Origin of the sequence: Blastomonas sp. AAP25 (assembly GCF_001295965.1) — a bacterium.
Classification (GTDB): Bacteria; Pseudomonadota; Alphaproteobacteria; order Sphingomonadales; family Sphingomonadaceae; genus Blastomonas; species Blastomonas fulva.
The window spans coordinates 1-57316 of the sequence record NZ_LJHP01000032.1 but is presented as its reverse complement, the minus strand read 5'-3'; the positions used below and the strand labels follow the sequence as shown (position 1 = coordinate 57316).

The 57316-nt window shown below is 64.7% G+C and carries 50 protein-coding genes (1 of these 50 cut by a window edge); 20 read left to right on the top strand and 30 right to left on the bottom strand.

Annotated features, from left to right (window positions below):
• A protein-coding gene (locus tag IP68_RS20350; RefSeq protein ID WP_156318227.1) for a hypothetical protein crosses the window boundary here: on the top strand, nucleotides 1–387 show its 3' portion. The gene continues 108 nt to the left of window position 1, outside the view; only the last 387 of its 495 coding nucleotides appear in the window; its start codon lies off the left edge, out of view; its stop codon occupies nucleotides 385–387.
• Nucleotides 388–488: 101 nt separating this feature from the next.
• Here the strand turns inward: IP68_RS20350 and IP68_RS17205 are convergent, their stop codons facing one another.
• The 10 genes from IP68_RS17205 to IP68_RS17160 all read right to left on the bottom strand — a co-directional run bounded on the left by IP68_RS17205 (nucleotide 489) and on the right by IP68_RS17160 (nucleotide 14829).
• Nucleotides 489–1904 (bottom strand): hypothetical protein, encoded by a 1416-nt coding sequence (locus tag IP68_RS17205; RefSeq protein ID WP_054136242.1) that lies wholly within the window; start codon nucleotides 1902–1904, stop codon nucleotides 489–491.
• Nucleotides 1905–1988: 84 nt separating this feature from the next.
• Nucleotides 1989–2747: a crotonase/enoyl-CoA hydratase family protein gene (locus IP68_RS17200; protein WP_054136241.1), complete on the bottom strand. Its 759-nt coding sequence runs from the start codon at nucleotides 2745–2747 to the stop codon at nucleotides 1989–1991.
• A gap of 20 nt (nucleotides 2748–2767) precedes the next feature.
• Nucleotides 2768–3913, bottom strand: coding sequence for an acyl-CoA dehydrogenase family protein (locus IP68_RS17195; protein WP_054136240.1), 1146 nt, complete (start codon nucleotides 3911–3913; stop codon nucleotides 2768–2770).
• A 3-nt stretch (nucleotides 3914–3916) separates the two neighbouring features.
• The gene (locus IP68_RS17190; RefSeq protein WP_054136239.1) at nucleotides 3917–5131 is read right to left on the bottom strand and encodes an acyl-CoA dehydrogenase family protein; all 1215 of its coding nucleotides are present in this window, start codon (nucleotides 5129–5131) and stop codon (nucleotides 3917–3919) included.
• Between the two features lie 206 nt (nucleotides 5132–5337).
• Nucleotides 5338–5865, bottom strand: a complete 528-nt coding sequence (locus IP68_RS17185) for a DUF1254 domain-containing protein (RefSeq protein WP_054136238.1) — start codon at nucleotides 5863–5865, stop codon at nucleotides 5338–5340.
• Nucleotides 5862–6440 carry a DUF1214 domain-containing protein gene (locus IP68_RS17180; RefSeq protein ID WP_054136237.1) on the bottom strand — a complete coding sequence of 193 codons (579 nt, stop codon included), beginning with the start codon at nucleotides 6438–6440 and terminating at the stop codon, nucleotides 5862–5864. Before IP68_RS17180 ends, IP68_RS17185 begins: the two co-directional genes overlap by 4 nt.
• Before the next feature lie 119 nt (nucleotides 6441–6559).
• The gene (ppdK, locus tag IP68_RS17175) at nucleotides 6560–9223 is read right to left on the bottom strand and encodes a pyruvate, phosphate dikinase (protein ID WP_054136236.1); all 2664 of its coding nucleotides are present in this window, start codon (nucleotides 9221–9223) and stop codon (nucleotides 6560–6562) included.
• Nucleotides 9224–9269: 46 nt separating this feature from the next.
• Complete coding sequence (glyS, locus tag IP68_RS17170; protein WP_054136252.1) at nucleotides 9270–11609, bottom strand: glycine--tRNA ligase subunit beta; 2340 nt, start codon at nucleotides 11607–11609, stop codon at nucleotides 9270–9272.
• Complete coding sequence (locus tag IP68_RS17165) at nucleotides 11606–12445, bottom strand: glycine--tRNA ligase subunit alpha (RefSeq protein ID WP_054136235.1); 840 nt, start codon at nucleotides 12443–12445, stop codon at nucleotides 11606–11608. The genes glyS and IP68_RS17165 overlap by 4 nt, the downstream gene beginning before the upstream one ends.
• A gap of 275 nt (nucleotides 12446–12720) precedes the next feature.
• A complete protein-coding gene (locus tag IP68_RS17160) occupies nucleotides 12721–14829 on the bottom strand; it encodes a molybdopterin oxidoreductase family protein (RefSeq protein ID WP_054136234.1) in 2109 nt (702 codons plus the stop codon).
• A 199-nt stretch (nucleotides 14830–15028) separates the two neighbouring features.
• On the opposite strand from IP68_RS17160, the gene IP68_RS17155 reads away from it, so the two are divergent.
• The 4 genes from IP68_RS17155 to IP68_RS17140 are packed head-to-tail and all read left to right on the top strand — an operon-like array spanning nucleotide 15029 to nucleotide 16908.
• On the top strand, nucleotides 15029–15220 hold the full coding sequence (locus tag IP68_RS17155) for a hypothetical protein (protein WP_054136233.1): 192 nt from the start codon (nucleotides 15029–15031) through the stop codon (nucleotides 15218–15220).
• Nucleotides 15221–15263: 43 nt separating this feature from the next.
• Nucleotides 15264–15476, top strand: coding sequence for a helix-turn-helix transcriptional regulator (locus IP68_RS17150; RefSeq protein WP_054136251.1), 213 nt, complete (start codon nucleotides 15264–15266; stop codon nucleotides 15474–15476).
• Entirely contained in the window at nucleotides 15469–15888 is a 420-nt protein-coding gene (locus IP68_RS17145; protein ID WP_054136232.1) for a hypothetical protein, read from the top strand. The genes IP68_RS17150 and IP68_RS17145 overlap by 8 nt, the downstream gene beginning before the upstream one ends.
• Before the next feature lie 54 nt (nucleotides 15889–15942).
• Nucleotides 15943–16908 carry a TraB/GumN family protein gene (locus IP68_RS17140; protein ID WP_054136231.1) on the top strand — a complete coding sequence of 322 codons (966 nt, stop codon included), beginning with the start codon at nucleotides 15943–15945 and terminating at the stop codon, nucleotides 16906–16908.
• A 54-nt stretch (nucleotides 16909–16962) separates the two neighbouring features.
• On the opposite strand, the gene IP68_RS17135 is transcribed toward IP68_RS17140, so the two are convergent.
• Nucleotides 16963–18087 carry an epoxide hydrolase family protein gene (locus IP68_RS17135; protein ID WP_054136230.1) on the bottom strand — a complete coding sequence of 375 codons (1125 nt, stop codon included), beginning with the start codon at nucleotides 18085–18087 and terminating at the stop codon, nucleotides 16963–16965.
• 212 nt (nucleotides 18088–18299) lie between these two features.
• Between IP68_RS17135 and IP68_RS17130 the strand changes: the two genes are divergently transcribed.
• On the top strand, nucleotides 18300–18941 hold the full coding sequence (locus IP68_RS17130) for a fasciclin domain-containing protein (RefSeq protein ID WP_197275847.1): 642 nt from the start codon (nucleotides 18300–18302) through the stop codon (nucleotides 18939–18941).
• Nucleotides 18942–18993: 52 nt separating this feature from the next.
• Here IP68_RS17130 and phhA read toward each other — a convergent pair whose 3' ends face one another.
• The gene (gene phhA, locus IP68_RS17125) at nucleotides 18994–19938 is read right to left on the bottom strand and encodes a phenylalanine 4-monooxygenase (protein ID WP_231684109.1); all 945 of its coding nucleotides are present in this window, start codon (nucleotides 19936–19938) and stop codon (nucleotides 18994–18996) included.
• Nucleotides 19939–20071: 133 nt separating this feature from the next.
• Between phhA and IP68_RS17120 the strand changes: the two genes are divergently transcribed.
• A complete protein-coding gene (locus tag IP68_RS17120; protein ID WP_197275846.1) occupies nucleotides 20072–20533 on the top strand; it encodes an Lrp/AsnC family transcriptional regulator in 462 nt (153 codons plus the stop codon).
• A 72-nt stretch (nucleotides 20534–20605) separates the two neighbouring features.
• Complete coding sequence (locus IP68_RS17115; protein ID WP_054136229.1) at nucleotides 20606–21244, top strand: trimeric intracellular cation channel family protein; 639 nt, start codon at nucleotides 20606–20608, stop codon at nucleotides 21242–21244.
• A 146-nt stretch (nucleotides 21245–21390) separates the two neighbouring features.
• Here the strand turns inward: IP68_RS17115 and IP68_RS17110 are convergent, their stop codons facing one another.
• The 7 genes from IP68_RS17110 to rpsM all read right to left on the bottom strand — a co-directional run bounded on the left by IP68_RS17110 (nucleotide 21391) and on the right by rpsM (nucleotide 27692).
• Nucleotides 21391–22068, bottom strand: coding sequence for a hypothetical protein (locus IP68_RS17110; RefSeq protein ID WP_054136228.1), 678 nt, complete (start codon nucleotides 22066–22068; stop codon nucleotides 21391–21393).
• A 124-nt stretch (nucleotides 22069–22192) separates the two neighbouring features.
• The gene (locus IP68_RS17105; RefSeq protein ID WP_150126252.1) at nucleotides 22193–22567 is read right to left on the bottom strand and encodes a hypothetical protein; all 375 of its coding nucleotides are present in this window, start codon (nucleotides 22565–22567) and stop codon (nucleotides 22193–22195) included.
• 333 nt (nucleotides 22568–22900) lie between these two features.
• On the bottom strand, nucleotides 22901–24997 hold the full coding sequence (locus IP68_RS17100) for a prolyl oligopeptidase family protein (RefSeq protein WP_231684106.1): 2097 nt from the start codon (nucleotides 24995–24997) through the stop codon (nucleotides 22901–22903).
• Nucleotides 24998–25137: 140 nt separating this feature from the next.
• Nucleotides 25138–25560 (bottom strand): 50S ribosomal protein L17, encoded by a 423-nt coding sequence (gene rplQ, locus IP68_RS17095; protein WP_054136225.1) that lies wholly within the window; start codon nucleotides 25558–25560, stop codon nucleotides 25138–25140.
• A gap of 120 nt (nucleotides 25561–25680) precedes the next feature.
• Entirely contained in the window at nucleotides 25681–26733 is a 1053-nt protein-coding gene (locus tag IP68_RS17090; RefSeq protein ID WP_054136224.1) for a DNA-directed RNA polymerase subunit alpha, read from the bottom strand.
• A 109-nt stretch (nucleotides 26734–26842) separates the two neighbouring features.
• On the bottom strand, nucleotides 26843–27232 hold the full coding sequence (gene rpsK, locus IP68_RS17085) for a 30S ribosomal protein S11 (RefSeq protein WP_017671843.1): 390 nt from the start codon (nucleotides 27230–27232) through the stop codon (nucleotides 26843–26845).
• 91 nt (nucleotides 27233–27323) lie between these two features.
• Nucleotides 27324–27692: a 30S ribosomal protein S13 gene (gene rpsM / locus IP68_RS17080; RefSeq protein WP_054136223.1), complete on the bottom strand. Its 369-nt coding sequence runs from the start codon at nucleotides 27690–27692 to the stop codon at nucleotides 27324–27326.
• A 298-nt stretch (nucleotides 27693–27990) separates the two neighbouring features.
• Here rpsM and IP68_RS17075 point away from each other — a divergent pair, with 298 nt between their 5' ends.
• Nucleotides 27991–29088 carry a succinylglutamate desuccinylase/aspartoacylase family protein gene (locus IP68_RS17075; RefSeq protein WP_082382462.1) on the top strand — a complete coding sequence of 366 codons (1098 nt, stop codon included), beginning with the start codon at nucleotides 27991–27993 and terminating at the stop codon, nucleotides 29086–29088.
• Nucleotides 29089–29126: 38 nt separating this feature from the next.
• Here the strand turns inward: IP68_RS17075 and IP68_RS17070 are convergent, their stop codons facing one another.
• From IP68_RS17070 to IP68_RS17055, 4 genes are all read right to left on the bottom strand, one after another.
• The gene (locus IP68_RS17070; RefSeq protein ID WP_082382461.1) at nucleotides 29127–30257 is read right to left on the bottom strand and encodes a TIR domain-containing protein; all 1131 of its coding nucleotides are present in this window, start codon (nucleotides 30255–30257) and stop codon (nucleotides 29127–29129) included.
• Between the two features lie 12 nt (nucleotides 30258–30269).
• Nucleotides 30270–30614, bottom strand: coding sequence for a hypothetical protein (locus tag IP68_RS17065; RefSeq protein ID WP_054136222.1), 345 nt, complete (start codon nucleotides 30612–30614; stop codon nucleotides 30270–30272).
• A gap of 989 nt (nucleotides 30615–31603) precedes the next feature.
• Entirely contained in the window at nucleotides 31604–32767 is a 1164-nt protein-coding gene (locus tag IP68_RS17060; protein WP_054136221.1) for a glycosyltransferase family 4 protein, read from the bottom strand.
• 20 nt (nucleotides 32768–32787) lie between these two features.
• A complete protein-coding gene (locus IP68_RS17055) occupies nucleotides 32788–33690 on the bottom strand; it encodes an alpha/beta fold hydrolase (protein ID WP_054136220.1) in 903 nt (300 codons plus the stop codon).
• Nucleotides 33691–33727: 37 nt separating this feature from the next.
• Between IP68_RS17055 and IP68_RS17050 the strand changes: the two genes are divergently transcribed.
• Nucleotides 33728–35128: a protein adenylyltransferase SelO family protein gene (locus IP68_RS17050; protein ID WP_054136245.1), complete on the top strand. Its 1401-nt coding sequence runs from the start codon at nucleotides 33728–33730 to the stop codon at nucleotides 35126–35128.
• Between the two features lie 161 nt (nucleotides 35129–35289).
• On the opposite strand, the gene IP68_RS17045 is transcribed toward IP68_RS17050, so the two are convergent.
• The 4 genes from IP68_RS17045 to IP68_RS17030 all read right to left on the bottom strand — a co-directional run bounded on the left by IP68_RS17045 (nucleotide 35290) and on the right by IP68_RS17030 (nucleotide 41755).
• On the bottom strand, nucleotides 35290–36546 hold the full coding sequence (locus tag IP68_RS17045) for a DUF445 domain-containing protein (RefSeq protein WP_054136219.1): 1257 nt from the start codon (nucleotides 36544–36546) through the stop codon (nucleotides 35290–35292).
• A gap of 16 nt (nucleotides 36547–36562) precedes the next feature.
• Entirely contained in the window at nucleotides 36563–39745 is a 3183-nt protein-coding gene (locus tag IP68_RS17040) for an efflux RND transporter permease subunit (protein ID WP_054136218.1), read from the bottom strand.
• A gap of 188 nt (nucleotides 39746–39933) precedes the next feature.
• Nucleotides 39934–41157, bottom strand: a complete 1224-nt coding sequence (locus IP68_RS17035; protein WP_054136217.1) for an efflux RND transporter periplasmic adaptor subunit — start codon at nucleotides 41155–41157, stop codon at nucleotides 39934–39936.
• 328 nt (nucleotides 41158–41485) lie between these two features.
• Nucleotides 41486–41755 (bottom strand): GlsB/YeaQ/YmgE family stress response membrane protein, encoded by a 270-nt coding sequence (locus IP68_RS17030; protein ID WP_054136216.1) that lies wholly within the window; start codon nucleotides 41753–41755, stop codon nucleotides 41486–41488.
• Nucleotides 41756–42037: 282 nt separating this feature from the next.
• On the opposite strand from IP68_RS17030, the gene IP68_RS17025 reads away from it, so the two are divergent.
• On the top strand, nucleotides 42038–42370 hold the full coding sequence (locus IP68_RS17025) for a DUF6481 family protein (protein ID WP_054136215.1): 333 nt from the start codon (nucleotides 42038–42040) through the stop codon (nucleotides 42368–42370).
• 15 nt (nucleotides 42371–42385) lie between these two features.
• A complete protein-coding gene (locus IP68_RS17020; protein ID WP_054136214.1) occupies nucleotides 42386–43063 on the top strand; it encodes a spermidine synthase in 678 nt (225 codons plus the stop codon).
• A gap of 114 nt (nucleotides 43064–43177) precedes the next feature.
• On the opposite strand, the gene IP68_RS17015 is transcribed toward IP68_RS17020, so the two are convergent.
• Nucleotides 43178–44422, bottom strand: coding sequence for a Coenzyme F420 hydrogenase/dehydrogenase, beta subunit C-terminal domain (locus IP68_RS17015; protein WP_054136213.1), 1245 nt, complete (start codon nucleotides 44420–44422; stop codon nucleotides 43178–43180).
• Between the two features lie 137 nt (nucleotides 44423–44559).
• On the opposite strand from IP68_RS17015, the gene IP68_RS17010 reads away from it, so the two are divergent.
• From IP68_RS17010 to IP68_RS16995, 4 genes are read left to right on the top strand one after another with little or no spacing between them, the layout of a single operon-like run.
• Entirely contained in the window at nucleotides 44560–44895 is a 336-nt protein-coding gene (locus IP68_RS17010) for an STAS domain-containing protein (RefSeq protein WP_054136244.1), read from the top strand.
• Nucleotides 44896–44952: 57 nt separating this feature from the next.
• Complete coding sequence (locus IP68_RS17005; protein WP_054136212.1) at nucleotides 44953–45927, top strand: MBL fold metallo-hydrolase; 975 nt, start codon at nucleotides 44953–44955, stop codon at nucleotides 45925–45927.
• Nucleotides 45902–47971 carry a CHASE2 domain-containing protein gene (locus IP68_RS17000; protein WP_054136211.1) on the top strand — a complete coding sequence of 690 codons (2070 nt, stop codon included), beginning with the start codon at nucleotides 45902–45904 and terminating at the stop codon, nucleotides 47969–47971. The genes IP68_RS17005 and IP68_RS17000 overlap by 26 nt, the downstream gene beginning before the upstream one ends.
• A gap of 21 nt (nucleotides 47972–47992) precedes the next feature.
• On the top strand, nucleotides 47993–48865 hold the full coding sequence (locus tag IP68_RS16995) for a CoA ester lyase (protein WP_054136210.1): 873 nt from the start codon (nucleotides 47993–47995) through the stop codon (nucleotides 48863–48865).
• Nucleotides 48866–48869: 4 nt separating this feature from the next.
• On the opposite strand, the gene IP68_RS16990 is transcribed toward IP68_RS16995, so the two are convergent.
• Nucleotides 48870–49034 carry a DUF2256 domain-containing protein gene (locus IP68_RS16990; protein WP_082382465.1) on the bottom strand — a complete coding sequence of 55 codons (165 nt, stop codon included), beginning with the start codon at nucleotides 49032–49034 and terminating at the stop codon, nucleotides 48870–48872.
• Between the two features lie 102 nt (nucleotides 49035–49136).
• Between IP68_RS16990 and IP68_RS16985 the strand changes: the two genes are divergently transcribed.
• Both IP68_RS16985 and IP68_RS16980 read left to right on the top strand, forming a co-directional pair.
• Nucleotides 49137–50762 (top strand): amidase, encoded by a 1626-nt coding sequence (locus tag IP68_RS16985; protein WP_054136208.1) that lies wholly within the window; start codon nucleotides 49137–49139, stop codon nucleotides 50760–50762.
• Nucleotides 50759–51400 (top strand): AAA family ATPase, encoded by a 642-nt coding sequence (locus IP68_RS16980; protein ID WP_054136207.1) that lies wholly within the window; start codon nucleotides 50759–50761, stop codon nucleotides 51398–51400. Before IP68_RS16985 ends, IP68_RS16980 begins: the two co-directional genes overlap by 4 nt.
• On the opposite strand, the gene IP68_RS16975 is transcribed toward IP68_RS16980, so the two are convergent.
• Nucleotides 51397–52908, bottom strand: coding sequence for an alkaline phosphatase (locus IP68_RS16975; protein WP_054136206.1), 1512 nt, complete (start codon nucleotides 52906–52908; stop codon nucleotides 51397–51399). The genes IP68_RS16980 and IP68_RS16975 overlap by 4 nt on opposite strands.
• A 154-nt stretch (nucleotides 52909–53062) precedes the next feature.
• Between IP68_RS16975 and ppc the strand changes: the two genes are divergently transcribed.
• Complete coding sequence (gene ppc / locus IP68_RS16970) at nucleotides 53063–55765, top strand: phosphoenolpyruvate carboxylase (protein WP_054136205.1); 2703 nt, start codon at nucleotides 53063–53065, stop codon at nucleotides 55763–55765.
• A gap of 130 nt (nucleotides 55766–55895) precedes the next feature.
• Nucleotides 55896–57316, top strand: a 1421-nt coding sequence (locus IP68_RS16965; RefSeq protein ID WP_054136243.1) for a UxaA family hydrolase, incomplete at its 3' end; no start/stop codon positions are given.

Genomic DNA, 57316 nt, shown 5'->3' with positions numbered 1-57316 from the left:
AGCGCGGCTGAGGGTGGAGATGTGCCTTGCATGCGAGAAAAGATGGTCGATGGTGAGCCCGTAAACACAATGCTGCCCACCGATCAATGCGTCTTCATGGAATCCGCAAAGGTCTGGCATGGTCGTTGGTTGAACCATTACGAACATTCGGTGTTCTGCCCAAACGAAGTGGATCAAAAAGAATGTAACGAAGCGAAGGCCGATATATGGCTTACACCTCGTCTATTCGGCGAGTCCAACGGCAAGAGCTATCACATATCGTTTATTGGTAGAAAGACACGTTATTCCGGAGAGCCCGGAGGGTATGGTCATTTGGGCAGCTACGCATCAGAAATCGTCCTGGACCGCGTGATTTCAATCGAAGTAGCCTCAAGTCCTGTAGAATGAAATTATGGGAGCGATTTGCTAGACGGCGATGGCAGCTTCCCACCCAGTTCCCGCCATAAGCGCCGACACATTCCTTATCCATTAGCGGACGTCGCTCCCCCCTACTCCGCACACTCCCCCATCCACATGTCGCGCGGCATCTCGACGCGGATCGGCGGGCCGCCTTTGGGGTCGGGAATGCCGTCGTACCAGAGCGAGCGCGCCAGATCGGGCATGAACACGCCCAAGGGCGCGGGGCTGTCCAGCATCGGCGGGGTGGAGATGTATTTCATCCCGTTCGGCTCGCCGATGAAGGCGTGGAAGTAGAGCGATTCCTCGCCCTCTGCCTCGGGCAGCATCTGCGGCGGGTTCTGCGCATCGCCCATTCCATCGACCGGGATCAAGGTCGTCGAGCCGAAGCCGTTGGAGCCCGCAAAGCTGAAATACCTGCGGAAGATCAGCTTGTCGTCCTCGTCGGTCTGCTCGATCACCGCGACCATGTCCGACTGCGCGCTGGGGGGCAGCGCGGGCTTTTCGAAGTGCAGCGTGAAGCGCGTCGGCCAGGGCGAGCGGTAGCTGGCCTGGAGGATCGGGCACGCCAGCGGCTTGACCTGCACCGCGGCATCTGGAGTGAAATCGAGCGTGTCGATCTTCAGCCGGTCATCGACGATCTTGAACACCGCATAGGCGTTGCCGCCGGTGGCGCAGCAATTGGCGTCGCTGTCGCGCCAGATCGGGAAATAGCTGCTGAGGCCGTAATAGTCGTAGTCCACCCCCTTCCACAGCCCCATGCCCTCGGGCAGGCGGGTGCGAAGCTCGGTCTTCCAGCTGTTCATGCCGATGTTGACCCATGCGCCGGTGCGATAGAGGAACAGGCTGTCGGCATTGCCCTCGCCGGTGCCTGCGGTGCGCGCAGGCAGATGCAGGATGATATCCTCGCCATTATCGACCAGCCGCGGCGGCTCGGCCTCGCCCTCGGTGCTGGTATAGCCGATCAGCACCGGTTTTGCCCCGCCGATGTCCCAGGCGATGGTCATGCGCAGCGGTATGCCGCCGCCGGCGTCCAGCCCGCTGACATATTGCCAGGCAATCGCGCGCGCCTTGCCTTCATCGCCCGCGTTGAGGAACCCGGCGGATTCGACCACGCAGTTGACCACCGCGCCGACCAGGCAGTCCCTGGCCAGCCCGGGCCCGAAGCTCGCCGGCGTGCGGATCGACGAGGCGATCTGGGTCAGCCCGTCGATCTCGGCCTTCACATAGCCCAGGCTCTCGATGATCACATCCGCATTGGCCTGTTGCGGGCTATCGTCGGGCGAATATTCGAACCCCCGGCGCAGATCGGCCAGCGCCTCGTCGCGGCGCTCGGCGATCGTCGCCTTGCGCGGATCGACCTTTTGCCAGGCGCGCATCGCCGTCTCGACATCGGCCCAGCGCGCCGCAATCTCGCGGTTCTGGCACAGGTCGGCGGCATTGATCGTGCGGTCCGGGCAAGCCGGCGGGGTTACGGTGGTCAGCAGCAGGGCGGGCAGGAGCATCATCGATGCACGACTCCAGTCAGGCGCGACCCTGCCCGCCTTGTGCGCCAATCACCGCTAAATGCAATATGCAGCGATTGTGCGGCGTTACTTGCCGGTCCAGTTGGGCGCACGCTTCTGCGCGAACGCTGCCGCGCCCTCGCGGGCATCCTGCGAGACCATCACCTGGCCGACGAGCTCCTGCTGCTTGCCCCACATTTCCCCGTCGCTCCAGCCGCGCGATTCGACGATCACCTGCTTGGACACGCGCACCGCCAGCGGGCCGTTGGCGCTGATCTTGTGCGCGAGTTCGAGCGCGCCATCGATCGCGGGGCCTTCGACCACGCGGTTGACGAAGCCGATCTCGTACGCGCGCTGCGCCGAGATGAAATCGCCGGTGAGCGCCAATTCCATCGCGATGCGCGGCGGAACCTGGCGCGGCAGCCGCATGAGCCCGCCGGCCGCCGCTGCAAGGCCGCGTTTGGTCTCGGGGATGCCGAACTGCGCCTTGCTGTTGGCCACGATCAGGTCGCAGGTCAGCGCGACCTCCATCCCGCCCGCGAGCGCATAGCCATCGACCGCGGCGATCAGCGGCTTCCTGGGCGGCGCTTCAACAAAACCGCAAAAGCCCTTGCCCTTGACCATCGGAAGCTCACCGGTGAGGAAGGCCTTGAGGTCCATTCCCGAACAGAAGGTACCGCCTGCTCCCTTGATGATGCCGACCCGCAGGGCGTCGTTGCTGTCGAGCTCTTCCAGCGCCGCCGCCATGCCTTCGGCCACCGCGCGGTTGACCGCATTCTTGGCTTCGGGCCGGTTGATCGTGATGATGAGGACGCCATCGTCCGCGAGGGTTTGCACTTCAGACATATCGAATTCCTTGTGAAGGGTCAGAACAGAAGATCGGCCAGCTTGGCCCGGTGCCAGGCGGCGTCGCCATACTGGCTGGCGTGCCAGATTGCGCTGCGGCGGTAGAGCCCTGCGTCGCAATCGTGCGTGAAGCCGAAGCCGCCGTGGAACTGCACCGCGCGGTCGGCGGCGAAGCTGTAGGCCTTGTCGGCGGACGCCTTGGCCATCCGCACCGCGATCTCGCCGACGCCCTGCTGGCCGAAATTGTGCGCCGCGCTGAGCATGTGCGAGCGCGCCTTTTCATAGCCGACATAGGCGTTGGTGATCGGGTGCTTGAGCGCCTGATATTCGCCGATCAATTTTCCGAACTGCTTGCGGGTTTTCAGATACTCGATCGTGTAGTCGATCGCGCTCTGCGTCCCGCCGCACATCTCGGCGGCATGCAGCAAAGCGCTCGCCAGCTCGATCTGCGTCAGCGCCGTGCCCGAGCGTCCGGCATCGAGCAGCGCGGACGCAGGGATGGTGATCCCGTCGAGGGTGAGCTCGTAGCTGCGCTTGGTCTCGTCGATGATGATCTCGCGGCGCAAGGCACTGTCGGGGATCGCCGAACGCTCGATCAGCGCCAGCCGCACCGCGCCCTCGACGGTCACCGATGTGATCACCAAGGCGGCATGCTTTGCATAGACCACGAACTGCTTGGTGCCCGAGAGGACATAGCCGTCGCCGCTCGCCTTGGCGGTCGCCTCGACATGGCCGAGGTTCCAGTCGCCATGCGGTTCGGTGAGCGCCAGCGTCGCGACTTCGCCCGCCACGATGCGCGGCAGCCATTCGCCGCACTGTACCTCGTCGCCCGCCGCCAGAAGCGCCTGCGCGGCGATGGTGCAGGTCGCAAACGGCGTGGCGAGCAGCCGCCGCCCCATTTGCTCTGCGATCGGCGCGACTTCGGCCATCGACAGCCCGACCCCGCCCTGCGCCTCGGGCACCGCGATACCCAGCCAGCCGAGGTCGACAATCTCCTGCCAGACAGCGGGGTCATAGCCCCGCTCGTCCTCGATCAGCTTGCGCACCTTGTCGATCGGCGACCTGTCGCGACAGAAATTGGTCGCGACATCCATCAGCTCGATCTGCTCTTCGCTGTAGCTCAGCGCGCCGAGATGGTCGGCGAGATTTCCTTCGCTGAAAGCCATGGTTTAGCGCCCCTTCGGCAGGCCGAGCACATGCTCGGCGATGATGTTGCGCTGGATTTCCGAGGTGCCGCCGCCGATCGTGGCGGAGAAGCTGTTCAAGTAGCTGCGGTGCCAATAGCCGTTGTCGACCGCGCACGGATCATCGACATAATAGCCGCCGCGCGTGCCCTGGAAGCTCAGCGAGAACTCGGTGAGCTCGCGGATCATCTCTGTGCGCGCGAGCTTGTTCATCAGCGCAAGCCCCATCGGGCGGTCCTGCACCAAAGGCCCCATGCGGCGGCGCTGGTTGTTGAGATTGAGCGCCTGGATATCCATCATGAAATCGACCATCCGGTCCTTCATCACCGGATCGTCGAGCAACGGCTTGCCGCCGCGCTGCGACTGGCGCGCAAGCTCGACCACGCCCATCGCGTCGAGCTCCTTGAGGAAATAGCCGCCGGCAAGGTTCACCTTGGCACCGCGCTCATACTCCAGCGTCTTCATCGCGATCTGCCAGCCATCGCCCTCGTTGCCCATCAGGCATTCGGCGGGGATGCGGGCATCGGTGAAGAAGCACTGGACGAAGCCATATTCGCCGGTGAGCTTCTTGATCCGCCGCGTCTCGATCCCCGGTGCGTGCATCGGCGAGAGGAAGAAGCTGAGCCCCGCATACTTGTTCGGCCCCTCGTTCGAGGTGCGCGCGAGCAGGATCATGTACTTGGCGCGGTCGCCCAGAGAGGTCCAGATCTTCGAGCCGTTGAGCACATACTCATCACCGTCTCGCACCGCCTTGAGCTGCGCATTGCCGAGGTCTGAGCCGTTCTCGGGCTCGGAGAAACCCTGACACCAGATATCCTCTGCGTTGAGCATCCCCTTGATGTATTTCTTTTTCTCTTCCTCGCTGCCGATGTCCATGATCAGCGGTCCGGCCCAGCCGATGCCGATCGCGTTGAGCATGATCGGGCCATCGTACTTCTTCATCACCTTGGTGGCGATGCGCTGGAAATCGGGGTGCAGACCGCCGCCGCCATATTCGACAGGCCAGCTCGCGCCGAGATAGCCCGCCTCGTACACCTTGCGCTGCCAGGCGCAGAGGAAATCGAACTGCTGGTCAGTGCTGACCTCCATGAAGGTCAAAGGCAGCATGAAGCCGGGGTCCTTGGGGGTGTTCTCGCGGAACCAGGCGTCGGCCTGGGCTTCGTAATCGGCCAGTTCGGCTGGCGTCGGGCGGGATGACATCTTCTCTCTCCTGCATGAGCGGACGATGCGGCGCGGCTGGATTCGCGCTCGTTTAATCGTCCGGTTAAAACAGGTATGCAAGCCCGCGCGACGCTTGTCTAGGGGCCATGACTATCTCAAACCGTCACCCCGCGCACGCGGGGGTCCCGCTGTTTTGCCGCGATCGCGCAGAAGCGGGATTCTCTCGTTCGCGGGAATGACGGGGTTCAGGGCTGCTTCAAAGGTTGGCAATAGGATTGCTTGCGATAGCCAGTCACCGCGTCGAATTCCGCGCGGTCGTTGAGCAGCACGCGCAGCAGCGCCACCCCCTTGGCGCCCGGCATGGTCACATTGCGCACCCCGGACGGTACCGTCTGGTCGGCGGTCGCCAGGATGACCTCCACCGGCGCGCCCTTGCTGTCGCGATCGCTTTCGACAAACGCGACGTTGGTCTCGCTGTCGAACACGGTAAGCGACCAGTAATGGCCGGGCACGGGGTGCGCATGCACGCGGAGCGGCCCCTGGGTCAGATCGAACGCACACACCGAATAGGCAAGGTCCGGGCTGGGCCGCACGACGAACTGGCTTTCGGCGGTGACCAGCGGGCCGTGCGCCATGCGGTTGAAGCCCGATTGCGCCGCCAGCTGCTCCCAGGCGCGGTCCATGATCACCATCGGGGCGGCGGCCAGGGTGGTGTACCACGCAGCCAGCGCAGCCAGGACGGCGACGATCAGCGGTCCGATCCAGCGGCTCATGTCCGGCACTCCCTGCGCTCGATTCGCGGCAGCGTCACGCTGCCCCGCGCGGCAAGCAGCTTTGCCGAAGGGTGATAGGCGCGCAGCGTGAGCTCGAACGGCCGGTCGTCGGGCATCGCGATCCAGTGCGTGCCCCGGCGGGTGCGGGCGATATCGACCTGCCAGTTCGACGCTTCCACAGGCGCAAGCGCGGCGCTGCCCAGCGAATACACGCTTGCCCGGTTGGGGATGAGGTAGCCCTTGGCGTCATACAGCGTCAGGCTCCACCAGCGCGCATCCATCGCGCCACCGGACACGCGATAGCTGCACTTGCCGCTGAGCTTGCGCCCGGCGCTATCCTCGTCCGCGTTGAAATAGATCGCCTCGCGCTCGGGCAGCGCCAGCAAGCCGCGCAAAGCCACCGTGGCGCGGGTGGCGACGCTCGCGTCCTTGGTACCCACCTTGGCGGCGGTGCGCCAGGGTCCGTTTTCGATGCCCAGCGAGGCAAAGCTCTGGCGCAACTGCACCACCGCTGCGCCCGTCCCGAGCGCCAGCCCGGCCACCAGCAGCAACCCATAGCGAACCCCAGCGTGCATGACCCCTCCTGTTTTGGCACAGCCTATGCCGGAAGATCGAGGCATAACGCAAGAGGATTAGACGCGACGCGGCGGCATGACGCCGCCCGCCCCTCCCGCAAGCGGGAGGGGAGAGAGAATCAGGCCTTCTTCAGCGCCGCCTGTGCCGCAGCCAACCTTGCGATCGGCACGCGATAGGGCGAGGCGCTGACATAATCGAGGCCGGTGGTCTCGCAGAACGCGATGCTGGCAGGATCGCCGCCATGCTCGCCGCAGATGCCCAGTTTGATGTCGGGGCGCGTCTTGCGGCCCTTGGCGACCGCGATCTCGATCAGCTGGCCAACGCCCTCGATATCGAGGCTGACGAACGGATCGCGCGCGAAAATGCCCTTGTCGACATATTGCGTGAGGAACCGTCCCGCATCGTCGCGGCTTACGCCCAGCGTGGTCTGCGTGAGGTCATTGGTACCGAAGCTGAAGAACTCGCCCACCTCGGCGATCTCGTCGGCCATCAGCGCCGCGCGCGGCAGCTCGATCATCGTGCCGACCAGATATTCGATCCGGCGGCCCTTTTCGGCGAACACCATCTCGGCGGCGACATCGACCACCTTCTTCATCAGCTCGAGCTCGCGCCGGGTGGCGACCAGCGGAATCATCACCTCGGGAATCGGTGCCGCGCCGCTTTCGGCAGCGACATCGCACGCCGCCTCGAAGATCGCGCGCGCCTGCATTTCGTAGATTTCAGGGTAGGTGACGCCCAGGCGGCAGCCGCGATGGCCGAGCATGGGATTGAACTCGTGCAGTTCGTTGGCACGGCGCTTGAGCACCTCGACGCCGACGCCTGCAGCCTGTGCGACTTCGGCAAACTCGCTCTCGCTGTGCGGCAGGAACTCGTGCAGCGGCGGGTCGAGCAAACGGATGGTGACAGGCAGCCCCGCCATCACCTCGAAGATGCTGTGGAAGTCGGCGCGCTGTTCGGGTAGCAGCTTTTCGAGCGCGGCCCGCCGGCCCGCCTCATCCTCGGCGAGGATCATCTGGCGGACATTGGTGATGCGGCTCGCCTCAAAGAACATGTGCTCGGTGCGGCACAGGCCGATGCCCTCGGCACCGAAATCGCGCGCGACACGGCAATCCTCGGGCGTCTCGGCATTGGTGCGCACCTTGAGGCGGCGGACCTTGTCGGCCCAGCCCATCAGCACGCCGAAATCGCCGACCAGTTCGGGCTGCACGGTGGGAACCGAGCCCATCATCACCTCGCCGGTGGTGCCGTCGATGGTGATGGTGTCGCCCTCGCGCAGTTCGCGCTTGCCGATGCGCAGCACGCGCTCCTTGTTGTCGATCGAGAGGCTGCCCGCGCCCGAGACGCAGGGGCGCCCCATGCCGCGTGCGACCACGGCAGCGTGGCTGGTCATCCCGCCGCGTGCGGTCAGGATGCCGCGCGCCGCGTGCATGCCGTGGATGTCCTCTGGGCTGGTCTCGATGCGGACAAGGATCACCGAATCGCCCATCTCGTTGCGACGCTCGGCGGTGTCGGCATCGAACACAATCAGCCCGCTCGCCGCGCCCGGAGACGCAGGCAGGCCCTTGGTCAGAACGTCACGCACCGCATCGGGATCGAGCGAGGGGTGGAGCAACTGGTCGAGCGCCATCGGATCGACGCGCGCGATCGCCTCTTCCTCAGTGATCAGGCCTTCATTGGCCATGTCCACGGCGATCCGCAGCGCCGCCTTGGCGGTGCGCTTGCCCGAGCGGGTCTGCAGCATCCACAATTTGCCGCGCTCGACCGTAAACTCGATGTCCTGCATGTCGCGATAGTGCTTTTCGAGGATATCGAACACCCGCGCCAGTTCGGCATAGGTTTCGGGCATCGCCTCTTCCATGCTCTGCGGCTTGGCATTGGCTTCCTCGCGCGCCTGGCGGGTCAGGTACTGCGGCGTGCGGATCCCTGCGACCACGTCCTCGCCCTGCGCGTTGATCAGGAACTCGCCATAATACAGGTTCTCGCCGGTCGAGGGGTTGCGGGTGAACGCTACGCCGGTCGCCGAGGTGTCGCCCATGTTGCCGAACACCATCGCCTGCACATTGACCGCGGTGCCCCATTCGGCCGGAATGTCGTTAAGCCGGCGATAGACCTTGGCGCGTTCCGACTGCCACGATCCGAACACCGCGGCGACCGCGCCCCAGAGCTGGTCGTGCACATCCTGCGGGAACGGCTTGCCCCACTGGTCCTGCACCAGCGCCATATATTCGGCCACCAGCGCCTTCCAGTGCTTCGCCTCCATCTCGGTATCGCTGAAGAAGCCGTTGTCTTCCTTCATGATCTCGAGCGCTTCCTCGAACGCATCATGGTCGAGACCCAGCACCACGTCCGAATACATCTGGACGAAGCGGCGGTAGCTGTCCCACGCGAAGCGCTCGTCGCCCGAAACCTGCGCCAGCCCCTCGACGGTGGCATCGTTGAGGCCCAGGTTGAGCACGGTGTCCATCATGCCGGGCATCGACACACGCGCGCCCGAGCGGACGGAGACCAGAAGCGGATCGGCGGCATCGCCGAAGCTTTTGCCGGTGATCGCCTCGATATGCCTGAGCCCTTCTGCGACCTCGGCCTTCAGGCTGTCAGGGAACACCTCGCCATCCTGATAATAGCGCGTGCACATTTCGGTGCTGATGGTGAAGCCCGGCGGCACCGGCAGGCCGATGGACGCCATGCCATCAAGGTTCGCGCCCTTGCCGCCCAGCAGGAACTTGTCACCCGCGCCACCATCATTGGCGCCGCCACCGAACCGGTACACATATTTGGTCATCGCAATACTGCCTGTCCGTCTTGAATGTTGGTGAAGGGTGTCGAGATTATCCCTCGATCTTCGAAAAATCGGCAACCCGGTGAACCGCAGCGCGGAACCGCGCCAGCAGGTTCAGCCGCGCGGCGCGCTTGGCGGGGTCAGTATCGTTGACGGTCACGTCATCGAAAAACGCATCGATCGGCGCGCGCAGAACCGCAAGCGCGGCCATCGCGCCTTCGAAATCCTCGCCATGGATGGCGAGCTCGGCGAGCGGCTCGGCTTTATCGAGCGCTTCGATCAGCGCGATCTCCGCCGGTTCGGGATCATAGGGCAGCCCGGAGCCGGGCTGCGCCATTTCCGCAACGGCCAGCGCGACCCCCGGATCCTCGACCATCGACAGCGGATCTTCCTCACCGGTCTGCGCAATGCCGCCACCGGTTTCCGGCGTGTGGACCGTCGCGCTCGCATCGCCTCGTCCCTCTTTCTTGAGGATATTCGCCGCGCGCTTGTACCCCGCGAGCAGATTGCCACCCTCGCCCGTCTCGACAAAGGCTTGGAGCGCATGGACGCGCGCGAGCAGGCGGACGAGATCGTCCTCGCCGCCCAGCGCAAACACCGCGTCGATCAGGTCGTGCCGGACCCCGGCTTCGCGCTGCTGGACCTTGAGGCGGTCGGCGAAGAAGTCGAGAAGGTTAAGAACGCAGGGCATGACCAGGGTTTCGTAAACCTGATCGAGAACCTCATCGGAGAGTGAAGCGGCCAGAGCCTGGTTCCGTGCCTCATCTTCGTCGATTACGGGAAGCAAACCGATCGCGTTGTTTAATGCAGCCATAGCATCATCAAAGCGCTGGCGATCGCCTCGCCCAATCTGCATTCCGGCAAACTGGCTAATGGGATAAGCCAAAACCCAGGCCAAATTGGCGCGTATTCCGTTTGACAGAACGAGACGCAGTATACCGAGAGCGGATCGACGAAGGGCATATGGATCTTTCGATCCCGAGGGTGGCATGTTCGCAAAAAAGAATGTGGCAATCGTATCCAGCTTATCCGCCAAACTCACCGCAACCGTCACCGGCGCAGTTGGCACATCATCACCCTGACCGACAGGCTTGTAATGATCGCGGATGGCGGCCGCGACCTGGGGGTCCAGACCTTCCTTCGCCGCGTAATAACCGCCCATAAGCCCCTGAAGTTCGGGGAATTCGCCGACCATCTCGGTGACCAGATCGGCCTTGCACAGGTGTGCGGCTTGTTCGGCGAGCGCCGCGTCGCCCTTGACGATCCCCTCTTCGCACAACCACCGCGCCAGCTTGGCGACGCGCTCGACCTTGTCGGCGACGGTGCCCAGCTTTTCGTGGAACACGATGTTCTGCAGCTTCTCAGCATGCTGCTCGAGCGTCTTCTTCTGGTCGAGTTCCCAGAAGAACCGCGCATCGGAGAGCCGCGCTGCGAGCACCTTCTCGTTGCCCGCGACGATCGCCTTGCCGCCATCGTGCGCCGAAATGTTCGCAGTGCAGACGAACGCGGGCGCCAATGCCCCTGCAGCATCGCGCACGACGAAATATTTCTGGTTGATCCGGGTGGTTAGCTGGATGACTTCAGGCGGGACCTCAAGAAACGCCGGGTCATAACGGCCCAGCAGCGGCACCGGCCATTCGGTGAGCCCGGCGTTTTCGACCACCAGCCCTTCGTCCTCGACTAGCGCGAAGCCAGCGTCCGACGCTGCCTTGGCCGCGCCGCCACGGATGATGCTCGCGCGCTCGTCATGATCGACGATCACGTGCGCCGCACGCAGCGCGCTCGCGTAATCCTCGACGCCCGCAATCGTCACCGCGCCTTTGTGGTGGAAGCGGTGGCCGACCGTGCTGTCGCCCGCGACCAGGCCATCGACCTCGCACGGCACGACATAGCCGCCGAGCAGCGCGATGATGCCCTGCAGCGGACGCACCCAGCGCAGCGATTCCGTGGTCTGGCTCGCGGTGCCCCAGCGCATCGACTTGGGCCAGGGGAAGGCGCGGATGATCGCGGGGATCGCGTCGGCCAGCACATCGGCGGTGGCGCGGCCGGGCTTTTCGATCACAGCGAACAGGGTCGCGCGGCCCTTGACGTCGCGGGTCTCGAGCGCGTCGCGGGTCAGCCCCGCCTTGCGCAGGAAGCCATCGACCGCGGCATCGGGCGCATCGGCGGGTGGGCCCTTGAGCTCCTCGGACACGGCTTCGGTGGTCTCGGGCAGGCCGCGCGCGATCAATGCGAGGCGGCGCGGGGTCGAGAAGGTCTGCAGGCTCTGAGCCTTGAGGCCGGCGGCGGCGAGCTGTTCGGCGAACAATTTCTCGAGGTCGGCGCGCGCCTTGCCCTGCATCCGCGCGGGGATTTCCTCGGAGAGCAGTTCGAGCAGGAAATCGGTCACGCCGCCCACCCGTTCTTCTCCATCCATGCCTGGCAGCTGCCCTTCGCGAGATCGCGCACGCGGCCCATATAGGCTTGGCGTTCGGCGACCGAGATCACCCCGCGCGCCTGCAGCAGGTTGAAGACATGGCTCGCCTGGATCGCCTGCTCATAGGCCGGGATCGGCAGTTTCGCGTCGAGGCAGTTCTCGCACTCGGCGACTGCCTTGCGGAACGCGTCGAACAGGCTCTCGGTGTTCGCCACCTCGAAATTCCACGCGCTCATTTGGCGTTCGTTTTCCAGGAACACGTCGCCATACGTCACGCCGTTACCGTTGAAATCGAGGCCGTAGACGCTGTCCTTGCCCTGGATGTACATCGCCAGCCGCTCGAGCCCGTAGGTCAGCTCGCCCGCGACAGGCTTGCAGTCGAAGCCGCCCATCTGCTGGAAATAGGTGAACTGCGTCACCTCCATGCCGTCGCACCAGACCTCCCAGCCCAGCCCCCAGGCGCCGAGCGTCGGGCTTTCCCAGTCGTCCTCGACAAAGCGAATGTCGTGCAGCAGCGGATCGACGCCGATCGCGGTCAGGCTGTCGAGATAGAGCTGCTGGATTTCGCCGGGCGAAGGCTTGAGGATCACCTGATACTGGTAATAATGCTGCAGCCTATTGGGGTTCTCGCCATAGCGGCCATCGGTCGGGCGGCGACAGGGCTGGACGAACGCCGCATTCCACGGATCCGGGCCCAGCGCGCGCAAAGTGGTCGCGGTGTGGAACGTCCCTGCGCCCATGGGCATGTCATAAGGCTGCAATATCAGGCAGCCATGACGGCTCCAGAAGCTGTGCAGGGTCAGGATCATGTCCTGGAATGAGAGGCTTTGCTCGCTCAAAAGTCCGGGCCTTCGCAAGTGCACAATGATTGCGCCGCGCTTTGGCCGATGGAGGCGCTGGGGTCAAGTCGCAGGTGATTCAGGCTTGGTGTGCGGGGGCCAAGTTTTGCTTGGGTGATCGCAGGTCTTCCCACTTCTTCGGGTCCCCTGCGCAGGCAGGGGCCCATCTCCTGCCCCGTCGATGTCGCGCCTACCGGGAGATGGGCCCCCGCCTTTCGCGGGGGACCGGAAAATCGCGGCGGGAGCTACTCCGCCGCCACCGCTTCGCGCACCCGCTCCAGCGTCACCGGCGTTCCATTGAGCACCGCATTGCCCGAAATTGGGTCCATTGCTTGCGGGTCGGTGAGATCGTTGAGCGACACGCCGGGGCGCCGACCCGCAACCGAAAGCCGCGTCCCCGGCTTGTCATGCCCGAAACCGTGCGGGATCGAGATCACCCCCGGCATCACATCCTCGCTGATCTCGGCGGCAACCTCGACCGATCCGACGCGGCTGGTGATCCGCACCAGATCGCCATCGGTGACACTATGCGCCACGGCATCATCGGGGTGGATCATCGCCGTGCAGCGATCGGGCCCCTTGGCCAGCCTTGGCGAATTGTGCAGCCAGCTGTTGTTGTTGCGCACATGCCGCCGCCCGATCAGCAGCAGGGAGTCCGCCGGGGTGTCGGCAAGCGCCGTGCGCCACTGTTCAAGTGCCTCCAGGCACAATGCCGGCGCGCAGGCGATGCGCTTGTCTGGTGTCTGCAGGCGCTCAGGCAGCCGCTGGACGTGTGGACCGAAATCCCTGCCATTAGGGTTCGCCTCGAGTTCCTCGAGTGTCACGTCGTAATCCGATCGCGCGAGCATCGAGGCGAGCACGGTGCGCGGGGGCACGATGTTGGGCACCGCCTCGCCGCGGGCGTGCAGGATCGCGCGCGCCATCTCGGCGACGATCTCCCAGTCCGCTTTGGCTCCTTCCTCCATCGGCAGCGTCGCAGCCGAGTAATCGGCATAATTGCGGATCGCGATCGGGCCGAGCAACAGCGGATAGTGATCCTTTTCGAGCGGACCGCAAGGCGGCAGAATGTAGTGCGCGTGCGCGCTGGTGGCGGTCACGTACATGTCCACCGACACCATCAGGTCGAGCAGCGGCAGCGCCTCGCCCCACGCGCCGGGCGCCGAAAGCACCGGATTGCCCGAGAGCACCACCAGAGCCTTGATCTGCCCGTCGCCCGGGGTCGCAATCTCCTGCGGCAGCAGCGCGCTAGGAAATTCGCTGATCACCTCGGGCCGGTCGCCGATCCGCGAGCGAAAACGGTCGTAGGTCCCGGGGCCAGCGCCCGCCACCAGATCGACCACGGGGGACGAGAACATCACCCCGCCCTCGCGGTCCAGATTGCCGGTCGCGATATTGAGCAGCTGGATCAGCCACAGGTTGAGCGTCCCCGCCTCGGTGACCGAAACCCCCATGCGGCCATAGACGATGGCCGGCTCGCCACTGCCCAAGGTCGCTGCCAGATCGCGGATCACCGGCTCGGCAATGCCGCAATGCGCCGCCAGGCGGGCGACATCGAAGCCGCGGATCGCAGCCCAGGCAGCCGCCCAGCCCTCGTCGAGCATCGGCTCGAGCCTGCCGGGCTTGACCAGCCCCGCCTGGTCGAGCGCCTTGAGCAGGGCGAGCAGCAAGGCGGTGTCGGTGCCGGGGCGGATGAAATGGTGCGCGTCGGCGATCTTGGCGGTCTCGGTGCGGCGCGGATCGATCACCACCACCTGCCCGCCGCGCTTCTGCACCGCTTTCAGCCGCTTCTTCACATCGGGGACGGTCCACACGCTGCCGTTGCTGGCAAGCGGGTTGCCGCCGATGATCAGCATGAACCGTGTGCGATCGACATCGGGGATCGGGAACAGCGCGTTGTGGCCGTACATCCACATCTGGATCAACTGGTGCGGGATCTGGTCGAGCGTCGAAGCCGAATACAGCGTGCGCAGCTTCATCGCCTTGCGCAGAACGCCGGTCTGCGTGCCCGTGGCGTAATTGTGGGCATTGGGGTTGCCCATGTACATCGCGGGCTGTCCGCCGCCTGCCATCACCTCGGCCATCCGCGCACCGATCTCGGCAAAGGCGGTATCCCAACTGATCTCCTGCCAGCTGTCGCCCACGCGCTTGACCGGACGGCGCAGCCGGTCTGGGTCGTCCTGCAGATCCGCGAGCGCGGTCGCCTTGGGGCAGATATGGCCGCGGCTGAGCACATGATCGGGATTGCCGCGGATCGAGACGACGGTGCGCCCCTGCACCTCGACCAGCACGCCGCAATTGGCCTCGCACAGATGGCAGGTGCGCGCGTGAATGCTGGTGGCCGATTCGTCCGCCATGGCTGTCTCTCCCGTTGTCGTTGGCCGACAGGCTATCAGCGCAGGCGGGGGCTGACCAGCCACCGAAATCCGCCACTTTCCGTAGCGGATGTCATGCGTCACTGCCACTAAGTCAGGGTCACTTGACATGGTCAGCGAATCACGACATAAAGTCAGGGTAAGCTGACATTTGGTCAGTGGACAATGACAGGACTTCGCGATGACCATGTTCCGCCCCGCGCTCGACGCCCGCACCGTCCGCCGCCCGCCCTTGTGGGTCGCGGGGCTGGGATCGGCGCTGCTGACCGGGCTGTTGTGCGTGTGGATCAGCGGCGATGCCCCCGATGTCCCCTCGCCCGCTTCAGGCGGTGCGGCGGTGTTGCTGGCCCCGGTCTTTCTGGTGCTGGCGTGATCGGGCCGCGAGGAGGCGAGAGGATGACCCACGGATGGACGACATGAAGAACCGGCTGAAGGTGCTGCGCGCCGAGCGTGACTGGAGCCAGGCCGAACTCGGCGCGCGACTGGATGTCTCGCGCCAGGCGATCAACGCAATCGAGACCGGAAAATATGACCCCTCATTGCCGCTCGCCTTCCGGATCGCGCGGCTGTTCGAAATGCCAATCGAGGAGATTTTCGATGACGAGTTCAACGGAGGCGATCATGGCTGAAACAGACTGGCAGGCGCGTGCGCGGGAGCGCAAGCGCCGGGTCAACCTGGTGGTGGGCACTTTGTTCTGCATCGGGCTGTTGTCGGGCTTTCTGGTCGGCTTTTTCGAGGACGAGAAGGCAGACCTGCTTTCCGCCAACAGCATTCCGCCCTGGCTCGCGGTGGCCAGCGCCATCCTGTTCGTCGTTGCCACCACCATCGGCTCGTGGAAGCTGATGCAGGTCTCGGACGAGCTGGAAAGGACGATTCACATCAAGACCACGGTCGTCGCCGGCAATGTCATGCTCATCGGCTATCCGACATGGTTCATCCTGTGGAAGGGCGGCATCGTGCCCGAGCCCGATGCGCTGTGGCTGTTCCTGGCAGGGTTCGCCGCCAGCGCAATCGCCTATGCCTGGTACAAGCTGCGCTGACAGACCTTTTTTTTCATTCCCCTCCCCCAACACGATCAAAGGATACTTCCCATCATGACCATCACCAGAACACTGCGAACCACCGCCGCCACGCTCGCGCTTGCCGGCGTTACCGCGCTCGGCTTTGCCAGCCAGCCGCTGCTGGCGCGCGATCAGACAAGCGTCGCCGAGGTGCTGGGCGCCGCCCCCACCACCGCGCCTGCGACGCAGGACGTGAACCCTGCGATGTGGATCGTGCGTGACAAGGACACCACCATCTATCTGTTCGGCACGGTGCATGTGCTGCGCCCGGGGCTCAACTGGCTGAAGGACGACATCAAGGCCGCTTTCGACGGATCGGACGAGCTGGTGCTAGAAGTCACCGAGCCCGAGGACCCGTCGATCATGCCCACGATCCTGTCGAAGATGGCGACCAACCCGGCCGGTACCACGCTGCGCAGCCTGCTCGATGCCCCGGTGCTCGCCAAATACGAATCCGCGCTGGGCACGCTCAAAATTCCGGCGGCATCGCTCGACGGCTACAAGCCGTGGTTCGCTGCGGTGACGCTGACCACCGTGCCGCTGCTGATGCAGGGCTATGACCCAAACAGCGGTGCCGAAAAGGTGCTGTCCAACGCCGCCAAGGCGCAGGCCAAGCCGGTCGGCCAGCTCGAGACGATCGAGCAGCAGCTGGGCATCTTCAATTCGCTCGCGACCAAGGAGCAGATCGCGTTCCTCGACGTGACGCTCGATGGCGTCCCCGAGGTCACCGCCCAGATCGACACGATGGTCGACGCCTGGGGCAAGGGCGATCTGACCCGGCTCGACACGCTGCTCAACGAAGGCTTCGAGAGCTATCCGGGGCTGTACGACGCGCTGCTGACCGACCGCAACACCAACTGGGCCAACTGGATCAAGGCGCGGATGGAACAGCCGGGCACCGTGTTCATCGCGGTCGGCGCGGCGCATCTGGTCGGCAAGGACAGCGTGCAGGCGATCCTGGAAAAGCAGGGCATTACCAGTACCCGCATTTCGAAGTAACATCTGAGGATCGAAGGACCCCGTCAGCCCAGTGCTGGCGGGGTTCGTGTGTTGTCAGAGCGCAGCGTTGCGGAAGCAGGCGCGGACTTCTTCCACGAAGATCTGCGGCACCTCAAGCGCGGCAAAATGTCCGCCGTGATCGACCTCGTTCCAGTAGATGATGTTGCTGAAGCGCTTTTCCGCCCAGCGGCGCGAGGTCTGGAACAGCTCCTTGGGGAAGATCGTCCCGCCCATCGCCACGCTGACCGGGTCGAACCCCATGTTCGAAAAGCTGTGCCAGTAGAGCCGCGCCGAGGAGGCTGCCGAGTTGGTCAGCCAGTACAAGGTGATCGTGTCGAGCAATGCATCGCGGCTGAAGCCCGAAAACGTGTCGTCGCAATCCGACCAGTTGCGGAATTTCTCGAGGATCCAGGCCATCTGGCCCACCGCGGAATCGGCGAGCGCATAGCCGATGGTCTGCGGCCGCGTCTTCTGGATCGCCGAATAGCCGCTTTCCTTCTCCTGATAATATTGCATCCGCGCCGCCGCGCGCTTTTCCAGATCGCTCAGGTCCGCCATCGTCGCAGGGTCAGGCAGCGCCAGCACCATGTTCGAATGCACGCCTGCGCACGCGCCCAGATTTTGCCGCGCGATCTCCAGCGTTACCCCGGATCCCCAGTCGCCGCCCTGCGCGAAATAGCGCTCATAACCTAAAGCCAGCATCAGGTCGTTCCACACCTTGGCGATCTTGGTGATCGACCAGCCCGTCTCGGTGGGCTTGCCTGAAAAGCCGAAGCCGGGGAGCGAGGGAATGACGAGGTGGAAGGCGTCCGCCGGGTCCGCCGGGTTGGTCAGCGGCTCGATCACCTCCATGAATTCCATCACCGATCCCGGCCAGCCATGCGTCATGATCAGCGGCCGCGCGCCCTCATGGGCTGAGCGGATATGGAGGAAATGGATGTCGACGCCGTCGAATTCGATCAGAAACTGCGGATAGGCGTTGAGCGCCGCCTCGCAGGCGCGCCAGTCATAGCCGTCCGCCCAATAGGCTGCATAGTCCTGCACCACGGCCAGCGGGATGCCCTGATCCCAGTCATCCACCGTCTCCTTTTCGGGCCAGCGCGCCGCCAGAATGCGCTGCCTCAGATCGTCGAGCTGGGCCTGGGGGATATCGATGTGGAACGGACGTGGCTTGGTCATGGGGCGAAACCTATCCGATGAAATGTGTGCTGGCAAACGCCCCGGATCCGGCCAATGCCGACATATCTTTCGTGCCAAGGGAAACAATAACCCTTCAGCACCGTTCGTTTGTCGCACGGCCATGTCATGGCATTCGTCATGACGACCCATCAACGCATCAGCAAAGGCGTGATGTGGAAAAGATAATGGCCGACGCACAAGGAGATACTTCAATGAAAACCGCTTTTCTTTCGTCCTTCGTGGCGGCCTCAGCCCTGATCCTCGGCGCCTGCGGATCGGAAAACGTCACCACCGAATCCGACGTCACCGTTCCGGCTGACGCACCGATGGCCACCGATGGCCCCGCGGCCAACGGCATGAATGCAACCGGCACTGTCATGGTCGGCGGCGCGGAAATGCTGCCGACCCGCAACATCGTCGAAAACGCTTCGGAATCGCCGATCCACAGCACGCTCGTCGCTGCAGTCAAGGCTGCAGGCCTGGTCGATACGCTTGCCGGTACCGGACCGTTCACGGTCTTCGCTCCGGTGAACACCGCGTTCGAGAAGCTGCCTGCCGGCACCGTCGACACGCTTCTGAAGCCTGAAAACAAGGCCAAGCTGTCGGGCATCCTGACCTATCACGTGGTGTCGGGCCGCATGACCGCTGCCGATCTTGCCAAGGCGATCACCGATGGCAACGGCACCGCGACGCTGACCACCGTGCAGGGTGAAAAGCTCACCGCCAAGATGGATGGCACCAATGTCGTGCTGACCGGCGAAGGCGGCAGCACCGCGATCGTCACCCAGGCGGATGTCCCGCAGTCGAACGGCGTGATCCACGTCATCGACAGCGTGCTGATGCCCAAGGCCTGATGACCGGTTCCGGGCGGTCGGCAGCGATGCCGCCCGCCCGGAGCACATCCCGTCACACCGGCTTGGCGCCAGACCCCTGCCCGCCCCGATTGGCGTATTCCTGGCTGCCCAGGTGATAGACCTTGTCGCCGCCCAGCACCGCCTGGTTGGAGTATGTGAAGCCCGGGTTGAGCCCGCGATACAGATCGTCGAAATTGCGCTCGACGGTCTTGCGGTAGAGTTCCTCGAAACTGTCGATCACGAAATAGGTCGGCTGCATGTCCGAGATGACATAATCGGTGCGCATCACCCGGTCGACTTCGAGATGCACGCGGTTGGGCGATTGCCCTTCCACCGAGAATTTCGCCTCGAGCGGCCCTGACAGGATGCCTGCGCCATAGGCCCGGATACCCTCGGCCTCGCGGATCAGCCCGAATTCGACCGTGTACCAGTACAGCGCCGAAAGCGCCTTCAAGCGGTTGTACGCCAGCGCCTTCCAGCCCGCGCGGCCATATTCCTGCATGTAATCGGCATAGATCGGGTCGGTCAGCATCGGCACATGGCCGAACACGTCGTGGAACACGTCGGGCTCGGAAATGTAATCGAACTGCGCGCGGGTGCGGATGAAGTTGCCCGCCGGGAAGCGCCGGTTGGCGAGGTGATAGAAAAACACATGATCGGGGATCAGCATCGGCACCGGCACCACCGACCAGCCGGTGATCGGCTGCAGCTCCTCGCTGAGTGCACCGAAATCGGGAACGCCGCCGCGCCCCAGATCGAGCCGCTTCAGCCCCGCCAAGAATCTGCTCGCCGCGCGGCCGGGCAGCACGTCCATCTGCTGCGCGAACAGATCATCCCAGATGCCATGCTCCTCCGCAGTGTAGACCCGCTGCTGCGGTTCGAGCCAATCCTCGCCCAGATGCGCAGGCCGCTGCAGCGGCGCCACGCACGTGCCTTCGGGCACCTGCGGAATGGTGGAGAAGTCGACCGCGTCGGGCCGGATGAGCAGGCTTTCCATGCATCGTCCCCTGTGATGGCTTGAGCGCCGATATAGCATGGGCTGCACGAAAAATCCTTTCGATTTCTTGCCCCACAGCGCCCTGATCGGGATAATCCTTCCCTTTAGGCCTCTATCAAGGTACATCCTGCCGATGATCGAACTGGAACCGGAAGATATCCGTATCCTGCGCGCGTTGCAGGACAATGGCCGCATCACCAATGCGGAGCTCGCCGAAACCGTGGGCATGTCTGCCTCGCCCTGCTGGCGGCGGGTGCGCAGGCTGGAGGCGGATGGCGTGATCCGCGGCTATTCCGCACGGCTCAGCCGCCGAGCCCTGGGGCTGGGCGTGCTCGCTTATGTCAGCGTCGAGATCGCCGACCATAACGACGCGCTGACCCGTGCGTTCGAGGACGCGGTCGCGGGGCTGGACGAGGTCATCGCCTGCCACCAGGTCACCGGCGGCGCGGACTATATCCTCACCGTCGTCAGCCAGGATCTCGACAGCTACGCCGATTTCGCCAACAAGCGGCTGCGCCCGATCGCGGGGATCAAGTCGATCAGCACCAGCTTCGTGCTCAAAGAGGCCAAGCCGCAGTCGGGGCTTCCGGTCTAGCGGGCGGGCGCGATGGCCCGCGCGCACAATCGCGGGTGAAATCCGCGCGCCGATCCTCTACAGCCCCTCGCCATGGCTACCCCTTTGCCCCCTGTCATCGACCTCGGCACCATATTGGGTGCGCTCGACCTGTTCGGAATCGCGGTGTTCGCCGCCTCGGGCGCGCTGGCTGCGGCGGCAAAGCGGCAGACCTTCGTCACCTTCACCTTTTTCGCGCTGGTCACCGGGGTCGGCGGCGGCACGGTGCGCGATCTGCTGATCGGCGCGCCGGTGTTCTGGATCGTCAATTCGGGCGTGCTGGTGGTGGTGCTGGCGGTGTCCGCTTTGTTGTGGGTCACTCCGCAGCATTGGTGGCAGGGGCGGATGCTCGACTGGTTCGATGCGGTGGGGCTGGGTGCCTATGGCGTGTTCGGCGCGGCCAAGGCGATGCAGTTCGGGGTCGACCCGCTGCCTGCGGTCATGATGGGGGTGATCACCGCGTGCGTCGGCGGGATCATCCGCGATGTGCTGGCGGGCGAACCCTCGATCATCCTGCGGCCCGAGCTCTACGTCACCGCTGCAGCCTTGGCATCGGGCCTGTATGTCGGGCTGCGGCTCACAGGGCTGGACACGGAATATGCCGCGATCATCGGTGCGGTGGCGGGCTTCGTGCTGCGCGGCCTTGCGATCCGCTACAACATCGCCCTGCCCGCCTATCGCGGCAACGGTTGATCGCAAAGCGCTCTGTACGTCCCTTCGCGCTGCGAATGCGCTTGTGGTGTTACCCCTGCGGCGCGCGAAGGGGCAAAGCGCGCCGCAGGGGTTGAAGCCGGACGGAAATGCCTGATGGAGGCAGACCCGCCCGGTAGAGCAATCGCTTATTCGGGCGGGTACGGGTCCGCATCGTTGCGATAGGCAAAATCATCGTCGCCGCCCTGGGGCGGGACATAGGCCGGGTCGCCGGCATCGCCGAACACCTGACCGTCCGCGCCGACATCGCCAGCGCCCCATGCGCCATTGGCGCGGTTGAAGCGAACATAGTCGATGCGGCCATAGCTGATCCCGCAGGTAAAGCTGTCGACTCCGGTGTTGCGCGATCCGACCAGACCCTCGACACGCCAGCCATTGCCGTCGCGCACGACATTGTCGATCCGCTCGACCCGGGCGCCGAAGCCCGACTGCGCCGCTGCCGCCGCACCGCACTGGGTGGAGGCGGAGCGGACATCGTCGTTGTAGCTGTAGCGATCATTGGGACCGTTGCGGTTGCGGCTGCTATTGGTCGCTGCGCTCGCGATCGCCGCGATCCCGCCGAGGATCAGCGCGCCTGCGAGAATATCGCCGCCATCGATGCCGCGGTTGCGACCGCGCCAGCCGCGATTGCCCCAGCCGCCGCGCCACTGGCCAGCCTGCTCGTCGCGCTGGTCCCATGCAAGATCGGCGAGCGCGGAATACCCGCCAGCGCCGGAACTGGTGGAAACCGGCGCCGCCATCGCGGGCGCCAAGCCCGTCACCATCATCGCGCCCGCTGCACCCAGGCCTGTCAAAGCTTTCAGCATATCAATTGCCTTTCACATCCATGGCCAAGGCGCACCGCGCTGTACCCAAGTTCAACCGATTGTTTAGGCGGTCCAGCCTGTCGCCACGCTGAACCGCCTGGGAGCCTGATGGGCATGCGCGACCTCAGCGAAAGTTGCCGAGTCCTCTGAGGCGCACATCCACCACCCGGCCCCGATCCACGAAGCAGGTAAAGCGACCGCGATCCGATCCGCCGCGCCAGCGCCCGTTGCCATCGACCACGATGCGGCCCTCGACGCGCAGCCCGAAGCGGGTGCGGTCAATGTCGCGAACCTGGGTGACCTGGGCGAAGCGGCCGAAACGGCGCGCCTCAAACTCTGCGGCGCGCACGCACTGGTTCACCGCGCGGTCGCCACCGCCGCCCCAGCGCCCACCGCCCTGCCAGCCGCCGCCCCACTGGGCCTGCGCCGGCATCGCTGCTGCAACCATGGCAGCCGCACCGAGCAGCGCCGCGCCAATCACACCCTTTGCCTTTGCCATGTTTCGATCCTTCATTCCTCCCCGCGAGGCCCTGTGCCGTGCGGGACGAATGCAGGATTACCGATTCGCCGCTGTGAAGAGCCTGAACTGCGCTGACAGGAACTGTTCAGGTTTGCGGGGCTGTAGATGAATGGATTGGCTGCAGAGTTCAGGCAGCCCTTCCCCGTCGATCGGGAACGCTGACGGAGTGCACCTCTCCCCTCCCGCCTGCGGGGGGGGGTGGACGAGGCCCAGCCGAGGCCGGGGTGGGACTGTAGTGTCGCAAATTTCAGGCCCACCCCGGTCCGGCAAGCCGGACCTGCCCCTCCCGCAAGCGGAAGGGGAGAGATCGCCTTACTCGCCTGCGATCTTCAGCCCGGTGAAGTGCGCGAGGAAGGCGTAGATGTCCGAGAATTCCTCGATGATCTTGTCGGTGGGCTTGCCCGAGCCATGGCCGGCGCGCGTCTCGATGCGGATCAGATGCGGCTTGTCGCCAGCCTGCGTCGCCTGCAGGCGAGCGGTGTACTTGAAGCTGTGGCCGGGCACCACGCGGTCGTCGGTGTCGGCGGTCGAGACCATCACCGCAGGATAATCGGCTTTGCGGATCGTGTGATAGGGCGAATAGGTCAGAAGCGTCCTGAAGTCGGCCTCCTTGTTCGGATAGCCATAATCATCGACCCAATAGCGCCCGGCGGTGAAGCGGTCGAAGCGCAGCATGTCCATCACGCCCACCGCCGCGTGCGCAGCGCTGAACAGATCGGGCCGCTGGTTGACCACAGCGCCCACCAGCAGCCCGCCGTTCGAGCGGCCTTCGATTGCCAGCTGGTCCTTGCCGGTGACGCCTTGCTTGATCAGATACTCGCCCGCCGCGATGAAGTCGTCGAACACGTTCTGCTTGTTGGCGAGCCGTCCGGCATCGTGCCACGCCTTGCCGTATTCGCCGCCGCCGCGCAGGCTCGCCTGGGCATAGACGCCGCCCTGCTCGAGCCACGCCAGCCGCGTCGGCGAGAAGCCGGGCAGCACCGAGATGTTGAAGCCGCCATAGCCATAGAGCAATGTCGGCGCGGGGCCGGTGACGGTCTTCTTGCGGACGATGAACATCGGCACCTTGGTGCCGTCTTTGCTCGCATAGAAGCGCTGCTCGACGGCATAATCATCGGGGTTGAACGCCAGCTTGGGTTCGGCCCAGGGCGAGACCTGGCCCAATGTCAGGTCATAGCGATAGATCGTCGTCGGGCGGTTGAAGCTCGAATAGGCGAAGAAGGTTTCCTTCGAATCCAGATCGCCATCGAAGCCGCCGACCGAACCGATCCCCGGCAGCGGCAGCTCGCCCATCGGCTTGCCCGCCAAATCGAACAGCTTCACGACGTTGCGCGCATCCTGCAGATAGTTGGCGACCAGCTTGCCGCCGACCACCGAGGCACCCGCGATCACCGCCTCGCCTTCGGGCACCACCGTCTCGATGCTGGCTTCACTGCCGTTGCGCGCCATCGAGACGATGCGCAGCCGCGGCGCATCCTTGTTGGTGACGAAATAGATCCGGTCCCCGGCCATGCCGATCATCTGCCAGTCGTTGACCAGCTCGGGCACGATCACGCGCTGCGACGTGGATGCCTTGGTGCCGTCCAGATCGATCATGGTGAGGCGATAGCGCTCATCGGTGCCCGAGGACGAGGTGACCAGCAGGAAGCTGCCATCGTCGGAGACCTGCGCGCTGTGATTGAGCTGCGGCTCCTGCGGCGTCGCATAGATCAGCGGATCGGCACTCTGCGGCGTCCCGATCGCGTGATAGCGGATTTCCTGGTTGGTGTTGAGCGACTGGAACTCGCCCTCCTTGTCGGGCTCGGGGAAGCGCGAATAATAGAATCCCTTGCCCGCCTTGTCCCATTCCAGCGCGGAGAACTTGACCCATTTGACATCGTCATCCAGTGGCTTGCCGGTGGCGACATCGAGGATCTTGACCGTGCGCCAGTCGCTGCCGCCATCCTGGATCGAATAGATCAGCTTGCTGCCGTCCTCGCTGGGCACCCAGGCATCAAGCGCAGTGGCGCCGTCCTTGGCCCAGCCGTTGGGATCGATCAGCACCCGCTCGGCGCCGTTCGCGCCATCTTTCACGTACAGCACCGCCTGGTTCTGCAGCCCCGAATTGCGCGTGAAGAAATAGCGGTTGCCCGCGACCTCGGGCACGCCGGTGCGCGCATAATCGTACAAAGCGCGCATGCGGGTGGCGAGCGCGGCGCGGCCGGGCAACGTCTCAAGATAGGCGTCGGTGACCTTGTTCTGCGATTCCACCCACGCGGCGACCTTGGGATCGACCCGGACGTCGTTTTCCAGCCAGCGATAGGGATCGGCCACCTTGACGCCGAACTGTTCCTCGACCGTGTCCACGGTTTCGGTGGCCGGATACGACAAGGGCGCTTCCTGCGCGATCAGCGGTCCGGAAAGTGTCATGGCTGCGGTCCCCAGCAAAGCGGCAAGAGTGGCGCGAGTGCGCATTGGCGATCCCCTATGATATTGATTGAACAAACGAAAACAGGCCGCGAATGTGGACATTCGCGGCCTGTTTGGCAATCCGGTATAGGATGAAACGATTACGCGCCTTCGTACTCGTCTTCGTCGCTCATGACCGGACCGGAGTCCTGGCCCTTGGCGCTGAAGTCACGATCGACGAGTTCGATGATGCCCATCGGGGCAGCGTCCGAGGCGCGGAAACCGGCCTTCAGCACGCGGGTATAGCCACCCTCGCGGTCGGCATAACGCGGTGCCAGCGTGTCGAACAATTTGGCGAGCTGGGTTTCGTCCATCAGGCGAGCCATCGCCAGACGACGGTTCGAAAGACCGCCGCGCTTGGCCAGCGTGATCAGTTTTTCGACATAGGGACGCAGTTCGCGTGCCTTGGGAAGGGTGGTGGTGATCTGCTCGTGCTTGATCAGCGAGGCTGCCATGTTGCGCAGCATCGCGATACGGTGCGAGCTGGTCCGCTGCAGCTTGCGCTTGCCAATTCCGTGACGCATTTTCAGTACTCCGTTCGTAAGGGGGCCGTTTGAGGTACCCCGGTCCAGGCGGTGTTAACGGCCACCGCCGATGCCGATCTTATGAATCCTCCCCCAGCAAGCCGGGGGAGGACTGAACTATTAACCCAGCAGTTCCTGCTCGAGCTTCTTGGCCATTTCCTCGATGTTCTCGGGCGGCCATCCGGGGATGTCCATGCCGAGGCGAAGACCCATGCTCGAGAGCACTTCCTTGATTTCGTTCAAGGACTTGCGGCCGAAGTTCGGGGTGCGCAGCATCTCGGCTTCGGTCTTCTGGACCAGATCGCCGATATAGATGATGTTGTCGTTCTTGAGGCAGTTTGCGCTGCGGACCGACAGTTCCAGCTCGTCCACCTTCTTGAGGAGGTAACGGTTGATCTGGTTGGCATCGCCTTCTTCGGGTGCAGCCTGACTGACCGAGCCCGAGCTCGCCTGGGTCAGGCTGTCTTCGAAGTGGACGAACAGCTGCAGCTGATCCTGAAGGATGCGCGCAGCATAGGCCAAAGCGTCTTCCGGAGCGACGGTGCCGTCGGTTTCCATGGTCAGCGACAGGCGGTCATAGTCCAGCTCCTGGCCGACGCGGGTGTTTTCCACCTTGTACGACACCTGACGGATCGGCGAGAACAGCGAATCCACCGGGATCAGGCCGATCGGCGCATCGACCGGACGGTTGGCCACGGCGGGGACATAGCCCTTGCCGGTGTCGCAGGTCAGTTCGATGTTCAGCGTCGCACCGTCATCAAGATGGCAGATCACCAGATCCTTGTTCATCACCTCGATATCGCCAGACACGGCGATGTCGCCGGCCTTCACCTGAGCAGGGCCGGTGGCGGAAAGCTGAAGCCGCTTGGGGCCTTCGCCTTCCATCTTCAGCGCGATCTGCTTGATGTTGAGGACGATATCGGTCACGTCTTCGCGCACGCCGGCGAGCGAGGAAAACTCGTGCAGCGCGTTTTCGATCTTGATCGAGGTGATGGCCGCGCCCTGGAGCGACGACAGCAGCACGCGACGCAGCGCGTTGCCGAGCGTCAGGCCAAAGCCCCGCTCCAGCGGCTCTGCGACAAAGGTAGCCTTGCGCTTGGGATCACCGCCGGTCTTGATTTCAAGACCGTTCGGCTTCTTCAGTTCCTGCCAGTTCTTGATGTTGACAGTCATGGACTTCCCCTGAGTGTTGGGCGGGGGCGACGCTGGTAACGCGCTTGGGAACCCCGGCCGGAAATTGCAAAGGATGGCGCGTCCGCCACCCCCATAGACAGCCTGGGTGTCAGACGCGGCGCCGCTTGGACGGACGAACCCCGTTGTGGGGGATCGGCGTCACATCGCGGATAGATGTGATGGTGAAGCCCACGGCCTGCAAGGCCCGAAGCGCAGATTCACGACCCGAACCCGGGCCCTTGACTTCGACTTCCAGCGTGCGGACGCCATGTTCGGCGGCCTTCTTGCCCGCGTCTTCAGCACACACCTGTGCGGCGTAAGGGGTCGACTTGCGGCTGCCCTTGAAGCCCATCATGCCGGCAGACGACCAGCTGATCGTGTTGCCCTGAGCATCGGTGATGGTGATCATGGTGTTGTTGAAGCTGGCGTTGACGTGAGCAACACCAGACGAGATATTCTTGCGCTCGCGCTTTTTGAGCCTTTGCGGTTCGCGTGCCATAGTTCGTTATCCTGGAATAAAGGCCTGATATCAGGCCATAAAGCTGGGGAAAGAAAAACAAGGGCGGGACGCATGAAGCGCCCCGGCGTCCTTATTTCTTCTTGCCGGCGATCGGCTTGGCCTTGCCCTTGCGGGTACGCGCATTGGTGTGCGTGCGCTGGCCGCGGACCGGAAGGCCCTTGCGATGACGCAGGCCGCGATAGCAGGCCAGATCCATCAGACGCTTGATGTTCATCGCGGTCTGGCGACGGAGGTCACCTTCCACGGTGTGATCGGCATCGATGGTTTCGCGGATCTGCAGCACTTCGGCGTCGCTCAGGTCCTGAACGCGACGGGCGTGATCTATACCCAGCTTGTCGGCGATTTCCAGCGCCTTGGTGCGCCCGATTCCATGAATGTAGGTCAGCGCAATGATAACGCGCTTGTTGGTAGGGATGTTCACCCCGGCGATACGTGCCACTTAATACTTCTCCTGCTCCACAGGGTGCGTCAGCCGCACCCCATCTCAACGCTTCACGACCATAAAGCGCAAAACACAGGCCACACGCATTTTAAGATGCGCTGCCTGTTTTTAAGCCGCTTAATGAAAATGAGTGCCGCGCATAAGCGGAGTCGCCCGGGCTGTCAAGCGCGGGACAAGACAAAAGCATGGGTCTGCGCGACGAATGGTATTGCGCCTGCCGACAGCATCGCGTCATACTCTCACCCGGCCCGGCGCGCAAGCCAGACGCAGGACAACGGGCCAGCCGGGGGGCCCGATGACCGACAGCCTGAACACCGCCGATGGCGCCCTGCCCCCCGACCCCGACCCCGGCGCCAGCGCGCAGCCTTTCACCATCGCGGGCACGGTGATCGATCCCGGTGCCAGCGCGACCATCGCCATCCCCGTCAGCAACACCGCAACCGGGCTTCCAGCCAGCCTGTACGTCCGCGTGCTCCACGGTGCGCGCCCCGGCCCGTGCATATTCGTCTCCGCCGCGATCCATGGCGACGAGATCATCGGCACCGCGGTGATCCAGCGGCTGCTCGCCAAGCTCGACGCGCAGACCATGGCGGGCACGGTGCTGTTCCTGCCGGTGGTCAACATCTTCGGTTTCCAGGCGCACAGCCGCTATCTGCCCGACCGGCGCGATCTCAACCGCTCGTTCCCCGGCAGCGCCAGGGGATCGCTCGCAGCCCAGCTCGCCGCCAAGTTCCTCAAGGAGGTGATCTGCCACTGTACGCTTGGCATCGACATCCACTCGGCCGCGGTCCACCGCTACAACCTGCCGCAGATCCGCATCGCGCCCGACAACGAGAATTTGCGCGAGCTCGCGATGCTGTTCGGCGCGCATGCGGTGATCGAGAGCCCCTTGCGCCCCGGATCCCTGCGCGACATCGCGCGCGGCGAAGGGGTCGACATGCTGCTGATGGAGGCCGGCGAGGCTTTGCGCTTCGACGAGCTGTCGGTGCGCTGCGGGGTCAACGGCGTGCTCAACGTGATGGCGCACCTCAAGATGATCCAGCCGCACCCCGAAGCCACGCAAGTCACCATCCCCGCCCGATCCCGCCGCGCCATCTGGGTCCGCGCCCCCCGTGGTGGCCTGTGCATGCTCCAGCAGAAATCGGGCGACGCGGTGAAGAAGGGCGAGGTCATCGGCCGCGTCGCGGGCATCTTCGGCGACGACGCCCAGGAATTCCGCGCCCCCATCGACGGCATCATCATCGGCCACGCGGTGCTGCCCGTGGTCAACCAGGGCGATGCACTGGTGCACATCGCCGAGGTGATGCGGTTCGGCGATGTCGAGGAGCGGGTGGATCAGATCACCGAGGCACTGTTGAACGATAGGTTGCTGGATGAGGATGAGTTGATTTGAGGGGGGCCGTTTTCCAAGTTTAATATGGCATATTGTAGTCAGCGGTCAGAAACTAGTTTCTCTCTTTCTAAAACTCGACGAATGTCCTCAAATGCCGCCCCGATATTTCCTTTAGGGAACCGTATTTGTCCCAACCCATGAACATTAGAAAACTCGGCGCAGCCTTCCTCCAAAAGGATAATTGCTCGCTCGAATCCAAGCCTGCCTTGGAATAGCCCGACCTCATGCACAACATTCATTCGCGCATTCATTTTGCCTTCCGCAGTCTCGTCTTCGCCAGTCATTATTAGAAAGGCGATAGCAGCGGAATCGAGCATTTCGGCAAGCCGGACGGTATTAGAAAAGCCTGCGACAGGAACGCGATTGAATTCATCCCAAGGGAGATTAAGTCGGCCTTCAACGAAGTCTTTTAACTCTCTCCGAATTTGCGATCTTCCGTGCCCAATAAAAACATTTGTCCCCACTCGTGCATCTTGCTTCGCTATTTCACCCTTGCGATCGAGATGCGACGCGGCGCGCCGTGCAATCTGGGCAGCCTCATAGCAGATATTAAACGCCTGCCTGATGGAGGCTACCTCCGCCTTTATTGAAAGATGTGGGGGTATCCTTGATCGCTGACCGACGGCGGTGGTATCTCGCGTCATGATCTTACCCTTAGGCATCCAGATTTCAGCAATGTCGCCTGCCGACATAGGTTCGAGCTTCTCAAGGTCAGAGAGTAGCTGACTCAGAAATTGATCACTGCTGCCATTGTTTGCATTTAGGAGGATTGAACGCATTTCTGCAGTTGCCGATTTGAAGATCTCGTCCGCCTCGCTGGCCTCGCGATTCAGGTCGGTCAGATCAGGATCTCCGGCCTTGGCACGTATTGTCGCAATGATTTCTCTGGGATCCTGTTCAATCCACTTTCCATTGCTGCCGAGCCTACCAGGAGACATGCTCATGAGACCCCATTCTTGGCTGAAGTGGGCTCCTGGCGGCGGTGGAGTCAGGCCCGCGTAGTAGACATAGGCGTGGTATCCCAACCAAGACCCTGAGAATGAACGGCCAATTTCCGTGGCGACGTCGTCGAGCGCCTTTAAAGCAGCCTCATTTGCCAACAGCAATTCGGTACCGCTAGCCGATTGGAGTATATCAGCGAGTTGAAACAATTCTTGCGAGTATTGCATACAAACGCCATTCTATATTTTGGAGGCATTGTAAATTTTGCCAGGAACCATCCCAGCGATCAGTGGGTCATCCGCTTTGACCTTTATTGCCGTCCATTTCATTTCAAGTCCATCGTTGATCAGACTATTCACAATTCGCTCGTCATCGGCCACGGGTCCAAGATAGATGTCTTCTTCCGGCAAAATGACTGTCACACAATTTGAAACGCAGACAATTAATTGCATTTCATCTTTTATGGCCGCCCATGCCCAGCGCTTCAGATCGGCATAGTAAGCTGGCTCTTTCCAAGCCATTGGACGGTCGGGGTCGACGTGGATCGCTAGGCGGCTTCCACCTAGCTCAGCAACGATAACCATCTTACACTTGGATGGCAGCCAATGGTCGCCGGCCAATGGCCAGCTAAGGTACCCACAATAGAAATTCCTGCACTCATCCGGTCGATCGCTATAGTTGAGGCACCCTTTGCCAATTTTGCAAAATTTACACCATTTCCCCTGCGGCTTGGCCAACTCGCTAATACTCAGTACCTTGCAGCACAGGGTACAACTTCCACATTCCCTGCCAAGCATAATAGCTGAATTTTCTGATTTTGCGCTCATCAAAAAATGTTGCTCTAATTATACGGATTTGACAAGCAGCGCCCCGACATTTCTACCGCTGAACGTCAATTCGGATCACAGAATGTCGTATAAGGCCAATATTGACATTTATCACCAAATGGGTTAGTAGTTTTCCGCTTCCGTACCAAATCTGCCCGGTACGGATCAAAGGCATGTGCTTTCCCGGGATCATCCGGGGGCGGCGGGTTGGGGCTGGTGGGTGGGCTTTTCGCGAGAGCCGGAACCCCATTGGACAAGCCGAACCCAGGCGGCAGACGGTCAGCTGTGCGGCAGCTTTGGATTTCCTTCCTCGCCGCACACCGGTCTCGGCCGGGAGCCACCGAAAGCGCAAGATGGAAGGACCATCAGCCCTTGGCGGGATGAGGCTTAGCACCAGATCACCCGCCAGTCCGCCGCACGCATCCGGTTTCGACCGGACCGTTCCCGGCCCGCCGCCCCGCGCGCGCTTGCGTGTGTTTTCAGGAACGGGAGGGGTGCGCGCGCAAATCCAACAAGGGTTTGGCCCTTGCCCTCATGTCCTCCTCCCCTCTTCCGTCATTCCCGCGAAGGCGGGAATCCCGCTGTTGCGCCGACGTTCGAGCAGAAGCGGGGGCCCCGCCTTCGCGGGGGTGACGGGGATGTTAGGCTGGCGTGGGTGCGGGGCCTTCGACAGGCTCAGGCTGAGCGGATGAAGGGGCGCGGGGCTTTGGCTCAGGCTGAGCGGGGGTGGGTGCGGGAGCGCCCCCTCACCGCCCGAACTCGGGCCTTCCCATCGCGCGGCCGTAGAGCGAGGCGTAGCGTTCGATCATCTTGCGCTCGTCGAACTCGGCCTCGGCCTTCGCCCGGTTGGCAGCGCCCAGCGCGGCGCGCAGCGCGGGGTCGCTGGCGAGGCGCTGCAGGTTGTCGATCAGCCCCGCCTCGCTGCCGGGCTCTCCCAGCAGGATCGCGTTGTCGGGCGCGACCATGTGCGCGACATCGCCCACCATCGGCGCTGCCACCGGCAGGCCCGCCGCCATCGCCTCCATCACCGAGATCGGCTGCTGCTCGCTGTCCGATGACAGAGCGAAGATATCGAACAGCCCGATATAGCGCGCGGGGTTCTTGAGGAAGCCCGGCATCAGCAGCCGGTCGGTGAGGCCAACGCGCGCGGCCTCGGCCTCGATCGCCGCGCGCTCGGGCCCCTCACCCACGATCACCAGCCGCACCGGCATGTCGAGCGCGGCGACCGCGCGAACCAGCCGCGGCAGGTTCTTGACCGCGCGAAGGCCTGCAAGCGTGCCGATCACGATCTCGCCATCACGCCGCTGGAAGCCGGGCAGCGATCCGCGCTGCGGCCGCTTGGCATAGGCGGCGATATCGATGCCGTTGGCGATCCGCCGCACCCTGCTGTCGGGCTGCTTCCATACGTCGTAGGCGATCTGCTCGAGCGTGTGCGAGGGCACCACCAGAGCCTCGGTGCGCGCCAGCGCGACAATGCGGAACCAGTTGCGCTTGCGCTTGAGCCGAACCGCCTCGTCCTCGTTGAACCCGTCCTCGTGATGGATCACCGGCGGCAGCGGCGTGGTGCCGGCAAAGATGGTGCGCGCCATCACGCCATCCATCGCGCCCCAGTTGTAGCTGCAGATCAGGTCGAACTGCTTGAAATACTCGACGAACACCCGGTAGCGCGCGATGCTGGGCTTGCCCGCCAGCGAGGGCGCATCGGTCGGGAAATCGGCGCGGATGCCCGGCGCGATCGCGGCGCGCGCGCCCAGCGCCCCGGGCACCGCGGTCAGGATGGTGTGGTGCGCCGCGCCGCCGAAATAATTCATCAGCCGAACCGCGCGCGCCTCCTTGCCGCCCAGATCGAACGTGCTGTGCAGGTGCAGGATGCGCGCCGGGTTGAACGTGGGCTTGATGGGAGGCTTCATAAGCGCGGGGCTATAACCGCTCAGGCCTGGGTCGCAAGCGCCATGGCATCGACCTCGCCGAGCAATGTGCCGATCGCCGCTGCGACCTCGGGCTCCTCGAGCGAGGGCGCATGGCCCTTGTTCGCGACCGTGAGCAGACGGCCCTGCGGCAGCACGCCCAGCATCCGCTGCGCGGTATCCACGCTGAACAGATCGGACATCGCGCCGCGCACGATCAGCACCGGCACCGGGGCGAGCCCCGCCAGCGTCGGCCACAGATCGACCCCCGCCTCGCCGCCGGGCACCGCAAAGGGCTCGGCGATCTTCATGTCGTAATCATAGACGATGCGCCCGCCCGGCCCGACCTTCATCGCCTTCTTGGCCATGTCCAGCCAGTCGCTGACGCTGTTGCCCGGAAACACCGCGCCCTGCACTTCGGACAGCGCACGCGCCGCGTGCATCCATGTGGGGAACGAGCGCCCCTGGCCGACATAATCGCGGATCCGCGCCAGCCCTGCCGGCTCGATCTGCGGGCCGACATCGTTGAGCAGCGCGCCGACCACGCGCCCGGGCCGGGTCGAGGCGAGCAGCATGGTGATGAGGCCACCCAGCGAGGTGCCGATCGAAACGAAGCGCTCGATCTTCTGCTCCTGCAGCAGCGCCTCCATGTCCTGCACATAGGTCAGCGGCACATAGCTCATCGGGTCCTTGGCATAAGCGCTGTCGCCGCGGCCGCGCAGATCGACGCAGATCACCCGCCAGTCGCCAGCCAGCTTTGCTGCGACCTGCTCGAAATCGCGCGCGTTGCGGGTGAGCCCGGGGATGCAGATCACCGGCGGGCGGTGCGCGTTTTCCGGTCGTGCGGGATAGTCGCGAAAATGCAGCCGCAAGCCGTCGTTCGACCACCAGAAACCGTCGCTATAGGGTATATCGGGCTTGGTCATGGTTGCGCGGGCTCCGTTTGAACCCCACTATCGCTGGATGACATCAGAACCGCAAGCCGCTTCCACCCGCGCCGATCCGGCGATCCTTTCCATAGCCGATGCCATCGCCCATCCGGTCAAGGCGGCGGATTTCCCGCAGACGCTGCTGCGCTTCCGCAACGACCGGCATGCCGCGACGGTGGGGCTGGACGGGCTCGACGATGCGGCCTGGGCGCGGCACTTCGGGCGGTTCGAACCCCTGCCCGGCAACCTGCCGCAGCCGCTGGCGCTCGCCTATCACGGCCACCAGTTCCGCAATTATAACCCGCAGATCGGCGACGGGCGCGGGTTCCTGTTCGCGCAGGTCCGCGATGATGCCGGGCGGTTGCTCGACCTGGGGACCAAGGGATCGGGGCAGACCCCGTTCAGCCGCGATGGCGACGGGCGGCTGACGCTCAAGGGGGCGGTGCGCGAGATCCTGGCGACCGAGATGCTCGAGGCTTTGGGGGTACACACCTCCAAGACCTTCTCGGTGATCGAGACCGGCGAGGAACTGTGGCGCGGCGACGAGCCCTCGCCCACCCGCTCGGCGGTGCTGGTGCGGTTGAGCCACAGCCATATCCGCTTCGGCACCTTCCAGCGGATCGCGTACGAGGACGATGCCGACAAGATGCGGCGCGTCGTGCGCTATGCGCTCGATACGCTCTACGATGGCCGCACCGGCGACAATGACGCGGCGCTGCTGCTGACCCTTGCAGTCGAGCGGATGGCCGATCTGGCGGCGAGCTACATGGTCGCAGGCTTCGTCCACGGCGTGCTCAACACCGACAACATGAACATTACCGGCGAAAGCTTCGATTATGGCCCCTGGCGGTTCGCGCCGACCTGGCAGCCCGGCTTCACCGCGGCCTATTTCGACCATTCGGGGCTCTATGCCTTTGCCCGCCAGCCCGAGGCGATCCACTGGAACCTCGGCCAGCACGCGGTCGCGCTGCGGCTGATCAGCGAGGCCCCGCCGCTGATCGCCGCGCTCGAACGCTTCGGGCCGCTCTACCAGCAGGCGCTGGTGCGGCGCTTTTGCTGGCGGCTGGGGGTCGCGAGCCAGGGGGTCGAGGCCGACCGCCATCTGGTCGCCGCCGCCGAGGCAGTGATGATGCAGGGCGGCGTCAGCATCGACGCGTTCTTCTTCGCGTGGATGGGCGATGCAACGCCCGAATGCCCGGCGGAACTGCTCGGCACCGAGGGCGAGGCACTGTGGGCGGCATTCGGCGCGGTCAAGGCGGGTTATGCGCCGGTGCGGGCTCGGACCCACACCTATTGGCAGGGTGCGGCGCCGCAATCGATGCTCATCGACGAGGTCGAGAGCATCTGGGCCGCCATCGCCGAGCGCGACCACTGGGGGCCGCTGTTTGCCAAGGTCGATGCGGTCAGGGCGATGGGGGATGCGCTGAAGGGCTGAAAATCTTCTCCGGCCCTACTAAAGAGCGCAGCCGCTCTTCAACCGTCATCCTGATCTTGTTTCAGGACCCATCGTGCCCCAACAACCGAAGCCGCGTGGGGAGAAATGGGCCCTGAAACAAGTTCAGGGTGACGGACAATACAAGCGGACCTTGTTCTACGCTAACCCAACCACACCATCGCAGCGTGGATCGTCAGCCCCACCAGCCCGCCGACCAGAGTGCCGTTGATGCGGATGAACTGGAGGTCCTTGCCCACTGCAGTCTCGACCCGGTCGGTGATCGTGCGCGCATCCCAGCGGTGCACGGTTTCGGACACCAGCCGGACGATCTGGTCGCCATAGCGGTTGGAAATGCCCACCAAGGTGCGCCGGGCGAAGCGGTTGATCTGCATCTGCATGCGCGCATCGGTCTGCAGCGCCTCGCCGATCTGGCGCAGGCCGTCGCCGAACTGGCCCGAGAGCGCGTGATCGGGGTTGCGCGCGGCGCGGATCAGCGCGGTGCGGCTGCGCTCCCAAAGCCCGTCGAGCCAGCGCGCCATCGCCGGGTTGGCCAGCATCTCGGTCTTGATGTCGGCGACCTTGCCCTGCATTTCGGGATCGTTGAGCAGCCGGTACGCCATCGTCTCCAACCCCTCTTCGACCTTGTGGCGCAGCGGGTGATTGGTGTCCTCGGCCATGTCGAACAGCAGATTGTGCAGCCCGTCGACGATGCCGGTGGCGAGCCGTTCGTCGAGCCCGGTCCAGCGCATGATCGAATTGGCGCGCGCACGCACCATGTCTCGCAGCAATTCCTCATTGGCGAACAGCGTGCGCTGGGTCCATTTGATGATGCCGTCCATCAGCGGCAGGTGCCGGTTGTCGGCGATCGCCGCGCTCAGGATCTGGCCGAGCAGCGGCGCGACGTCGAGCTTGTCGAGCTGGACCCTCAGCGCCTCCTTGGCGTTGCCGCCGAGCCGGTCCTGATCGAGCGATTCGAGCACGTCGGCGATCATGTTCGATGCGCCCAGCCGCAGCCGTCCCTCGCCGCCGGTGGGCTGGACGAGGAACCGCCCGGCAGCGCCCGCAACATTCATGCTGCGCATCCGCCGCGCGACCACCAGAGGCGTCAGGAAATTGCTGCGCAGAAACTGCGCCATGGTGTCGCCGATGCGGTCCTTGTTGCGCGGGATGATCGCGGTGTGCGGGATTGGCAGGCCGAGCGGATGGCGGAACAGCGCGGTGACCGCAAACCAGTCGGCAAGCCCGCCGACCATCGCCGCCTCGGCAAAGGCACGGACATAGCCCCAGCGCGCATCGACATGCCCTTCGGCCCAGTGGGTGGCGAGGAACACGCCTGCCATCACCACGAGCATACCGGTGGCGATGGCGCGGATGCGCCATGCCGGGTCAGCGCTTCTTGGCAAGACGCTGGCTGTCATGACCGACGCCCGCCGCTCACTCCGCAGGCTGAATCCCGTGCGGGCGACCACCCGCCATCAGCGCCTCGTCATCGGCGTTGTCGCCGGGCTTGTAGGTGAGGAACTTGGTGCGCAGCCACGGTCCCACGCGCTTTTCGACGCCATCGGCCAGGCTGAAGCCCGCAGGCACGATGATCAGGGTCAGCAGCGTAGAGACGATCAACCCGCCGATCACCACAATGCCCATCGGCGCGCGCCAGGCCCCGTCGCCCGAAAGCGACAAGGCGGTGGGCACCATCCCTGCGGTCATCGCCACCGTGGTCATCACGATCGGCTGCGCACGCTTGTGCCCGGCCTCGAGGATCGCCTCGAGCTTGGGCACCCCGCGCTGCATTTCCTCGATGGCAAAGTCGATAAGCAGGATCGAGTTCTTGGACACGATCCCCAGCAGCATCAGCACCCCGATCAACACCGGCATCGAAAGCGGTTGGCCAAGCACCCAGATCAGGAAGATCCCGCCCAGAGGCGCGAGCGCCAGCGAGCCCATATTGACCAAGGGCGACATCAGCCGCTTGTAGAGCAGCACCAGCACCGCGAACACCAGCAGCACACCCGAGACCAGCGCAATCACGAAGTTGATCGCAAGCTCTGCCTGCCATTCCTGTTCGCCAAAGGGCTTGTTGCCCACGCCCGTCGGCAGGTTCTTCATGATCGGCAGGTTGTTGATCGCAGTCATCGCCTCACCGGTGACCACGCCCGGCGCCAGATCCACCCCGATGAACACGCGGCGTTCCTGGTTGTAGCGCTGGATGGTGGTCGGGCCGGAGCCGAACGAGATGTCCGCCACACGGCTGAGCGGCACCGAGCCGCCCGCTGCGGTCTGCACCGGCAGGTTCTGGATGGTGTTGAAATCGTTGCGCGATTCCTTGGGCAGCACGACTCGGATCTGGATCTGGCGATCAGACAGCGAGAATTTCGCCGCGTTCTGCTCGATCTCGCCCAAAGTCGCGATACGGATCGCCTGGCTGAGCGCGGCCGTCGTTATACCCAGCTGCGCGGCGAGGTCAGCGCGCGGCTTGATGATGATTTCCGGACGGCGCATGTCTGCGTTGACGCGCGGGCCGGTGACCTGCTTGAGCCCCTTCATCTGCTCGACCAGCGTGCCAGCCGTGGCGTAAAGCTGATCGGGATTGGAGCCGGTCAGCATGACCGAAATGTCGCGGTTGGTGCCGCCGCCGCCCGATTGCGAGGCGAAGGTCACCCGGGCATCGGGGATGCTTTGCAGCGTCTTGGCGAGATTGCGCTCGAACTCGATCGAGGTCTTCTCGCGCTCCTTCTTCAGCGTCACGAAGATGGTGCCATTGCCTTCGCGGATGCGGATCAGCGCGAGTTCCACCTCGGGCTGCTGGTACATGATCGCGGCCACCTTGTCGGCGACGACCTCGGTCTGCTCGAGCGTGGTGCCCGGAACCATCTCGATCTGGATGCGGCTGTTGTCCTCGTCGGTCGTCGGCTGGAACTGCGCCGGGGTGCTGGCGAACAGCACGATGGTGATGAGGAATGCCAGCAGGCCAACCCCCATCATCCACATCCGGTGGTCCAGGAACATCGAGACGAGCTTGCGGCCGAAGCTGGGCTTTTCGCCGCGAAAGGCCTGCGCGCGGCTCTTATCGAGCGACCAGTCGAGCAGCCGCATATAGCGGTCCATCAGCTTGCCTTCGCCATGCGCGGCGTGGCCCTTGGCCTCCAGGAAATAAGCCGCGACCATCGGCGTGATCATGCGTGCGACGGCAAGGCTCATCAGCACCGAGACGACGACGGTGATGCCGAAGTTCTTGAAGAACTGGCCCGAAATTCCGGGCATCAGGCCCACCGGCAGGAACACCGCGACGATGCAGAACGAGGTCGCGACCACTGCCAGGCCGATCTCGTCGGCAGCATCGATCGACGCCTGATAGGCCGATTTGCCCATGCGCATATGCCGGACGATATTCTCGATCTCCACGATCGCGTCATCGACCAGCACGCCTGCCACCAGCCCCAACGCCAGCAGCGAGAGGAAGTTGAGGTTGAAGCCCAGCAGATCCATGAACCAGAAGGTCGGGATCGCCGACAACGGAATCGCGATCGCCGAGATAATCGTCGCGCGCCAGTCGCGCAGGAAGAAGAACACCACGACCACCGCGAGCACCGCGCCCTCGATCATCGATGCGATAGAACTTTCATACTGGCCCTTGGTGTAATCGACGCTCGAGCCCAGCCGGATGAACCGCACCCCGGGGTTCTGCGCCTTGAGTTCGTCCATCGCCTTGACCGCCTCGTCATAGACGGTGACATCGGAAGCGCCCTTGGACCGAGTCATCGCGAAGTTGACGACCTCCTTGTTGCGCACCTTGCTGATCGAGGTCGGCTCGCCAAAGCCGTCGGTTACGGTGGCGACATCGGTCAGCTTGATCGTGCGGCCGCCGCCCAGCGGCACCTGCATCTGCGACAGCTCGAACGCGGTATCGGCATTGCCCAGCACGCGCAGCGACTGCTTGGTGCCGCCGACATCGGCGCGGCCGCCTGCGGCATCGACGTTGATCTGACGCAACGCATTGTTGACGACGCTCGCGGTCACGCCCAGGGCCTGCATCCGCGCGGGATCGAGCACCACCCGGATTTCGCGGTCGACCCCGCCGAAACGGTCGACCTCAGCCATGCCGTCGATCGCCAGCAGCCGCTTGGTCACGGTGTCATCGACGAACCAGCTGAGCTGCTCGATGGTCATGTCATCGGCTTCGACCGCGAAATAGGCGATCGGCTCGCCGGTGGCATCCACCTTGGTCACCGAAGGCTCGAGAATGCCTTCGGGCAGGCTGCCGCGAATCTGGTCGACCGAATTCTTGACCTCGTTCACCGCCTCGATGGTGTCGGTGCCGATCTCGAACTCGACAAAGGTGCTCGAGTTGCCTTCACTCGCGGTCGAGCTGATGTTCTTGACGCCGTTGATCGAGCGCACCGCAGCTTCGATGCGCTGGGTGATCTGGTTCTCGATCTCGGTGGGCGCAGCACCGGGCTGCGAGATGCTGATCTGGACTGCAGGGAAATCGATGTCGGGCTGGTTGACGACATCCATCCGCATGAAGCTGAGGATGCCCGCGAACAGCAGGCCCGTGAAAAAGACGAGCGGGATGATGGGGTTGCGGATCGACCAGGCCGATATGTTCCGGAAGTTCATCGCTTAATCCTCAACCCGCCGGAAATCCGGCCTGCTTTCAGTTACGTCGTGTCAATACGGCCAGATGCACGGGCCATGCAAGCAATGCCGTCCCAAGACCGACCAACTGCAGAGCCTGCTCGACCAACGCCTGTCGCGGTTCGACGACCGTCAATGGCACGGGGTGCAAACGCCTCCGGCCCTGCCGATCAACCGGCCTTGGCGCCCTGCATCTGCGGCCGCACCGTCTCGCCGGGGTTCAGGAACCCGCCAGCGTAGAGCACGACGCGCTCCTTGCCGGTAATTCCCGAAGCGATGGCGATGCCGCGCGGGGTCACCGTTCCGGTGGTCACGTTGCGCCGCTCGACCTTGTTGTCCTTGCCCACGACATAGACATAGCTGCCCTTGTCGTCGCTGAGCACCGCTGATTCGGGCAGCACCGGCGATTGCGACGATCCGCTGATCACCGCTGCGCTGGCAAAACCGCCAGGGCGAAGCGCCTTGTCATAGCCAAGCGCGATCCGCGCGATACCCTGGCGCGAGGTTTCGTTGATGACGGGTGCGAGCTGCCAGACCTGGCCGGTAAAGGTACGGCCGGCACCCACCGGGCGCACCTCGGCGCGGACGCCAACGCTCAGATTGGCCAGATCGGCTTCGCTCATCTGCGCGCGCAGTTCCATCTCGCCGCGTGCGGCCATGCGGAACAGGACACCGGTGCCTGCGCCGACCACCTGGCCGGGCTCGACATTGCGCTCGAGCACCAGGCCCGATTCGGGGGCACGGATGTTGAGACGGCCGTTGCGCGCCTGCGCCTCGCGCAGCTGCGCACGGGCGATCTCGACGCGCGCGTTGGCCGCATCACGGGTCGCGCGGCGGCGGTCGACATCCGCCTTGGAAATGAACCCGCGATCGACCAGCTGCAGCGCGCGGTCGAGTTCGTTCTGCGCCAGCACCGCATCGGCCTGGTTGACCTGGATCTGGGCGGCGAGCGAGCGTGCCTGCTGGGTCTGGACGTCCTGGTCGATGATCGCCAGGACCTGGCCGGTCTTCACCCAGTCGCCGGGCTGGACCAGCACACGGATGACCTGGCCGCCCTCGCCCGCGATGCCAATCGGCATTTCGCGGCGCGCGGCGAGCGTGCCGGTCGCGTTGATCACGCGCTCGACCGAGCCGGAGCCGGGAACAATCACGGTGACGGCGGGCGCCTGCGAGTCGGTGCCGCCAGCACCTGCCTGCGCGCCTTCACCGGCCGCTGCATCCTTGTCGCCGCCAAAGAAATAGACGCCTGCGGCAATCAGCAGCGCGATGGCGATGACCACACCGATGATGGTATTGCGGCGCTTCTTCTTCGCTTCCAGATCCACGTCGGATCCGTAAAGATCTTCGCTGCGCGCGGTGATGGCATCCCCGCCAAAGCTGCTCTCGTAATTCATTGCCAGATCCGTCCAAACCTCGCCTCCCGGCCGGATGCAGACAGCGCGTCCCCGCATCTGCGAGGACCGGACTGACCTTGGCCGGTGGCGTTGATCCCGAACTGCCGCTTCGACGGCCGCCCAGGTTGCATAGCAGTGTGTTATCCAATTAAGTCACCGCGTGCAAGCCATAATGCGGCGCACGCGGGCTGCTCCTTATGACGTGACAGCGACCATGGCAATTGTCGTGGCACAGCGGACACAACAGAAAGGGAGCAGAAGGCCTGTCCGCCCTCTGCTCCCTGTCCTCCCGTCAGTTCTCGACAGTAATTGTCGAGCCGGAATGCTGTTACCGAGCGCGACCGCGCTGGACCAGGTTCACGATCGCCAGCAGAATGACTGCGCCGATGAACGCGGTGAGCAGCGTCAGCGGGTCGAACGCGCCATTGCGCAGGCCGCGACCGCCCAGCAGACCTGCAAGCAGGAAGTGACCCAGCACCGAACCCACACAGCCGACGACGACATTCCAGAAAATGCCCATCTGCGCGTCGCGGTTCATAACCTTGCTTGCGAGCCAGCCCATGATGCCGCCCATGATCAATGCCAGAATCAAACCCATTTCAATCTCCCGTGTGTCAAACGATGCCAGCGATCGGGCATCTTGGGGTGGATTACGGCAGAGCGACGAAGTGGTTCCAAGGCGCGATGGGTTATTGCCACATCGCTATTCTTTCGGCGCGCCGGGCAGCCGCAACTGATCGGCAAGCTGCTTGATTCTTTGCGTTCTGCAGGTGGCTGGACTAAGGCCGGGCGATCAACGATCCGCGCAGATGGTCTGCGCGGCATATCGGGTCGTTCGTGCACGGCACCTTCCCGAACCAGAATGAAGAATTGAGATATCATGGCAGGCTACAAGGATCCGGGCTTTCAGGAACGTCAGGCACTCGCGCAAAAAGCGCGTCAGGCTGCGCTCGACAAGCTGAAAGCCAAGCCTGCGCCCGATCCTGAAGTTGTTGCGCAGCGCCTGGCCGCGCAGGCCGCCAAGGAAGCCGCGCAAGCCGCCAAGCGCGCCGAAAAGCTCGCCGAACGCGAGCAGGCCAAGCTTGATGCCGAAGCCAGGATCGCCGCTGCCGAAGCCGAAGCCGAAAACGCGGCGCTGCAGGAAGTCGAGACCGAGGCGGAAAAGAAGCTCAAGCGCGACGCACGTTATGCCGCGCGCAAGAAGCGCAAATAGCCTCAGGCTCTACCGATGATCCCGCGCGAACTCCTCGCCACCGCTGACGTCCCCGGCGGCGGCGATTCCTTGCGGCTGATCCGCCGGGGCGCCGAATTCTCGATCATGCTTGGCGCCAACGAGCTCATGAACAGCCGGTTGAGCGGCTCCGAAGAGGCGCTCGCGACGCTTGCACAGGCCCGGCTGGCGGGTGTGGCAAAGCCGCGTGTGCTGATCGGCGGGCTCGGCATGGGCTTCACCCTGCGCGCGGCGCTGACCGCTTTCGGCCCGCAGGCGGCGATCAGCGTGGCGGAGCTGGTCCCCGAGATCGTCGACTGGGCCCGCGGCCCGATGGCGCACCTGCACAAGGGCACGCTGGACAGCGCGCAGGTTCAGGTCTGCGTGACCGATGTCGGCGCGCTGATCCGCAAGGGCCCTGCGCAATATGACGCGATCCTGCTCGATGTCGACAACGGCCCCGACGGCCTGTCGCGCGAAGGCAACGACGCGCTCTACACGCTGGCGGGCCTGGCCGAGGCGCGCGCTGCGCTTCGCCCCGGCGGGGTGCTCGCGGTGTGGTCGAGCGGCCCCGACCCGCGGTTTACTTCGAGGCTGCGCAAGGCGGGCTTCGATGCGTCAGAAGAAACCGTTCGCGCGACCAAGTCAGGCCGCGGCGCACGCCACACCGTCTGGATCGCGGTTCGTCGCGACTGATCACAGCGCCGCCCAACCCCGTCATTCCCGCGAACGCGCGAATCCTGCTTGGGCGCGACGACAGCGAGGAAGCGGGCCCCCCGCGTTCGCGGGGGTGACGATCATTCTATAGCGTCAGGTGTCACTTTGCTCGCGCCGTTCCCCGGGCTCCGGCTCGATCCCATAAGGCTTGACCAGCGCCCAGACGTGATCGGGAATCATCGTCTTCATCTTGGGCCGAGCCGCGCGGCGCAGGTGGAGCACGGTCTCGACCGCCTTCATCTCGAGCCTGGCGCGCGCAAACTCGGTGCCGCGCGGGCCTACCCGTGGCATCAGCCAGCCGAAGACCTTGCGCAGCATCTTGGGCATTCGCCGCAGCGGCAGCCCGCCTGCCGCAAGCTCGGTGTTGGTCAGAAACCCCTTGACCGGACCTGCCCTTTTGCCAGCGCTGGTGAGTTTGGCCGTGCGCAGTTCGTCGCCCAGCAGGCGCACCAGCTCCTCGCCGCGTTCGTTGCGCACCAGCAGCCACTGCTTGCCGCGCCCCGCCATATAGCCGACCGTGATGTCGGCGAGCACATTGGTATAGTCGACACAGGTGCGGCAAGTGAGCGGGAAGAAATCGCCCGGCAGATCCGATATCGGCAGCTGCAGGAACGGAATTTCACGGGTTGCCCCATCGTCGAAGCGCAATTCGACGTGATAATCGGCGCGGAACTCCAGATAGCTGATCGTCTCTGGCCGGTCGGAGAGCAGCCCCAGGAACGTGTGGAAATTCTCGGTGGTGGTGTTGTCCGAACATGGCGTGCCGATGACGTAGATCCGCTCGAACCCCAATTCCGCCTCGAGCGCGCGCAATGCGTGGATCTGGCACGCAATCCCCACCACCGCGATCCGCCTGTGCCCCGCCGCGCGCGCCGGCTCGAGCAAAGCGAGCAGCGGCGCATAGCCCATCCGCATGCCGCGCACCTCTGCCATGTCCTCAGCCCGGGTGACCAGCATCGGCAGCGGCCGCCAGCGATCGTCCGGATGCGGGCCGACCGCGAGCACCGCATCGACCGCGCCGGTTTCGAGCAGACGCGCGCCGATTCGCGTGGTGATCCCCGTCCATTGCGCGCCGGGCGAAGACGGCACCAGCTCTGCCTGCACCATGCGGCGATAGGGGCCGAAGAACAGCTCGTCCCCCTTGGCAGCGTCGCGCGCGCGGCCATGCACCTGGCGTTCTAGCTTCGGGTAATCGGGCTGGATGAACTGACACGCCCGCCCGCACGCTTTGGGGTCGCTGGTGCGCGATATTCCGCAATCGGTGCACAGGCTGCGCGGGGCCGCGGGGGCGAAATCCACCGTCGTGATATGCGGGTTGGTCGGTCGGGAAGTGTCCATCGAGATTGACACTAGCCGGTGCAGAGCCGGACGGCAAATTGTCCCGTTTCGCATCGACGCCTCGGCTACGTTCAGGGCAACTTCCCACGAGGTTAATTTGTCGCTACGCTTTGTGCGACATGCGAAAGGCAGAAGACATGCAGTGGTCCAGCACCGAGCGGCAGGGATGCATCGTCGCGAGCCCGGATGGCCGGGTCGACGAGGCAACAGCGCAGGCTTTCACCGATCATCTGGCGAGCAGCGTCAGCCTCGCCGCCGAGTCGCCCGGTCGCAAGCTGATCGTCGATTTTGCCGGCCTGGACTATATGTCGTCGCGCGGTCTGCGCGCGCTGACGCTGGCCAAGCGCCAGGCGGACACCGCAGGCGTCGCAATGGCGCTGGCGCGGCCCAACACGGTGATGCGCGAAATCCTGGCGATCAGCCGGTACGACAAGCTGTTTGCCGTCACCGATACGATCGAGGATGCTCTATAGGCCGAACCGCCAGCGGGGGGCCGCACCGGCGGAATTGTGAACTTGAGGGGGGTTTGGATGCTGGTCCGGTTCTGGGGAACGCGCGGGTCTCTGCCTGTCGCCGCAACCGCGTCGATCGTGCAGGAAAAGGTGGCCAGCGCGCTGCTCGCGGCATCGGGCCGCAGCTTTGCCGATCTCGACGAAGCACGCGCCTTCACCCGCAACGAGCTCGACTTCGCCACCGGCGGCACCTTTGGCGGCGCTACCACCTGTGTCGAGATCGAGGCGGGCGATGCAGCGGCGGGCGACCCCTATATCATCTGCGACATGGGCAGCGGTCTGCGCGGCTTCGGGCTCGATGCCATGCGCCGATGCGCGGGGGGGCATGCGCGGGTCTATCATTTCTTCATGTCGCATCTGCACTGGGACCATATCATGGGCTTCCCGTTCTTCGTGCCAGCATTCGACCCCAATGCGCATATCATCATCCATTCGGGCCATGACGATGCCGAGACGGCGCTGCGGCGCCAGCAGGAGGAAATCTCCTTCCCCGTGGCGTTCGACTGGCTGCGCGCGAAGATCGAGTTCCGCACGCTCAAGCCCGGCGAGGTCTATCAGATCGGCGCTGTGCAGGTGGAACTGATGGAGCAGCATCATTCGCACAGCAGCTTTGGCTATCGCTTCACCGATGCCGCCGGAAAGGTCGCGGTGTTCAGCACCGACAGCGAGCACAAGATGGAGAAGATGCACGGCGAAGCCGATGTCGAGGCGTTCTTCGGCAACGCCGACCTGGTGATCTGCGACACGATGTACTCGCTCGCCGACAGCGTCTCGATGAAGGAGGACTGGGGTCATTCCAGCAACATCGTCGCGATCGACCTGTGCCACGGCGCGCGCGCCAAGCGGCTGGCACTGTTTCACCACGAACCGGTCTATTCGGATGCAGACATCGCGCGGATGCATCGCGAAAGCATCCGTTACGAGGAACTGACCCGCGAGCATGCTCCGCTGGAGGTGCTGTGCGCCTATGACGGCCTTGAAGTCGCCCTCTAGCGCGGCCGCGCTCCCTTCGCGCACCTTGTGGCTGGCGGCGCTGGCGGGCTTTGCCGCCGCAGCCCTGCTCAGCATCGCGCTCAGCCCGCGCGAACAGAACACCGTGTTCGATGGCTGGCAATGGCTGTCGCCGCGCGACCTGTCGCAAAGCGATGTGCGCGTGGTGGCGATCGGCGATGAAAGCCTCGAGGTCATCGGCAGCTGGCCCTGGCCGCGCAGGGTGTTCGCGACGCTGACGCAGCGGCTGGCCGAGGGCGGCGCCAGCGCGATCGGCTATGACATCATCTTTGCCGAGCCCGATGCGGTCAGCCCCAGCCGCTTTTCCAGGCTCTATCCCCCCGACAGCCCCGCGACCGAGGCCTGGCTGAGCCGGCTGGGCAGCATGGACGACGAGTTTGCCGATGCGATCAGCACCGCGCCTGTGGTTCTGGGCCGCGCTGGGGTGAGCCTGGGCGGGGCAAACCCTGCCGATCTCACCCAATGGGCGACCATCACCGGAAAGCCGCCTGCCGCCCTGCCCCGCTATCCGCTGGTGCAGCGCAATCTCGATACGCTCGAACAGCGCGCACCGGGCTTCGGGCTGCTCAACGGCAAGCCCGACAGCGATGGCCGGGTGCGCGGCGTGCCGCTGGTGCAGCGTACCGGCGAGGCGCTGGTGCCCGGCCTGGCGATCGAGCTCGCAAGAGTGGCGCTCGAGCAGCAGACCGGCACCGATCCGCAGATCACCCTCACCCCGGGCTCAGTGCAGATTGGCGACCGGACGATCCCGATCGACGAGTCCGGGCGGATGCGGCTGCATTTTGCCGAGATACCGCAAGATCATGTCTATTCGGCGATCGAGATCCTGTCCGAGGATTTCGACCTCGACCAGCTGCGCGGCAAGACCGTGATCGTCTCGCTGACCGCGGAGGGGTCGCCGGACATCGTCGCGACGCCTTTGGGCTCGGAGATGTTCGGCGTGCTGGTACAGGCGCAGGCGGCCGACGCGATCCGGCGGGGCGGCTGGCTGGTGCGGCCGGTGTGGAGCCAGGCGGCGGAATGGATCAGCGGCGCGCTGCTGGCGATCATCCTGCTGCTCGCCGCACGCCAGACCCGCGGGCGGATGACCTGGGGCGTGCTCGCTGCCGCGCTGGTCGTGCTGCCGCTGGCGAGCTGGCTGCTGTTCCGCTTTGCCGACACGCTGTTCGATCCGGTACGCCCGTTGTTGCTGGGCAGCGGCGCGGCACTTGCGGTGTTCGGCGCGCTGTTCAGCGAGGCCCGGCGCGAGCGCGCGGTGCTGCGCGATGCGCAGAACCGCACCGAGGGCGAGCTCGACGCCGCGCGCGCGATCCAGCTGGGCATGCTGCCCGATCGCACCGCACTGGCCAGGCTCGATCCGCGCATTGATATCGCCGCGCAGCTCGAAGCCGCCAAGTCGGTGGGCGGCGATTTCTACGACATCATCGCGCTGGATGCCGACCGGGTGATGATCCTGATCGCCGATGTCACCGGCAAGGGGGTTCCCGCCGCCTTGTTCATGGCGCTGTCCAAAGCCCTTTCGCGCAGCGTGATGCTGCGCAGCCCGGGCGACCTTGCCGATACCGCCGCGATGCTCAACACCGAGCTGATGCGCGACAGCGGCGATGCGCTGGGGCTCACCATGCTGCTGTGCCTGATCGATCTGGCGACGGGCCGGGTCGAGATGGTCAATGCAGGGCACGACAATCCGCTGCGGATCACCACCTCTGGCGAGGTGATCGAGGAGGCACTGGAAGGCGGCCCGCCCTTCTGCATCATGGACTATCCCTGGCCCGCCGAGCATCTCACCCTGCTGCCCGGCGAGGCTCTGGTGCTGATCACCGATGGCGTGACCGAGGCGCAGAACCGCGACGAGCAGCTGTTCGGCACTCAGCGGACCCGTGACGCGCTAATCGCCGACCAGTCGAGCGCGGCGGCGATGGTCGCGACCATGTGCGACGCGGTGCGCGCCTTCGAACAGGGCACCGACCCCAGCGACGATCTCACCGTGGTTGCCTTCCGCTATCTGGGTGCTAATCCGGCCTGACCTTCAGCCAGGACAACCGCCATGACCGACACCGTCCGCCCGCGGCGCAGCGCGCTGTACATGCCCGCCTCCAACCCCCGCGCGCTTGCCAAGGCGCGCAGCCTGCCCGCCGATATGATCATCCTCGACCTGGAGGATGCGGTCTCCCCCGAGGCCAAGGTGGACGCGCGAGACGCCGCGATCGCGGCAGCGGCGGAAGGCGGTTTCGGCAACCGTGAGCTCGCTATCCGCATCAACGCGCTGGATACCCCCTGGGGCAAGGACGACCTCGCCGCCGTCGCGCACGCCCAGATCGACGCGGTGCTCATTCCCAAAGTGTATCGCCCGACCGACATCACCGCATGCAACGCCGCGCTCGCCGATGCGCCGTCGCGGCTGCAACTGTGGGCGATGATCGAGACCTGCGCGGTCGTGCCGCACCTCGATGCACTTGCGGCCTTGTCGGCGGGAACACGGCTGTCGCTGTTTGTGATGGGGGTCAACGATCTCGCCAAGGAAATGCGCGCGAAGCTGACGCCCGAGCGCACGCCATTCCTGCCGATCCTGACGCTGGCGGTCGCGGCGGCGCGTGCGCACAACGTCGCGATCCTCGACGGGGTGTGCAACGAGTTCCGCGATCTGGATGTCTTCTCCGCCGAGGCTGATCAGGGGCTGCTGTTCGGCTTCGACGGCAAGACGCTGATCCATCCCGACCAGATCGGCCCGTGCAACGCGGTGTTCTCGCCGAGCGCAGACGAACTGGCGCGCGCGCAGGCGGTGATTGCGGCGTTCGATCTGCCCGAGAATGCGGGCAAGGGCGCGATAAGGGTCGATGGCCGGATGGTCGAACTGCTGCACCTCGAGCAGGCGCGGCAGACGGTCGCGATCGCACGGCAGATCGCCGCGCAGGGCTGAGCGTTCAGCCCGCGCGGTTCTTGGCGCGCAAGTCCCCCTTGCAGCGTTCCGAGCAGGTCTTCACATTGTCCCAGTCGCGCGCCCATTTCTTGCGCCAGGCAAACGGCCGCCCGCACGCCGCGCAGATCTTTTCGGGCAGGTTGGACTTGGTGTAGCGTTTCTCGGGCATGGCGCAGAATATGGTCGCTGGCGGGCGGCCCGGCCAGAGGACGCACAACAAATCGCCTGCGCCCATCTTGCCGGACGGAAACGCCGCGCTATCGTGGGCGTCATGCGAACCCTTGCCCTGGCGCTTGCCGCCCTCACCCCTACCCTCCTTTGCCCCATCCCTGCATCCGCCGAAGCAATGCTTCCGCCGGTGCAACGGGTGGGTGGATTGGTGGAAGAAAAGTCGATTGTCGAACTCTCCGCGATGCTGGCCACTGGGACGGCAACCAGCGAGCAGCTAGTCCAATCCTATTTCGATCGCATTCAGGCTGTGGACTGGATCGGCCTTCAGCTCAACAGCGTCATCGCAATCATGCCCGGCGCGATCGAGGAAGCGCGCCTGCGCGATGCCGAACGCAAGGCTGGAACCTTGCGCGGTCCTCTCCACGGCATCCCGATCCTGATCAAGGACAATATCGAGGCGAAGGGCCCGGTCCCCACCACCGCCGGATCGACCGCGCTGCTCGCCAATGTCACCGAGCGCGATGCGCCGCTGGTGGCTCGGTTGCGCGCGGCAGGTGCGATCATCCTTGGCAAGACCAACCTGTCGCAATGGGCCAACATCCGTTCGGACAATTCGGTCAGCGGCTGGTCGAGCGTCGGCGGGCTGGTGAAGAACCCCTATGCGCTCGATCGCAACAGCTGTGGCTCGTCCTCGGGCAGTGGTGCTGCGGCAGCGGCAAGCCTGGCGGCGGCGACGATCGGCACCGAGACCGACGGGTCTATTATCTGCCCCTCGTCGATCAACGGGCTGGTCGGGTTCAAGCCGACGCTGGGCCTCGTCTCGCGCACGCACGTCATCCCGATCAGCCACAGCCAGGATACCGCTGGGCCGATGGCGCGCAGCGTCACCGATGCCGCGCTGGTGCTGACCGCGCTGGCGGGAAGCGATCCGGCTGACCCGGCCACGGCGCAAGCCGATGCGCGCAAGACCGATTATGCCGCCGGACTGTCCCCCGGCTATCTGCAGGGCGTGCGCATCGGGGTGCTCAAGGATCGCACCGGCAGCAACGCCCGGGTTCAGGCGGTGTTTGCAGGCGCGCTCGACTGGTTCGCCGCCGCAGGCGCCGAACTGGTCGAGATCGAGGACAGCCGCACCGGGCTCGATGGCCTTGGCGAGGCCGAGCTCAAGGTGCTGATGGCCGAGCTCAAAGCGGATCTCAACGCGTACCTTGCCAGCACCCCCACCACGGTCAAAGCGCGCACGCTTAAGGACATCATCGCCTACAACGCCGCAAACGCGGTGATCGAGCTCGCCTGGTTCGACCAGGGGCTGTTCGATCTGGCCGAGAGCCAGAAGGGTCTCGACGATCCCGAATATCGCGAGGCGTTGGCCAAGGCGAAGCGGCTGGCGGGCGCGGAGGGCATCGACAAGCTCCTGAAAACGCATGACGTGCGCTTCCTCATCGGCCCCAGCAACGCGCCCGCCTGGGTGAGCGATCTTGTCAACGGCGATCACAGCAGCGGCCCCAGCCAGAGCCAGCTGCCCGCCGTCGCCGGCTATCCGCACATCACCGTGCCGATGGGCTATGTCGCAGGACTGCCCGTCGGCCTGTCGATCATCGGCGGCCAGTGGCAGGACCATGATGTCATCAAGGCGGGCTATGCCTTCGAACAGGCAAGCAAGGCCCGCGTCGCACCGAGCTATTCCCAGCGCGCAGATGCGGTGGCGGATCCGATCGCTAAATGATCCTGACATTGGAAGGCGCTCCCGCAACCGGCAAATCCTTCCTTGCCAATGCGCTCGTCGCGAAAGGTGCGACCCGGATTGCCGAAGTCAACGAGCTCTGGCGCAGACCGAACGAAGAAGCGCCGACCTGGTATCTGCGCCGTCAACTTGATCGCTATGCCATAGCGCGTGCCGCGCAGACTGCCGACGCCGTGCTTGATGGCGACTGCCTCCAGCCGATCTGGTTCGGTTGGCTGTATCCGGATCGCGTCGGCCAAAACTGGCGATATGCGGTGCGTTTTTTCCGGGACAACGTAGCCTCTTGGGGCCTGCCTGACCAGTTTGTGCTTTTGCACGTTCCGGAAGCCGTCCGCGTGCAAAGGGAACGCGCCCGATCACTGCAAAGCGGTCGCAGCGCGGCCAGAGCGCAGGAAAAGGCCGACAAATATGCAACCATGGCGCAGAATCTGGCGCTATGGTTCGAAGCAATGAATTCGGCTTTTCCGGGACTGGTATCCGTGCTCGATTGCCGTCTTGCACCGGCTGAAGATTTCCCGTTTGCGCAGGCCGCGCTTACGGCTCCCTGCCATCGTGCATTTCTGGATTGGGCCGAAGACTGGCTTGCCAACCATCAGCCGGTCGGATCGCCCGGCATTTAAAAACCCAGGATATGCTTCGCGATGTGATAGATGCTGTGCTGTTCCAGCGTGCCGTGGAAAAGGTGCGCGCTGGGACCGGCGGCTTTCAGCACCACATCCTCCCCGCCATGCGTTTCGCCCGAGGTCGGCACGGTGGCCTGCTGTTGATAGTTCAGCGCCTCGGTGTCCTCCTGCGAAGGATCGTTGCGCGGGCCATCGACCTTGGCGCCGGGGCCATTGGCGTAACCCAGCGTGGTGTAAGGCTTGCCATCCTTGGCGTTGACCGGCTCGCCATCCTCGGTGACGCTAGCAAGCCCGAAGATCGAGGTGCCGCGCGGCGGATAGCCCGCGATGGTGAAGACATGGCTGTGATCGGCGGTGACCAGCACCAATGTGTCCTCGAGATCGACCATCTCGAGCGCCCTGGCGATCGCCGCCTCGAACGCGACGGTATCATCGAGCGCGCGGTGGGCGTTGCCGCCGTGATGCGCGTGGTCGATGCGGCCGCCCTCGATCATCAGCACATAGCCCTTGTCCGCAGAGCCCAGCCGGGTGATCGCCAGCGCGGTCATCTCGGCCAGCGAAGGCTCGCCTGCCTTGTCGCTGGCACGATCGGCCTCGAACTGCATGTGGCTGGGCTCGAACAGGCCCAGCACCGGCGCATCGCCGTTGGCATCAAGCGCGCCGAACTGCGCTGCGTTCCAGATGTACTGGCCCTTGGGATGCTTCTTCTTCCACTCCGCCACCAGGTTGCGACCATCGGTGCGGTTGCCCTTCTTTTCGGCGTATTCCGGATCGCTCTGGTCCTTGGGGTAGAATGCCGTGCGCCCACCGCCCAGCACCAGCTTGAGCTGGCTTGACTGCGACCATTCGACCAGCTGGCGCGCGATGTCGTGACACGTTGCGCCTGCGGGCAGTTCGCTGTTGCTTTCCCAGTTGCGGTCGACGCTGTGCGCATAAGCGGAAGCGGGCGTGGCGTGGGTGATCCGCGCGGTTGAGATCAGCCCCAGCTGCTTGCCCGCAGCGCCTGCCTGCTCGAACAGCGTCGGCACGTCCTGCCCGCTGGCGGTCTCGCACTTGCCGCGCTGCGCAACCGGGGTAACCGAGAGCATGCCTGAACGGGTCTTGATGCCGGTGACGATGGCGGACGCGGTCGCCGCCGAATCGGCAACCTGGAAATCATGGCTGTAGGTCTTGATCAGCGCCGAATAGGGCATCGCGTCGATCGCGGTCTCGGTCGATTCGCCATCGCGGCCTGCCTTCTGCCCCTGCCAGATGCGCGCAGCCGTCAGCGTGCTGACCCCCATGCCATCGCCTATGAAGATGATGAGGTTCTTCGCCTTGCCCTGGTTGACCGGCGCCGCCAGCCGCGCCTCGAGCTGCGCGCGGCCCTGCGCGGCGTAATCGGCGGCGGTCTGCTCGCCGCGCTCCTTGTCGGGCGCAACCGCCTCGGGCGCGTTGTGCTGAGCGAAGCCCGGCTCAGCCCAAAGAGCGGCAAGGCACAGCAAGGCGGCAAGCGGACGGTTCATCAAAAGCACTCCTTCAAAGGCCCGGCTGCTCTGTCATGATCGGGTGACAAATTCGAGACATTTGACCGATGCGGCCCGCTCTACGATTGCAATCGATTGCAGATGAGGCACGCACACCCTTGACCCAGGGATTTTTGCAGCGCAGCATTGGGCCATGGCAGACATAGACACCACCCCGCCCGCCCCCATCAGCCAGAACCCCGATATCCGCTATCTTGGCCGGATCTTGGGCGACGTCATCCGCGCCTATGGCGGCGAGAAGCTGTTCCGCCAGACCGAATACATCCGCTCGGCCAGCGTCGACCGGCACCGCGGCGTTGCCGGCGCCGATGGCATCGACACCGGTCTCGATTCGCTCAATCTCGACGACACGCTCGCCTTTGTGCGCGGATTCATGCTGTTTTCTATGCTCGCCAATCTCGCCGAGGACCGGCAGGGCGTGGCGCAGGAGACCGGTGCAACCGTGGCAGAAGCGGTCGAGCGGCTGCGCGAACATGGCATCGGCGATGCCGCGATCACCGACCTGCTCGAGCACAGCCTGATCGTTCCGGTGCTCACCGCGCACCCCACCGAAGTGCGGCGCAAGTCGATGATCGACCACAAGAACCGCGTTGCCGATCTGATGAAGATGAAGGATGCGGGGCTCAACCACACCCCCAGCGGCGACCGGATCGACGAGGCGCTGCACCGCCAGATCGCTCTGCTGTGGCAGACCCGTCCGCTGCGCCGCGACCGGCTGTTCGTCGCCGACGAGGTGGAGAATGCCCGCGCCTACATGCAGGACGTGTTCCTCCCCGCGCTGCCGATGCTCTATGCCCGCTGGGAGCGCGTGCTGGGCCACCGCCCGCCCGCGTTCCTGCGGCTGGGCAGCTGGATCGGCGGCGACCGCGACGGCAACCCGTTCGTCACTGCCGATGCGCTGCGCCATGCGCTGGGGCGGCAGTGCGAGACGGCGCTGGTGCATTATCTCGACGGCGTCCACGCGCTCGGCCAGGACCTTTCGATCGCCACCGGGCTTTCGAACACCCCCGATGCGGTGCTGGCGCTGGCGGAAGCCAGCGGCGACACCTCGCCCAGCCGCGCCGACGAACCTTATCGCCGCGCGCTTGCAGGAATCTATGCGCGGCTGTGCGCCACGCATATCCACCTCACCGGCAAACATCCGCCGCGCCCCTCGATGCTCTCGGGCGAGGCCTATGCCAGCCCCGCCGAGCTGCGGCACGATCTGGCGGTGCTCGCCAACGGGCTTGCCAGCGATGGAGCGGGAATCCTGGCGAGTGGCGGCGCGCTGGGACGGCTGATCCGCGCGGTTGAAATCTTCGGCTTCCACCTCGCCACGCTCGACCTCAGGCAGAACAGCGACGTCCACGAGCGCGTGGTGGCAGAGCTGCTCAAGGTCGCAGGCGTGTGCGCCGATTACGCCGCGCTCGACGAGGCGGCCCGCGTCGCGTTGCTGCGCGCCGAGCTAGGCCATGGCCGCCTGCTGATCAACCGCTGGCACGATTACAGCGAGGAGACCGCCAAGGAGATCGCGATCGTCGAGGCCGCCGCCCAGGCGCATGTCGATTACGGGCCCCAGGCGATCACCGCGTACAACATCAGCAAGGCCGAAAGCGTGTCAGACATGCTCGAGGTCAACCTGCTGCTCAAGGAGGCTGGACTCTACCGCCCCGGCGGCGATGCCGGGGCCGCCCCGCAGGCTGCTATCATGGCGGTGCCCTTGTTCGAGACGATCGGCGATCTCGAAGCCGCACCGCAGGTGATGCGCGCTTATTTCGCGCTTCCCGAAATCGCAGGCCTGGTGAAGGCGCGCGGCTATCAGGAGGTGATGGTCGGCTATTCGGATAGCAACAAGGACGGCGGCTATCTCACCTCGACCTGGAGCCTCAACCACGCCAGTCGCGCACTCGCCAAGGTGTTCGTCGACACCGGGATCGCGATGCAATTGTTCCACGGCCGCGGGGGTGCTGTCGGGCGCGGCGGCGGATCGAGCTTTGCCGCGATCCGCGCGCAGCCCAAGGGGACGGTGCAGGGCCGCATCCGCATCACCGAACAGGGCGAGGTCATCGCCGCGAAATACGGCACGGTCGAAAGCGCGGAGCTCAACCTCGAGGCTATCACCTCGGCCGCCCTGATCGCGACGCTCGACCATGATGATCTGAGCGAAGCCGATGAGGCGCGCTTTGCCGCCGCGATGGACATGATCTCGCGCGATGCCTTCCGCAGCTATCGCGAGCTTGTCTACGGCACCGAGGGGTTCAACCAGTTCTTCCGCGCCGCCACCCCGATCACCGAGATCGCCGGGCTCAAGATCGGCTCGCGTCCGGCAAGCCGCTCCAAGAGCCAGCGGATCGAGGATCTTCGCGCTATACCCTGGGTGTTCAGCTGGGCGCAGGCGCGAATCATGCTGCCGGGCTGGTATGGCGTCGGCCAGGCGCTGCAGGGGCATGCCGACAAGGGCCTGCTCACCGCGATGGCGCAGGGATGGCCATTCTTCCAGGCGCTACTCGGCAATATGGAGATGGTGCTGGCCAAGTCCGACATGGGGATTGCGCGCCATTATGCCGGACTGGTCCCCGACGAAAAGCTGCGCGAGCAGGTCTTCGGTTCGATCACATCGGGCTGGAACGCAGCGCACGACAATCTGCTGAGCATCACCGGTCAGTCGCGACTGCTCGCGGACAATCCTGCGCTCGATGCCTCGATCCGGCTGCGGCTGCCCTATATCGAGCCGCTCAACCTGCTGCAGATAGAGCTGATCAAGCGTCACCGCGCGGGCGAGGCCGACGAGCGCATTCCCGAGGGCATCCAGCTGTCGATCAACGCAATCGCCACCGCGCTGCGCAACAGCGGCTGAAGGCTCGCGCGGGTCTGCGCCAAGGGGCTCGCAATAATGGACGGCTTGCGCCAGACTGGCGCGAAGACCGACCCATTGGATTGAGGGAAGTCCGCTTGCATCGTTCTGTCGCCTCTGGCATTCGGGTTAGATGATAACGCTATCATCACTCCATATCCATGCCGCTGACGGGGTGGGCGTGGCCTTGCGCGATCTCGCCGCGGGCGAGCCCGCGCTGGGCATCACGACGGGCGCCGCCATTCCGCGCGGTCACAAGTTCGCGCTGCGTGCGCACCGCGCGGGCGAGGTTGTCACCAAATATGGCCAGCCCATCGGCGTTGCGACCTCCGCCATCGCACCGGGCGATCATGTCCACAGCCACAATCTGATCACCGCGCTGGATGGAGAGATCGCCTATATGCCCGGCGCCTCGACCATCGCTGGAACCCGGGCCAGCGACCCCGCGACCTGGCAGGGCTACCACCGCGCTGATGGCAGGTTTGCCACCCGCAACGAGATCTGGATCCTGCCGACGGTGGGCTGCGTGGCGGTCACCGCCGAGCAGGTCGCGCGCGATGCCGGCGCGCGCCATGCAGGCCGGGTTGACGGCATCCACGCCTTTACCCACCCGCACGGCTGCTCGCAGCTGGGCGATGACCTCGGCGGGACGCGCGCCGCGCTGGCCGGGCTCGCCGCCAACCCCAATGCGGCGGGCGTCCTGCTGCTGGGGCTGGGCTGCGAATCCAACCAGCTCGACGCGCTGATCGCCAGCGTGCCCGAAGCCGCGCGCGGCAAGGTGCGGATGCTGACATCGCAGGCGGTGGGCAACGAGCTCGACGCGGCCGCCGCGCTGATTGACGAGCTGGTCGACCAGGCGGCAGCCGCGCGTCGCGAGCCCTGCCCGGTGTCGGCGCTCACCGCCGGGCTAAAATGCGGCGGGTCCGACGGCCTGTCGGGGCTCACCGCCAACCCGCTGCTCGGCCGTTTCGCGGACCGACTCGCGGCGGCGGGCGGCACGCCTGTGCTTACCGAAATTCCCGAGATCTTCGGCGCCGAACACGCGCTGCTGTCGCGCGCCATCGACCGCCAGACATTCGAGGCAGGCGCCGCGCTGGTCAACCGCTTCAAGCGCTATTTCCTCGATCAGGGGCTGCCGGTTTCGGAAAACCCCTCGCCCGGCAACATCGCAGGCGGCATTACCACGCTGGAGGAAAAGTCGCTGGGTGCGGTGCAGAAGGCGGGACAGGCGCCGCTGGTGCATGTCGTGGATTATGGCGAGGCAGCTCCGGCGGGTGGGCTCGCGCTGCTCGAAGCACCGGGCAACGACGCGGTCTCCTCCACTGCGCTCGCAGCGGCGGGATGCACTATGGTGCTGTTCACCACCGGACGCGGCACGCCGCTCGGCTTTCCAGTCCCCACCGTCAAGATCGCCTCGAACGCCGCGCTCGCCGCCGCGAAGCCGCACTGGATCGATTTCGATGCCTCGATCGCGCTGGAAGACCCCGAAGCCGCCGACCGCCAGTTCCTCGCCACGCTGCTTGCCATCGCCAGCGGCGCGCGGACCGCTGCCGA

Bases quoted from the DNA above. Each gene is read 5' to 3' on its own strand.
- IP68_RS17060 (WP_054136221.1), bottom strand. From the start codon at position 32,767: ATGAAGCCTCCCATCAAGCCCACGTTCAACCCGGCGCGCATCCTGCAC.
- IP68_RS17045 (WP_054136219.1), bottom strand. From the start codon at position 36,546: ATGACAGCCAGCGTCTTGCCAAGAAGCGCTGACCCGGCATGGCGCATC.
- IP68_RS17040 (WP_054136218.1), bottom strand. From the start codon at position 39,745: ATGAACTTCCGGAACATATCGGCCTGGTCGATCCGCAACCCCATCATC.
- IP68_RS16995 (WP_054136210.1), top strand. From the start codon at position 47,993: ATGACCGACACCGTCCGCCCGCGGCGCAGCGCGCTGTACATGCCCGCC.
- IP68_RS17000 (WP_054136211.1), top strand. From the start codon at position 45,902: ATGACGGCCTTGAAGTCGCCCTCTAGCGCGGCCGCGCTCCCTTCGCGC.
- IP68_RS17145 (WP_054136232.1), top strand. From the start codon at position 15,469: ATGGCTGAAACAGACTGGCAGGCGCGTGCGCGGGAGCGCAAGCGCCGG.
- ppc (WP_054136205.1), top strand. From the start codon at position 53,063: ATGGCAGACATAGACACCACCCCGCCCGCCCCCATCAGCCAGAACCCC.
- IP68_RS17190 (WP_054136239.1), bottom strand. From the start codon at position 5,131: ATGTCATCCCGCCCGACGCCAGCCGAACTGGCCGATTACGAAGCCCAG.
- IP68_RS17105 (WP_150126252.1), bottom strand. From the start codon at position 22,567: ATGGCAAAGGCAAAGGGTGTGATTGGCGCGGCGCTGCTCGGTGCGGCT.
- IP68_RS17115 (WP_054136229.1), top strand. From the start codon at position 20,606: ATGGCTACCCCTTTGCCCCCTGTCATCGACCTCGGCACCATATTGGGT.
- IP68_RS17050 (WP_054136245.1), top strand. From the start codon at position 33,728: ATGACATCAGAACCGCAAGCCGCTTCCACCCGCGCCGATCCGGCGATC.
- IP68_RS17180 (WP_054136237.1), bottom strand. From the start codon at position 6,440: ATGCACGCTGGGGTTCGCTATGGGTTGCTGCTGGTGGCCGGGCTGGCG.
- IP68_RS17160 (WP_054136234.1), bottom strand. From the start codon at position 14,829: ATGGCGGACGAATCGGCCACCAGCATTCACGCGCGCACCTGCCATCTG.
- IP68_RS17020 (WP_054136214.1), top strand. From the start codon at position 42,386: ATGATCCCGCGCGAACTCCTCGCCACCGCTGACGTCCCCGGCGGCGGC.
- IP68_RS17075 (WP_082382462.1), top strand. From the start codon at position 27,991: ATGACCGACAGCCTGAACACCGCCGATGGCGCCCTGCCCCCCGACCCC.
- IP68_RS17015 (WP_054136213.1), bottom strand. From the start codon at position 44,422: ATGGACACTTCCCGACCGACCAACCCGCATATCACGACGGTGGATTTC.
- rpsK (WP_017671843.1), bottom strand. From the start codon at position 27,232: ATGGCACGCGAACCGCAAAGGCTCAAAAAGCGCGAGCGCAAGAATATC.
- IP68_RS17090 (WP_054136224.1), bottom strand. From the start codon at position 26,733: ATGACTGTCAACATCAAGAACTGGCAGGAACTGAAGAAGCCGAACGGT.
- phhA (WP_231684109.1), bottom strand. From the start codon at position 19,938: ATGGAAAGCCTGCTCATCCGGCCCGACGCGGTCGACTTCTCCACCATT.
- IP68_RS17155 (WP_054136233.1), top strand. From the start codon at position 15,029: ATGACCATGTTCCGCCCCGCGCTCGACGCCCGCACCGTCCGCCGCCCG.
- IP68_RS17135 (WP_054136230.1), bottom strand. From the start codon at position 18,087: ATGACCAAGCCACGTCCGTTCCACATCGATATCCCCCAGGCCCAGCTC.
- IP68_RS17150 (WP_054136251.1), top strand. From the start codon at position 15,264: ATGAAGAACCGGCTGAAGGTGCTGCGCGCCGAGCGTGACTGGAGCCAG.
- IP68_RS17140 (WP_054136231.1), top strand. From the start codon at position 15,943: ATGACCATCACCAGAACACTGCGAACCACCGCCGCCACGCTCGCGCTT.
- IP68_RS16980 (WP_054136207.1), top strand. From the start codon at position 50,759: ATGATCCTGACATTGGAAGGCGCTCCCGCAACCGGCAAATCCTTCCTT.
- IP68_RS17165 (WP_054136235.1), bottom strand. From the start codon at position 12,445: ATGATCCTGACCCTGCACAGCTTCTGGAGCCGTCATGGCTGCCTGATA.
- rplQ (WP_054136225.1), bottom strand. From the start codon at position 25,560: ATGCGTCACGGAATTGGCAAGCGCAAGCTGCAGCGGACCAGCTCGCAC.
- IP68_RS16975 (WP_054136206.1), bottom strand. From the start codon at position 52,908: ATGAACCGTCCGCTTGCCGCCTTGCTGTGCCTTGCCGCTCTTTGGGCT.
- IP68_RS17200 (WP_054136241.1), bottom strand. From the start codon at position 2,747: ATGTCTGAAGTGCAAACCCTCGCGGACGATGGCGTCCTCATCATCACG.
- IP68_RS17130 (WP_197275847.1), top strand. From the start codon at position 18,300: ATGAAAACCGCTTTTCTTTCGTCCTTCGTGGCGGCCTCAGCCCTGATC.
- IP68_RS17030 (WP_054136216.1), bottom strand. From the start codon at position 41,755: ATGGGTTTGATTCTGGCATTGATCATGGGCGGCATCATGGGCTGGCTC.
- IP68_RS17195 (WP_054136240.1), bottom strand. From the start codon at position 3,913: ATGGCTTTCAGCGAAGGAAATCTCGCCGACCATCTCGGCGCGCTGAGC.
- IP68_RS17070 (WP_082382461.1), bottom strand. From the start codon at position 30,257: ATGCAATACTCGCAAGAATTGTTTCAACTCGCTGATATACTCCAATCG.
- IP68_RS17055 (WP_054136220.1), bottom strand. From the start codon at position 33,690: ATGACCAAGCCCGATATACCCTATAGCGACGGTTTCTGGTGGTCGAAC.
- IP68_RS17010 (WP_054136244.1), top strand. From the start codon at position 44,560: ATGCAGTGGTCCAGCACCGAGCGGCAGGGATGCATCGTCGCGAGCCCG.
- IP68_RS16990 (WP_082382465.1), bottom strand. From the start codon at position 49,034: ATGCCCGAGAAACGCTACACCAAGTCCAACCTGCCCGAAAAGATCTGC.
- IP68_RS17065 (WP_054136222.1), bottom strand. From the start codon at position 30,614: ATGGTTATCGTTGCTGAGCTAGGTGGAAGCCGCCTAGCGATCCACGTC.
- IP68_RS17035 (WP_054136217.1), bottom strand. From the start codon at position 41,157: ATGAATTACGAGAGCAGCTTTGGCGGGGATGCCATCACCGCGCGCAGC.
- IP68_RS17100 (WP_231684106.1), bottom strand. From the start codon at position 24,997: ATGACACTTTCCGGACCGCTGATCGCGCAGGAAGCGCCCTTGTCGTAT.
- ppdK (WP_054136236.1), bottom strand. From the start codon at position 9,223: ATGACCAAATATGTGTACCGGTTCGGTGGCGGCGCCAATGATGGTGGC.
- IP68_RS17185 (WP_054136238.1), bottom strand. From the start codon at position 5,865: ATGAGCCGCTGGATCGGACCGCTGATCGTCGCCGTCCTGGCTGCGCTG.
- IP68_RS17025 (WP_054136215.1), top strand. From the start codon at position 42,038: ATGGCAGGCTACAAGGATCCGGGCTTTCAGGAACGTCAGGCACTCGCG.
- IP68_RS17110 (WP_054136228.1), bottom strand. From the start codon at position 22,068: ATGCTGAAAGCTTTGACAGGCCTGGGTGCAGCGGGCGCGATGATGGTG.
- IP68_RS17005 (WP_054136212.1), top strand. From the start codon at position 44,953: ATGCTGGTCCGGTTCTGGGGAACGCGCGGGTCTCTGCCTGTCGCCGCA.
- IP68_RS16985 (WP_054136208.1), top strand. From the start codon at position 49,137: ATGCGAACCCTTGCCCTGGCGCTTGCCGCCCTCACCCCTACCCTCCTT.
- IP68_RS17120 (WP_197275846.1), top strand. From the start codon at position 20,072: ATGATCGAACTGGAACCGGAAGATATCCGTATCCTGCGCGCGTTGCAG.
- IP68_RS17205 (WP_054136242.1), bottom strand. From the start codon at position 1,904: ATGATGCTCCTGCCCGCCCTGCTGCTGACCACCGTAACCCCGCCGGCT.